50 protein-coding genes and 1 pseudogene (1 of these 51 running past the window's edge) are annotated in these 57,671 nt (G+C 65.3%); 20 read left to right on the plus strand and 31 right to left on the minus strand.

The genetic code is table 11. From position 1 onward, the window contains the following. Positions 1-42: 42 nt before the first annotated feature. Complete coding sequence (locus H488_RS22345) at positions 43-1,221, minus strand: IS30 family transposase (RefSeq protein WP_017832320.1); 1,179 nt, start codon at positions 1,219-1,221, stop codon at positions 43-45. Between the two features lie 255 nt (positions 1,222-1,476). On the opposite strand from H488_RS22345, the gene H488_RS38475 reads away from it, so the two are divergent. Beyond that, positions 1,477-1,749: a transposase gene (locus H488_RS38475; protein WP_081615693.1), complete on the plus strand. Its 273-nt coding sequence runs from the start codon at positions 1,477-1,479 to the stop codon at positions 1,747-1,749. 385 nt (positions 1,750-2,134) lie between these two features. Here H488_RS38475 and H488_RS36975 read toward each other — a convergent pair whose 3' ends face one another. The 6 genes and pseudogenes from H488_RS36975 to H488_RS22360 all read right to left on the minus strand — a co-directional run bounded on the left by H488_RS36975 (position 2,135) and on the right by H488_RS22360 (position 7,763). Then, positions 2,135-3,559 (minus strand): hypothetical protein, encoded by a 1,425-nt coding sequence (locus H488_RS36975; protein WP_150110273.1) that lies wholly within the window; start codon positions 3,557-3,559, stop codon positions 2,135-2,137. Further along, positions 3,552-4,175 carry a YveK family protein gene (locus H488_RS36400; RefSeq protein ID WP_081615694.1) on the minus strand — a complete coding sequence of 208 codons (624 nt, stop codon included), beginning with the start codon at positions 4,173-4,175 and terminating at the stop codon, positions 3,552-3,554. Before H488_RS36400 ends, H488_RS36975 begins: the two co-directional genes overlap by 8 nt. 848 nt (positions 4,176-5,023) lie before the next feature. Then, positions 5,024-5,392: pseudogene (locus H488_RS38480) on the minus strand (transposase); the annotation flags it as partial. A 170-nt stretch (positions 5,393-5,562) separates the two neighbouring features. Continuing rightward, complete coding sequence (locus H488_RS36980) at positions 5,563-6,321, minus strand: hypothetical protein (protein WP_190274493.1); 759 nt, start codon at positions 6,319-6,321, stop codon at positions 5,563-5,565. Between the two features lie 131 nt (positions 6,322-6,452). Beyond that, complete coding sequence (gene pth / locus H488_RS22355; protein ID WP_017832322.1) at positions 6,453-7,031, minus strand: aminoacyl-tRNA hydrolase; 579 nt, start codon at positions 7,029-7,031, stop codon at positions 6,453-6,455. Between the two features lie 120 nt (positions 7,032-7,151). Further along, positions 7,152-7,763 (minus strand): 50S ribosomal protein L25/general stress protein Ctc, encoded by a 612-nt coding sequence (locus H488_RS22360; protein ID WP_017832323.1) that lies wholly within the window; start codon positions 7,761-7,763, stop codon positions 7,152-7,154. Positions 7,764-8,356: 593 nt separating this feature from the next. Between H488_RS22360 and H488_RS22365 the strand changes: the two genes are divergently transcribed. Beyond that, complete coding sequence (locus H488_RS22365; RefSeq protein ID WP_237740415.1) at positions 8,357-9,751, plus strand: sugar transferase; 1,395 nt, start codon at positions 8,357-8,359, stop codon at positions 9,749-9,751. A 100-nt stretch (positions 9,752-9,851) separates the two neighbouring features. Here H488_RS22365 and H488_RS0117925 read toward each other — a convergent pair whose 3' ends face one another. Next, positions 9,852-10,679, minus strand: a complete 828-nt coding sequence (locus H488_RS0117925; RefSeq protein WP_017832325.1) for a WecB/TagA/CpsF family glycosyltransferase — start codon at positions 10,677-10,679, stop codon at positions 9,852-9,854. A 350-nt stretch (positions 10,680-11,029) separates the two neighbouring features. Here H488_RS0117925 and H488_RS22370 point away from each other — a divergent pair, with 350 nt between their 5' ends. After that, the gene (locus H488_RS22370; RefSeq protein ID WP_017832326.1) at positions 11,030-12,514 is read left to right on the plus strand and encodes a sugar transferase; all 1,485 of its coding nucleotides are present in this window, start codon (positions 11,030-11,032) and stop codon (positions 12,512-12,514) included. On the opposite strand, the gene H488_RS22375 is transcribed toward H488_RS22370, so the two are convergent. Next, positions 12,508-12,843, minus strand: a complete 336-nt coding sequence (locus H488_RS22375) for a hypothetical protein (RefSeq protein ID WP_017832327.1) — start codon at positions 12,841-12,843, stop codon at positions 12,508-12,510. The two genes, H488_RS22370 and H488_RS22375, sit on opposite strands and share 7 nt — an antisense overlap. 293 nt (positions 12,844-13,136) lie before the next feature. Between H488_RS22375 and H488_RS22380 the strand changes: the two genes are divergently transcribed. The 10 genes from H488_RS22380 (at position 13,137) to H488_RS22405 (ending at position 24,498) form a co-directional block, all read left to right on the plus strand. Further along, positions 13,137-13,598 carry a hypothetical protein gene (locus tag H488_RS22380; protein WP_017832328.1) on the plus strand — a complete coding sequence of 154 codons (462 nt, stop codon included), beginning with the start codon at positions 13,137-13,139 and terminating at the stop codon, positions 13,596-13,598. A 142-nt stretch (positions 13,599-13,740) separates the two neighbouring features. After that, positions 13,741-14,202, plus strand: coding sequence for a hypothetical protein (locus tag H488_RS22385; protein ID WP_017832329.1), 462 nt, complete (start codon positions 13,741-13,743; stop codon positions 14,200-14,202). 329 nt (positions 14,203-14,531) lie between these two features. Further along, entirely contained in the window at positions 14,532-15,674 is a 1,143-nt protein-coding gene (gene wecB, locus H488_RS22390; protein WP_017832330.1) for a non-hydrolyzing UDP-N-acetylglucosamine 2-epimerase, read from the plus strand. A 110-nt stretch (positions 15,675-15,784) separates the two neighbouring features. Beyond that, positions 15,785-16,636, plus strand: coding sequence for a hypothetical protein (locus tag H488_RS36985; RefSeq protein ID WP_150110275.1), 852 nt, complete (start codon positions 15,785-15,787; stop codon positions 16,634-16,636). A gap of 257 nt (positions 16,637-16,893) precedes the next feature. Further along, positions 16,894-17,706, plus strand: coding sequence for a hypothetical protein (locus H488_RS36990; RefSeq protein ID WP_150110276.1), 813 nt, complete (start codon positions 16,894-16,896; stop codon positions 17,704-17,706). Next, the gene (locus H488_RS36410) at positions 17,693-19,336 is read left to right on the plus strand and encodes a CgeB family protein (RefSeq protein ID WP_081615705.1); all 1,644 of its coding nucleotides are present in this window, start codon (positions 17,693-17,695) and stop codon (positions 19,334-19,336) included. The genes H488_RS36990 and H488_RS36410 overlap by 14 nt, the downstream gene beginning before the upstream one ends. Then, a complete protein-coding gene (locus H488_RS36995; RefSeq protein ID WP_150110277.1) occupies positions 19,299-21,884 on the plus strand; it encodes a hypothetical protein in 2,586 nt (861 codons plus the stop codon). Before H488_RS36410 ends, H488_RS36995 begins: the two co-directional genes overlap by 38 nt. A gap of 63 nt (positions 21,885-21,947) precedes the next feature. Next, positions 21,948-22,760, plus strand: a complete 813-nt coding sequence (locus tag H488_RS37000) for a hypothetical protein (RefSeq protein WP_190274494.1) — start codon at positions 21,948-21,950, stop codon at positions 22,758-22,760. Continuing rightward, a complete protein-coding gene (locus H488_RS36415) occupies positions 22,757-23,152 on the plus strand; it encodes a PASTA domain-containing protein (RefSeq protein ID WP_081615697.1) in 396 nt (131 codons plus the stop codon). Before H488_RS37000 ends, H488_RS36415 begins: the two co-directional genes overlap by 4 nt. Positions 23,153-23,224: 72 nt before the next feature. Then, positions 23,225-24,498 (plus strand): IS3 family transposase gene (locus H488_RS22405; RefSeq protein ID WP_150110279.1). Its coding sequence is split into 2 segments (ribosomal slippage): positions 23,225-23,495 and positions 23,495-24,498, totalling 1,275 coding nucleotides; the frame shifts between segments, so codons are not numbered across the junction. 32 nt (positions 24,499-24,530) lie between these two features. Here H488_RS22405 and H488_RS22410 read toward each other — a convergent pair. The 14 genes from H488_RS22410 to H488_RS22460 all read right to left on the minus strand — a co-directional run bounded on the left by H488_RS22410 (position 24,531) and on the right by H488_RS22460 (position 40,326). Further along, a complete protein-coding gene (locus H488_RS22410) occupies positions 24,531-24,737 on the minus strand; it encodes a helix-turn-helix domain-containing protein (protein WP_237740416.1) in 207 nt (68 codons plus the stop codon). Positions 24,738-24,963: 226 nt separating this feature from the next. Then, the gene (locus H488_RS37005; protein ID WP_150110280.1) at positions 24,964-25,704 is read right to left on the minus strand and encodes a DUF6270 domain-containing protein; all 741 of its coding nucleotides are present in this window, start codon (positions 25,702-25,704) and stop codon (positions 24,964-24,966) included. Continuing rightward, a complete protein-coding gene (locus tag H488_RS37010) occupies positions 25,701-26,267 on the minus strand; it encodes a hypothetical protein (protein ID WP_190274495.1) in 567 nt (188 codons plus the stop codon). The genes H488_RS37005 and H488_RS37010 overlap by 4 nt, the downstream gene beginning before the upstream one ends. A 422-nt stretch (positions 26,268-26,689) precedes the next feature. Then, the gene (gene wecC, locus H488_RS22415; RefSeq protein WP_081615698.1) at positions 26,690-27,997 is read right to left on the minus strand and encodes a UDP-N-acetyl-D-mannosamine dehydrogenase; all 1,308 of its coding nucleotides are present in this window, start codon (positions 27,995-27,997) and stop codon (positions 26,690-26,692) included. Between the two features lie 90 nt (positions 27,998-28,087). Beyond that, on the minus strand, positions 28,088-29,971 hold the full coding sequence (locus H488_RS22420) for a glycosyltransferase family protein (protein WP_017832336.1): 1,884 nt from the start codon (positions 29,969-29,971) through the stop codon (positions 28,088-28,090). Further along, positions 29,968-30,864: an ABC transporter ATP-binding protein gene (locus H488_RS22425; protein WP_017832337.1), complete on the minus strand. Its 897-nt coding sequence runs from the start codon at positions 30,862-30,864 to the stop codon at positions 29,968-29,970. The genes H488_RS22420 and H488_RS22425 overlap by 4 nt, the downstream gene beginning before the upstream one ends. Before the next feature lie 52 nt (positions 30,865-30,916). Continuing rightward, positions 30,917-31,816 (minus strand): ABC transporter permease, encoded by a 900-nt coding sequence (locus tag H488_RS22430; RefSeq protein ID WP_237740417.1) that lies wholly within the window; start codon positions 31,814-31,816, stop codon positions 30,917-30,919. A gap of 2 nt (positions 31,817-31,818) precedes the next feature. Continuing rightward, on the minus strand, positions 31,819-33,630 hold the full coding sequence (locus H488_RS22435) for a glycosyltransferase family 4 protein (protein WP_017832339.1): 1,812 nt from the start codon (positions 33,628-33,630) through the stop codon (positions 31,819-31,821). After that, positions 33,620-34,942, minus strand: coding sequence for a glycosyltransferase family 4 protein (locus tag H488_RS22440; protein WP_017832340.1), 1,323 nt, complete (start codon positions 34,940-34,942; stop codon positions 33,620-33,622). Before H488_RS22440 ends, H488_RS22435 begins: the two co-directional genes overlap by 11 nt. Positions 34,943-35,130: 188 nt before the next feature. Further along, a complete protein-coding gene (locus tag H488_RS35955) occupies positions 35,131-36,864 on the minus strand; it encodes a hypothetical protein (protein WP_017832341.1) in 1,734 nt (577 codons plus the stop codon). A 76-nt stretch (positions 36,865-36,940) separates the two neighbouring features. Then, positions 36,941-37,351 carry a VOC family protein gene (locus tag H488_RS22445; RefSeq protein WP_017832342.1) on the minus strand — a complete coding sequence of 137 codons (411 nt, stop codon included), beginning with the start codon at positions 37,349-37,351 and terminating at the stop codon, positions 36,941-36,943. Further along, entirely contained in the window at positions 37,348-37,641 is a 294-nt protein-coding gene (locus H488_RS22450; protein WP_017832343.1) for an ArsR/SmtB family transcription factor, read from the minus strand. The genes H488_RS22445 and H488_RS22450 overlap by 4 nt, the downstream gene beginning before the upstream one ends. Before the next feature lie 38 nt (positions 37,642-37,679). Continuing rightward, positions 37,680-38,516, minus strand: a complete 837-nt coding sequence (locus H488_RS22455; RefSeq protein ID WP_017832344.1) for a class I SAM-dependent methyltransferase — start codon at positions 38,514-38,516, stop codon at positions 37,680-37,682. 145 nt (positions 38,517-38,661) lie between these two features. Continuing rightward, positions 38,662-40,326, minus strand: coding sequence for a LuxR C-terminal-related transcriptional regulator (locus H488_RS22460; protein ID WP_031282419.1), 1,665 nt, complete (start codon positions 40,324-40,326; stop codon positions 38,662-38,664). A 102-nt stretch (positions 40,327-40,428) separates the two neighbouring features. On the opposite strand from H488_RS22460, the gene H488_RS22465 reads away from it, so the two are divergent. Beyond that, positions 40,429-40,821: a helix-turn-helix domain-containing protein gene (locus tag H488_RS22465; protein ID WP_150110283.1), complete on the plus strand. Its 393-nt coding sequence runs from the start codon at positions 40,429-40,431 to the stop codon at positions 40,819-40,821. Positions 40,822-40,846: 25 nt separating this feature from the next. Here the strand turns inward: H488_RS22465 and H488_RS22470 are convergent, their stop codons facing one another. Together H488_RS22470 and H488_RS22475 are read right to left on the minus strand one after the other, a co-directional pair. Next, entirely contained in the window at positions 40,847-41,449 is a 603-nt protein-coding gene (locus tag H488_RS22470) for a ClpP family protease (RefSeq protein WP_017832347.1), read from the minus strand. Continuing rightward, the gene (locus tag H488_RS22475) at positions 41,446-42,066 is read right to left on the minus strand and encodes a ClpP family protease (RefSeq protein WP_017832348.1); all 621 of its coding nucleotides are present in this window, start codon (positions 42,064-42,066) and stop codon (positions 41,446-41,448) included. Before H488_RS22475 ends, H488_RS22470 begins: the two co-directional genes overlap by 4 nt. A gap of 199 nt (positions 42,067-42,265) precedes the next feature. On the opposite strand from H488_RS22475, the gene H488_RS22480 reads away from it, so the two are divergent. Next, positions 42,266-44,668 carry an ATP-binding cassette domain-containing protein gene (locus H488_RS22480; RefSeq protein ID WP_031282424.1) on the plus strand — a complete coding sequence of 801 codons (2,403 nt, stop codon included), beginning with the start codon at positions 42,266-42,268 and terminating at the stop codon, positions 44,666-44,668. Between the two features lie 93 nt (positions 44,669-44,761). Here H488_RS22480 and H488_RS0117945 read toward each other — a convergent pair whose 3' ends face one another. Next, positions 44,762-46,033 carry a M28 family metallopeptidase gene (locus H488_RS0117945; RefSeq protein ID WP_017832350.1) on the minus strand — a complete coding sequence of 424 codons (1,272 nt, stop codon included), beginning with the start codon at positions 46,031-46,033 and terminating at the stop codon, positions 44,762-44,764. A 10-nt stretch (positions 46,034-46,043) separates the two neighbouring features. Further along, positions 46,044-48,242 carry a M36 family metallopeptidase gene (locus tag H488_RS22485; RefSeq protein WP_017832351.1) on the minus strand — a complete coding sequence of 733 codons (2,199 nt, stop codon included), beginning with the start codon at positions 48,240-48,242 and terminating at the stop codon, positions 46,044-46,046. A gap of 350 nt (positions 48,243-48,592) precedes the next feature. On the opposite strand from H488_RS22485, the gene H488_RS22490 reads away from it, so the two are divergent. From H488_RS22490 to H488_RS22500, 3 genes are read left to right on the plus strand one after another with little or no spacing between them, the layout of a single operon-like run. Further along, positions 48,593-48,988: a GntR family transcriptional regulator gene (locus H488_RS22490; RefSeq protein WP_017832352.1), complete on the plus strand. Its 396-nt coding sequence runs from the start codon at positions 48,593-48,595 to the stop codon at positions 48,986-48,988. Beyond that, positions 48,985-49,905 carry an ABC transporter ATP-binding protein gene (locus H488_RS22495; protein ID WP_017832353.1) on the plus strand — a complete coding sequence of 307 codons (921 nt, stop codon included), beginning with the start codon at positions 48,985-48,987 and terminating at the stop codon, positions 49,903-49,905. Before H488_RS22490 ends, H488_RS22495 begins: the two co-directional genes overlap by 4 nt. Further along, positions 49,902-50,642, plus strand: coding sequence for a hypothetical protein (locus H488_RS22500; protein WP_017832354.1), 741 nt, complete (start codon positions 49,902-49,904; stop codon positions 50,640-50,642). Before H488_RS22495 ends, H488_RS22500 begins: the two co-directional genes overlap by 4 nt. Before the next feature lie 93 nt (positions 50,643-50,735). On the opposite strand, the gene H488_RS22505 is transcribed toward H488_RS22500, so the two are convergent. The 4 genes from H488_RS22505 to H488_RS22520 are packed head-to-tail and all read right to left on the minus strand — an operon-like array spanning position 50,736 to position 54,576. Beyond that, positions 50,736-51,347 carry an arsenate reductase/protein-tyrosine-phosphatase family protein gene (locus H488_RS22505; RefSeq protein ID WP_017832355.1) on the minus strand — a complete coding sequence of 204 codons (612 nt, stop codon included), beginning with the start codon at positions 51,345-51,347 and terminating at the stop codon, positions 50,736-50,738. Between the two features lie 29 nt (positions 51,348-51,376). After that, a complete protein-coding gene (locus H488_RS22510) occupies positions 51,377-51,706 on the minus strand; it encodes an AtuA-related protein (RefSeq protein WP_017832356.1) in 330 nt (109 codons plus the stop codon). Continuing rightward, entirely contained in the window at positions 51,707-53,050 is a 1,344-nt protein-coding gene (locus H488_RS22515) for an acyclic terpene utilization AtuA family protein (RefSeq protein ID WP_017832357.1), read from the minus strand. Then, entirely contained in the window at positions 53,047-54,576 is a 1,530-nt protein-coding gene (locus H488_RS22520; protein ID WP_031282428.1) for a CitMHS family transporter, read from the minus strand. Before H488_RS22520 ends, H488_RS22515 begins: the two co-directional genes overlap by 4 nt. Positions 54,577-54,667: 91 nt before the next feature. Between H488_RS22520 and H488_RS22525 the strand changes: the two genes are divergently transcribed. Beyond that, entirely contained in the window at positions 54,668-55,612 is a 945-nt protein-coding gene (locus tag H488_RS22525) for a LysR family transcriptional regulator (protein WP_017832359.1), read from the plus strand. 292 nt (positions 55,613-55,904) lie between these two features. Next, a protein-coding gene (locus H488_RS37810) for a GH25 family lysozyme (RefSeq protein WP_031282431.1) crosses the window boundary here: on the plus strand, positions 55,905-57,671 show its 5' portion. Its footprint extends 129 nt past the window's final position; the window shows 1,767 of its 1,896 coding nt (coding positions 1-1,767); the start codon lies at positions 55,905-55,907; the stop codon falls past the right edge of the window.

Consider the following 57,671-nt stretch of genomic DNA (forward strand, 5'->3'; position numbering starts at 1 on the left):
CGCCGGGCGGATTCAACAGCTCGTCGCAACACCGACGTTGTTTCAGCATGACATCTTGGCCGCGAACACGGTGGCCGGCGTCGCCCATCCGAGGACCTTTCGCGGACGGGTGTTGAGCAGCTGCTCCACCCTGGCCAGGTCCTCCGCGGTGTGAACGCTCAGGTCCGTGCTTTTCGGGAAGTACTGGCGCAGCAACCCGTTCATGTTTTCGTTGGACCCCCGCATCCACGGACTGGCCGGGGCGGCGAAGTACACGCCCTCGCTGAACCAGGCGGCCACCAGGTCGTGGCGGGCCATCTCCGCACCCTGATCCCAGGTCAACGTCCGCCGTGTCGGCTGCGGCAGGTCCTCCACCAGTACCTCCAGAGCGTCGGTCAGGGCCTGCGCGGCGTGGCCGCGGGGCAGGTGCACCAGGCGGACGTAGCGGCTGGTGCGGTCCACCAGCGTCCCGATCGCCGAGCGGCTCTTCGCCCCCACGATGAGGTCGCCCTCCCAATCGCCGATCCGCACCCGCTCTTCGACCACAGCCGGGCGCCGGTCGATCAGCAGCCCCGGGGCGATGAAGCGCGGGGCCCGCTGGTCAGGGCGTCGGCGCCGGCGGCGCATCGACCGCCCCGTGCGCAACCGAGTGGTCAGCCGCCGGTGCAGCCCGCGACGAGTGCCGTGGTAGAGCGCCTGATAGATCGTCTCGTGGCACACATGCCACTCCCGGCGGTGTGGGTACTCGATCCGCAGCCACACGGCGATCTGCTGCGGGGACCAGTCCAGCTCGAGCTTGGACTGCACCACACGACGGAGCTCCTCGTCGTGAGCCAGTACCCCGGGTCTGTGCCGTCGGGCGGCTGTGCGGGCGCGGGCATGGGCCAACACCGGGTCATAGCCTCCGCGGTCGTGGGCGGCGGTGTTGCGCCGCAGCTCCCGGGAGATCGTTGAAGGCGCCCGCCCCAGCCGGATGGCGATCGTCCTCATCGACAGGCCCTGTCGACGGAGCACCGCGATCCGTTCTCGTTCCAGCAACGACAGGTAGCGTTTCGATGGCTGCGCCTCGGCTCTTCTGGCCGGAGCCAGTCCGCCGAGCTCGGCCCGCCACCGGTACCCGGTCTTACGCCCGATCCCGACCATCCGGCACGCCTCGACCGTGCCCACCCCGGTAAGGATTAGCGCCCAGTACTCATCTTCCAGGACCAACCGCCGCTTGCGTCCTCTGATGCCCATCTCCATCCCCTTCATCTACAGGGATGTTGCGACGACCGCTAGAACCCACCGTTGAATCCGCCCGGCGNATCTTCCAGGACCAACCGCCGCTTGCGTCCTCTGATGCCCATCTCCATCCCCTTCATCTACAGGGATGTTGCGACGACCGCTAGAACCCACCGTTGAATCCGCCCGGCGCCCGAGGGTCAGTATTCAGACGGCATCGACAAAACCGACTGGCAGCTCGGCGTCGTGTAGGACATCAAGGAGCACGTGCGGTAACTGCTACGAACTACGACCGCCAGTAGCTTCCAACGGGCATGGGCCGAGCTGGAAGAGGCGACGAAGGACCCCGGATGCCCGAAGGTCAAGTCGCTTGTCGCGACCCTGAGAGCCTGGAGCCGACCCCTGCTGACGTTTTGCCGGACCCGGGTCACCAACGATCGCATAGAGTCGGCGAATATGACTGCGAATAACCTCGAGCGCATCGGCCGCAATTACACCAATTACCTCACTCGGATACTGTCGTTCATGGTTGCCCAGCAGGCTAGCTGAACACCTGCCACCCCACCCAAACTGGCAGAGCCATCATGGGTTATCCAGTTTGCTGCGGATTCGGCCGCCGACGTAGGTCGCTCTACTCACCCGTGTCCAGCCTAACCCTGTCCGTTTCAGGCCGACCCGGGACAGCTCGCCGTCATGGTTGGTGGGCTCGCAAGCGCTTGTCTTGTCGACGGCCACTGCCCCAGTCAATGCTCGCTCGTTCGCTTGCGCTCGCACTGGGGGGTCCGGCCCCGGGGTGAGCCGTCAAGAAAACATCCCGAATGCCGGTCCCGCTGGCCCCCGATACGCGGCTTCGCACCAGCCTCTAAACATCCTGCCAAATTTCGACAGAGCTCCACTGACACGATTAAAGTCGCGCACTCGGAGTGAACCCGCGTCAGGTGCGGTGGCCACGGAAATCTGTCACTATTACCCATCCTAGTAGAATGACCAATAAACCACCAGCCACACCCATAAGAGATCCGCGGAGAATGATAATAAAAAAGAACGGTAGAATGCAACCGAGCAAACCTGGCATTTTTTGGGCGCGTAAGACGACTTCGGCCCGCTGATCCAATCGTCGAACGAGCAAGCCCAAGCAGAACATTCCAAATATCAACAATGTCCATCCGCCGTCAATAAACAATTCGGCCCAAATGGGTGCTGACAGATTGTGAAATGTATAGTTCTTAAAATCCGCGAGAACTACACCCGTTGGTTGCGGCTTATCGGGCCAAAAGCTTCGTGGTACCCAAAGAAATATAGTTCCAATCAATTGCCGACCCCATAAGACACCATTCTCTTCAACGTAGCTCACGGCATTGAGAACCTGTGCAAAGGAATCATAATCTCCCGAGTACATAGACTCTCGGACACCGACGGGAACATCTTCCCCTCTTTCTAGATCGCGAAATGCGTCTGCCAAAGGAAAGAGCAGAATAAAAGCAGGTGCCGCAACAAGAGCCACCACTCGAAATCCTCGAAGTGTAGAATAAACTCCCAGTGTGGCTGCGACGGCGAGAAGCACAGCGCCGAACACATATCTCGGACTACTCACAGGATTAACGACAGCGAAAAGCGCCACTAAATTCAAAATTATCAATGAACGGCCAAGTAAAATTCGCGCATTATTGGTGCCAATCGATTTATGCGCTTGAGCCTGCGCAACGTACGTCACGAGCAACCCCATCGGCACCCCTACTTCCATGAGAGTCGAAGTAGCCGTGTTGGGCCACGCCTCCTCAGCGGCCAGAGATCGGGCAAAGCGACTCTCAAACAAGACTGTGGGACCCACAGAAAAAATATAAAAAGAAGTAGCGAATAACATGGCGCCAAATAGAAGCTGCGCTCGGAGAAGATTGACTTCGTAATGCCTGAAATTAAGCCCTTGATGCTCTGTCGCAGTTCCAAATCCGCTACCAGCCATCCAGGCTAGGCATCCGATTAGAATCACTAAAAGCGCGTCGTCATAGTACATTCCGTTGAGGCTCCGGGTCGTGGACGGCTCAATGCCCATTCGAACTTGAATAAAGGGCGCCATGCCCATCACGACATAAACGAAAACCCAAAACACCATTTCGTGGAGACGACGTTCGCCGACTCCGAGGATCCACACAAGACGAACTGCCGCCATCTCTACAATCGCAAGCAACGGCCAGGCAGGCGCGGAGCCATCTTCGGAGATCTCAGTGGTGAGATACGCCCATACCGGCAGGCCGACGACGAGTACCAGCGCCCCCAAGAATGCCTCGACACGTCTGTCCGCGATAGGCCACGTTTGCAGTGGCATCGGTCCACTTACTGGAAAGGCACGTTCAGTCATGTGCAGTAATTATGTCGTTTTGTAGTTTCCGATTAAAATATGCCAACGCCCACGTCGCCCCACCCAGTAGGCCGACTAGAAGGCCGAGCGTGGGATAGAAAGGAGTCCGAGGTAGCTCTTCTGTAGCCTCCTCTGCCACCGCGCTGATTCCCATAGTGAGCAACGGTTGTCCACCTAGTTGCGGTTCTGCATCTTCCACATGATCTACAAGCGCGGCAGCTGTGGCATTGGCTACTTCGACACTTTCCTGACCATCGTTCGTTATGGCCACAATTTCGATGACATAGGAATCTTCAGAGGTGCTAGTCGACACGAGCGCCCCCATGAAAGTGGGTGTGTAGTCCAGATCCAACTCTTCTACCACGCGCGTCTGGAGCAGCGGCTGGTCAGCTAGTTCAGCGTACGTGATGGTCTGATTTTCCATGTAGCCAGTCATCTGCGTGACTAGTGATGCGTTGTCATTCAAATTCGGCTGCAGGTACACAGAACTGGAGGCGCGATAGGGTGCGTCGAACAAATATGCGAAAATCAATCCCGACAGAAGTCCGAACGCACCGCAACCTAAAATGAGCCATTTTCTAGCGCGAAATATGTCAACATACTGTGCCAAATCCATGCTTTTTCACTTTCTCGACTAAGAGTGTTATTGATCGAGGGCCACCTCATGCCCCGAAACTATCGACACTCAGAGAGCTTCGTGGAGCACCGGCCATCACGGACACACTGGGAGATCCTCCTGGTCGTGAGTCCCCTGATCCCCAAAGCGGACTCACGACGAGCTTCGCTTATCTTGGCTCGACTCGCAGAGGTCCCCGTCCGACGAATCTGTACTTTCAGCGAGCCAGTTCAGATGCACGTTCTGGGGATTCCCGTGTCCTGCAGACAGCTTCCCCGTGGAAATCAGCTTAGTCCGGAGCAAGCCGACCCGATGTGACCAGCCTCCGCGTTGAACTTTGTGACGCGATGCATTTCGTCCGAGACGCCGACTGGGAAAGAGCGCTGACCCCGTGGCCGGATGTGCCTCCGGATCTGCAACCTACGTCCATGTTTTCCACGTAGGACCTGATCTCTTGACTCCGTTGCTTGGTGCAGTCTGTGAACGTTGATGAGTCTGACGGTGGGTGGGAGCAACGGCAGCGAATGACTGCGGCCTGGTCGTAGCGCCGACCGAGTCGCTCGAACCGAAGCACCCAGGAGGTGGCGAGCTCCACGAACCATCGGCGCCAGCCCAAGTGGGTCCAAGTGGGTCACAGTGTCGATCCAACGGCAGGTGATCCGGGCTTGATACCTCGCCGAAGCAAGTACCGCGCCGACCCCTCAGAAGTCGTAGGACTGAACGCGTGCAGCTGATCTGGCCCGTGGCGGGGTCGTCCGGGGCTCCCGCGGCAGCCAGGAACAATCGGATTGGCCTCCAACAGCGGCTCGAGCAGCTTGCTGACAGTCGTGCGTTTTTGCCGCTTAGGCCTACGCATAGAGTGGCCACCCGGCGCCGTCGGGAAGCAGGTGGTCCTGTGTCTCCGGTTTCCCGCGGTCGGTGGGGTTCGGACCGGTCAGCTCGCCCCCGCCCGCCTTTTGCCGTGCCATGACGGCGTCGATGCTTGTCCGCCACGAGTCGAGGATCGCCTTCTCGGAGAGCTCAGCGAGCACTGTCTGGTGGAGTTTCTGCCAGACACCGGCTTGCTGCCAGTCGCGCAGCCGGCGCCAGGCGGTGTTCCCGGATCCACAGCCCAGGCTCCGGAGCGGATTTCTCCATCGACAATCGGTGTGGAGCACGGACAGGTTTCCCTCCGGAGCAGCTCGGTCGTCGATCCAGGGCGGTCCACCCCGCCTTCGAGTCGGTGGGTGGGGCGAGCTAAGCGATTAGCTCCCACAGACAGTCATCGACCATCCACGACTGCGTCGTCATGCAGGAAGTGTGATCACGCCCAGTACGGGGGAGTACGGCCATTAAGTTTTGAAACCGGTTTTTATGTGCCCCACCGGCATCGGTGGTTAGACAACCTTCAATGACTTTTTGGTGCTGAAACTTCAGAATGCAAAACAACAAGGCGGAGCGCAACGACGAGAATCACGGTCACGAAGACCAGCTCGCCGACTGCTTCTATAAATACAAGAATGGAGTGGGCTGTGCGACCCCAAATTTCCAGCGCAAGCGAGCTGCCCAAATCCACACCCACCGCGGCTGTGGACAGCAGCACTGTTCCAGCCAATAGCTGCACGGAGCCCCGACGCGTCGACACGGAACTACGTGAGTGTGCGAGCAAGAGGAGTCCTCCCAGCAGAACTGCCAGCACTCCCCAAAATAACAACTGACCGAAGGCATACGGCGGTATGCCCATCACGGGTGAGGCCCTGGAAGCCGACTCGAACCGCTCTGCAAAGTTTTCGTGCAACCTGAGCATGTCGTCCGCGGTCATGACGAGAAAGACCACACCCCACATTGCAAACGCATACCTTCTTGGTCCCCGCAGGGATAGAGCCAACAGAATCAGCCCCGCGGCCCCCAGTTGGAGGTAACCCCAAATTTCGCCCACCGAACCGTCGTTGGAACCATTCCAGGCGGTATTCAATAGGAAGTCTGATAGTGCATTCTGCTCGGCTCCCCACCGACGCAACACCAGGTGGATCGCATGCACGGTGAGCAGTATGGCATCCACGCTGAACAGCACAAGGCTCCATGTCCACCACCATTGCCCCGCGCCCCTCGGTATCGATGCACGGGATGCTGGCCACCATGGCGGCCGCGACGAGCTGTTAAACATGCAGTTATAATAGGGAAGGCTTACTTGAGCACGAGTGGTGGCAACTGTCCCCACATCTAAGGATTGCCGAGGTAGCTTTTCGGTGATCGGCATCGGAAACACGGCCTGTTCCCGTCCCGTCCGGTTGCAAGTCACCGAGCATGATACCGCTGTTGCGCCTCGAGCAGCCCGTTCTCGACCAAGTGCTCGACTGCGTCAGCGGCGTCGTCGAGCAGGAAGGGCAGTTCCTTCCCCTCGGTGGAGGAGAAGGGCTTGAGCACGTAGGAGGCGGCGTCCATCCGGCCCGGGGGACGGCCCACACCCACCCGCAGACGGTAGTAGTCCTTGGTGGACAGGGCCTTAGACATGTCCCGCAGCCCGTTGTGCCCGCCCTCTCCCCCACCGATCTTGAGCTTGAGCGCAGCGAAGGGGATGTCGATCTCGTCGTGCACGGCGATGACCCGCTCGGCGGGGATGCCGTAGAACTTGGCGAGCCCGGCCACGGGGCCGCCGGAGACGTTCATGTAGGTCATGGGCTTGGCCAGGACCACGCGGGGCCCACCCGGGCGGAGCCAGGACTCGAGGACCTGGGCGCGGGTCTTGTGCACCTTGAACGTGCCGCCGAGGCGTGCGGCGAGCTCGTCGAGGACCATCTGTCCCACGTTGTGCCGGGTCCGGGCGTACTCGGGGCCGGGGTTGCCCAGTCCCACGACCAGCCATGCGTCAGACATCGGTGCCTCCATCAAAGGTGAGAAGAGTGGGGGTGTGAAGAGTGCGGTCATGCGAAGTGCGGGGCGGCTCGCAAGCCGCCCCGCACTTCGAGGATCACGAGATCACGTGAGCGGTGGGGCTCAGGCCTCGTTCTCGGGGACGACGTCGCCCTCGGGAGCCTCGGTCTCGCCCTCGGACTCGCCGAGGTCCACGGCCTGGGGCTCGGAGACGTTGATGACCAGCAGCTCCGGGTCGGAGATCATGGCGACACCCTCGGGCAGGCGCACGTCGGCGGCGTAGACGTGGTCGCCCACTCCGTGGCCGTCGAGGTTGATCACGACGTCCTCGGGCACGTTCAGGGCGTCGGCCTCGACCGTGAGGGTGTTCTCCTCGACGTTGTGCACGGCGTTGGGCTCGACCTCGCCGATGACGTGGACGGGGATCTCGACCTCGACCTTCTCGCCGCGGCGCACGGCGAGGAGGTCGACGTGCAGGATCTCGGGGCGGGTGGCGTGGCGCTGGATGTCCTTGACCATGACCAGCTGGGTGCTGCCCTCGACGTCGAGCTCGAGCACGGCGTTGGAGTGGCGCACGGCGAGCATGGTCTCGTGGCCGGGGATGATCACGTGCTGCGGCTCGGCGCCGTGGCCGTAGACGACCGCGGGGATCTGGTCGTTGTTGCGGATGCGGCGGGCGTAGCCCTTGCCGAAGTCGCTGCGCGTGGTGGCCGGGATGCGGATGGTGTCAGCCATGGGAACTCCTCGAAGTCGGGTCTGTCGTCTGAATGGCCAGGCGATACCGGCCGCAGACCCTCCCCCGTTGTCTGGATTCCGGGCGACACGCCTCGCGGGGCGCCGCACCGGTGGGGGCGGGAACGTTCAACCAGCCGTCGTCGATCACGGGACCCGCAGGGGTCCCCTCGCCTTGGCAACCGCACAATGCTAGCACGGGTAGCCCCTGCGGACATCGCCCCATGTCATCGCATTGGGCAATTCACATTCGGCCATTATTGGACGAAAGTAGGTATCGCCGGGACCAGCCCTTTAGAGTCGGTAGCGCGGCAACCTCCACCGCTCGGAACGTTCCGATCCGACGAGGAGGGGCCAGTCGATGGGGGTCGACTGGAGGGCACGACCCGTGCGCTGAACAACTTGGCATCCAAGGCAAGAGCATGCCCTCAAAGTGGGCCATGCGACCATGCCTACCGCTCAGTCAGTTCGAAGGGATCGAGCCCGTCCACCGCTCAGGGGAAGGGAGTGCGGCTGTGCTCAAACAGACAGGCATCTCGCGACCCGCGTCCTGGCAGGATGACTACGTGCGCACAGTCCGAGCGACGGACGCGGCGATGATGACCTTGACCGTAGCTGTAGCCCAACTAATCCGTTTCGGATTCGACAGCGGCGCTCTGCCCGTCCTGGGGCTCCGTATGCCCTATTGGGGCATCGGAGTCCTCCTGGGACTGGCTTGGTGGGGTTGGCTGGAGCTACGCGGGACTCGCGATATCCGGCTGGTCGGCCAAGGAGTCGAGGAATCGAAGGAACTGGTCAATGCGACGCTGGTCCTTTTCGGGACCCTCGCTATCGTCTCCTACGCACTGGACATCCCCACGGCTCGCGGATACGTGATCGTGGTACTGCCCATAGGTACGGGGCTGTTGCTCCTGGGCCGGGGCCGGATCCGGCGGCGGCTGGCCCGTCACCGACAGGCCGGTGTCGCGACTTCTCGGACGATGGTCGTGGGCTGCCCCTCGGGAGTCCTCGAAACCGTCACATCCCTGCAGAAGCACCCCGGAGCCGGTTTCGACCCCGTGGCCATGTATGCGCCGACTACCTCATTGCCGCTTCATGCGTCCGTGTCATTGGTGCAACAGCCGCCGAACCTCCTTCCTGATGGCCACTCCCCCGACATAGCAAGTTTGCTCGACGCCTGCCGCGACCGACAGATCGAGGTGCTCGTGCTATGCGCCAGCGCCCCGTTCAGTCCCGAGGAGATTCGGCATCTGAGCTGGTACCTTGCCGATGAGCGAATCAGGCTCATCCTCGACACCGGCCTCACTGACGTCGCCGGCCCCAGGATCCACACCCAGCACGTTGCGGGCCTTCCGCTGATCCACGTGTCGACCCCGAAAATGACCCGTTCTCGGTGGATGTACAAGCGCCTTGTCGACGTGCTCTCCGCGATGACAGCTCTTGCCGTGCTCGCTCCTATGATGCTCGTGCTTGCGCTGATCGTCAGATCCCACGACGGCGGGCCTGCCTTCTTCGCACAGGAACGCGTTGGACTGGACGGCAAGGTGTTCCGGATGTGGAAATTCCGCTCCATGTATCAGGACGCCGAGGAGCGCAGAGCTACGCTCTTGGACGCGAATGAGAGCGCGGGCGGCGTGCTGTTCAAGATGAAGAACGATCCCCGCGTGACCCGGCCAGGCAGATGGATGCGCGAGTACAGCCTCGACGAACTGCCGCAATTCCTTAATGTGCTGCTCGGGCACATGTCGCTCGTCGGACCCCGCCCCCCACTGGCCACCGAGGTCGCGAAGTATGAGGACTACGTAAACCGGCGTCTGCGCGTCAAGCCCGGGATCACCGGGCTGTGGCAAATCTCCGGACGCTCGAACCTGAGCTGGGAGGAGGCCGTGCGCCTCGACCTCTACTACGTGGAAAACTGGTCCCCCACCCAAGACCTCGTCATCCTGTTGCGCACCGTCAAGGCCGTGCTCGCGCGCGACGGCGCCTACTGAACCAACGGGGCAGCCGGAGGATGAATTGCACGCCCCGGCTTCTGCCATGGACATCACGAAATTGCGAGCGACGTCCGACGAACGGCGGCCCGGGCAAGTCCTACCTGCTCGCCGTAACCGGGCCGCTCTCGGCGCCTACAGGGGTTGGTGGATCCTGCCGCACGGCCTTGGTCACCAGGAGATAGGCGAGGATCCACGGCTCGACCACGTAGCGGTGGCCCAGTCGACGAGGCTGCGTCACCAGCCGGTACGCCCATTCCAGCCCGATGGGTCCGAGCCAGCGCGGCGGCGGCTTCTGGATGCCCGCGTACTCGTCGATCCCGCCGCCGACGGCCGCGTAGATCGCCGTGGGCAGCTCCTCCCACCGCCGGCTCAGGAACTCCTCCTGCAGCGGCATACCCAGGCCCACGATGACGAAGTCGGGTCGGTACTCCTGGAGGGACCGGACGATGTGGTCCTCGAGCACGGGGTTCCAGCCCTCTCCCGGCCAGCCCTCGATCCGCCCGGCGGGCGCGTCCCGCCGGAGCATGTCCACCGTGCGGGCGTTGCCCTCGGGGGTCGCGCCGACGACGGCGACGCGCCGCACCGGGGTGCGCCCCATCAGGCCGGGCAGCCAGTCCAGAGTGCCGAGGCGGTGCCGCTTGGCACTGAGGTCGCGCCCGGAGCGCCACTTGGCCAGCTTCAGGACGGGGAACCCGTCCGTCAGCACCACGTCCGCCTTCTCGTAGAAGGCGCGGAACGTCGGATTGACCTCCCACGTGTAGAGACTGTGCAGGTTGTGGGCCAGGACGGCGGCCTTGCGCCGCTCCTGCCACGTGGCCGAGATCCACCGGTGCAGCTCCTCGGCGTCCATCGGCGTCACGCGGACACCGCTGACCGGGATCTCGATCGGGTCCGTGCTCCGGTCACGGGACTGGTGCTTCAACATGCGAACTCCCCCTGTGCTGCGCCTCTGCGGCGCCTCGCTCCCCCGCCGAGACCCGGGAACCGGGCCGGCCTCTCGAACAGGGAGCGCCGTCCGTGGTGCGGCGGGATCCCCCCGGATCCCGCCGGCGGACCGGCACCCCTGCAGCGCACGTCTCGCGACCACCAGCCCTGGGACCGGCGAACATGCGCTTGCATTTACGCTAGCAAAGACGGCGGAGCATCCAACCCTCGGGACTGTCCCCTGTTAAGCACCTGTTTACATCGATGTGCACTTGTAAAGTCATCGATGGGGGCCGGAACCACGCCGGGGGGCGTAGGAGGAGTGTTCCGGCCCCCGCACACTCGGGGGGAGTGACCAACGTGCTCAAGAAGAACATGTCCGTGCGACCTGCCGCCTGGCGGGAGACCCACATCAGCAGCCTGCGTCGCCTGGACGCGCTGGCCCTGGCTGCCACGCTCGTGCTGACGCAGCTGATGCGCTTCGGCCTCGACCAGGAGGCCCTGGAGCTCGGCCGGCTCACCGTGCCCTACTGGCTGGTGGGCGCCGTGCTCGGTGCCGCCTGGTGGGGCTGGCTGGAGCTGCGGGGCGCCCGCGACGTGCGCCTCATCGGCTACGCCGTGGAGGAGAACCGGCAGGTGGTCTCGGCCACGCTGGTGCTCTTCGGTGCCCTGGCGATCCTGTCCTACGTGCTGAACGTGCCGATGGCCCGCAGCTACGTGGTGATCGCCCTGCCGCTGGGCACACTCCTGCTGCTGGCGGGCCGCGGCCTGGTGCGGCGGGGGCTGACCCGCCGCCGGCTGGCCGGCGAGGCGATGTCCCGGACCCTGGTGGTCGGGCGCGTGCCGGGGGTTGTGGAGATGCTCAAGTCCCTGCAGCAGAACCCTGCCGCGGGCTTCGACCCGGTGGCGGTCTACGCGCCGTCGTCGTCCCGGGTCCTGCCGCACCACCTGGCCCGGGTGCCGATGCCCCAGAACATGCTGCCGGCCGGGGAGGCGCCCAGCGTGGAGGGGATCGTGGCCGCGTGCCGCGCCCACCGGATCGAGACCCTGGTGATGGCCGCGTCCGCGCCGCTGAGCTCGGAGGAGGTCCGGCACCTGTCCTGGTACCTGGCCGACGAGCGCATCCGCCTGGTCCTCGACACCGGGCTCACCGACATCGCCGGCCCGCGCATCCACACCCAGCAGATGGCCGGCCTGCCCCTGATCCACGTCTCCACGCCGCGGCTGAGCCGGTCCCGGCGGATGCTCAAGCGCCTGGTCGACATCGCCGGCGCGATCACCGCGCTGGTGGCTCTGTCCCCCGTGATGCTCGTGCTCGCTGCGATCGTCAAGGCGCACGACGGCGGGCCCGTGCTCTTCGCCCAGGAACGCACCGGCCTCGACGGGACAAGCTTCAAGATGCTGAAGTTCCGCTCCATGTACACCGACGCCGAGGAGCGCAAGGCCGAGCTCATGGCCGCCAACGACGCCAAGGGCGGGGTGCTGTTCTTCATGGCCGACGACCCCCGGGTCACCACCCCGGGGCGGTGGATGCGCAAGTACAGCCTCGACGAGCTGCCGCAGTTCCTCAACGTCCTCAAGGGCGAGATGTCCCTGGTGGGCCCGCGCCCGCCGCTGCCCTCGGAGGTCGCCCAGTACGAGGAGCACGTCCACCGCCGGCTGCGGGTCAAGCCCGGCATCACCGGCCTGTGGCAGGTCTCGGGCCGGGACGACCTGGACTGGGAGCAGGCCGTGCGCCTGGACCTCTACTACGTGGAGAACTGGTCCCCGGTCCAGGACTTCGTGATCCTGCTCCGCACCGTCAAGGCCGTGGTGGCCAAGGAGGGCGCTCACTGACGGTCGTGGGTGACCCCCGCTCCGACCCGGGTTCGCCGACCCCCCCCCCACGCCGCCACCACGAGCAGGAGGAAGAGCGCGACGACGAGCACTCCCAGGAACCCCAGCTGCGCGGAGTACAGTGCCGCGGCCAGCAGCAGCAGCGCCACGGCGACGGAGACGACCGTGGTGGCCTCAGCCCGGGGCTTGTACAGGGCGAGCGTGCCGATGAACGCCATGACCACCAGCACCACGGCTTGGACCACCAGCGGGTGATCGGTGCTGATCAGGAGGACGAATCCGGCGGCGATGATCGTGCCGTATACGAGGATGCGGAGAGCGCGGGTCATGGTTCCCTTCGGGGGTAGGGGTGCGTACCTGCCCTCCATGATGGTCCACGAGGCAGGCGCCGCCCTCGAGGGAAGGCCGCCGGCGTGACCCCCGTCACGCCATAGAGAAGCGTGCTGGACAATGGTCCACACGAAAGCACTTCCTGCATAGGGAGTGGGGCGCGGCAATAGACTTTTGTCCGGTCCGCTGGGGACCATGTGGGGACAGAAAACGGCCCCCACTAGGGTCGTCACCCAGATACGCTCGGAGCACCCAAAGAATCCGTACCCCTCGACGGACAAGCGAGAATCCGATGCGTACATCTCCCCTTTCCACCGCCGTCCAGCGCTACTTCGAGTCCTGCTCCCCCGCGGGACTCACCCTCCTGGAGCTCGACATCGTCGAGGACGTCGCCGAGCTCACCCTGGCCTTTACCCCCGAGGCCCTCGACCGCGTGCTGCGCACCCAGCTGCGCACCGCCGGCACCCCGAGCGACTGGGACTGCCCGAAGGCGTCCATGGAGGTCGGCACCCCCACCTGGGCGTACGCCCTGGAACTGGCCGACCTTTTCAACGACCACTACTTCGGCCACGTGGTCCTCGAGCGCCACGAGGCCACTCTGCAGGAGATCCTCGCCGCCCACGGCCACGAGGGCACTCCTGTGGTGATCCGCCCGGCCTACGCCCCCAACTGCCTGGCGCTGAACCTCCGCCGCCTGAAGGCGGAGCACCTCCGCTCCAGCGGGCTCATTACGCCGGAGGCACAGGCGGCCTGAGTTGTTCGGCGCGAACTCGGCAACCCGCCGAACAACCCCGCCGGCTCCGCTTTCCGCACGGGCACCCCCCTCTCTACCCCTCGTCAGCGGATACTCTGAAGCCACCCGACCATCCGTACCCCCGGCGGACAGCGAGAATTCCATGACCTACAACGACTTCTTCACCGATGCTCAACGTCACATCGAGTCCTGCACCCCTTCCGACCTCACCCTCACGCGCTTCGAGGTCGTCGACGACACTGTCGAACTCACGCTTGCTCTCACCCCTGAAGCCCTGGACCGAGTCTTGCGCACGCAGCTGCGCACAGCTGGCGCCCCGAGCGACTGGAACTCCCCAAAGGCGTCCATGGGCCCCGGCTCCCCCAGCTGGACCTTCGCCCTTGAACTGACCGAGTTGATCAACGAGCGCTATTTCGCGCATGCACTCCTCGAACGCCACGAGGTAGCCGTGAAGTCGATCCTCACCTCCCACGGCTACGAAGAAACCACGGTTCTAATCCAGCTGGCCTGCACTCCCGGCCACCTCGCACTGAGTCTCCTCCGGCTGAAGGCTGAGCACCTCCGTGGTCATGGCAACGCCCTCTTGGAGTGCCCGGCGGCCTGACCTCGGCCACTCGGAAGGCATGCGGCCCAGACCCAGCCAGACTGAATCACCGTAGAACCGACCACAGTCCCATACTTTGGACAGAACCTCGAGCGGATCGACTACGCACACAGGCCGGCACCAAAGGTTCGCACTAACACGCCAGAGGGCGAAAATCGGCCGCGACCACTCCTGCCGCCACAGTATGACGGCGTGACCAGGCTTGTTGCAGTCTCATGGGCATGTCCTCTCGGACGTAAAGAGGCTTGTCCCCTAATCTGGGGAAGCACCTACCCCTCCCTGTGCGAGAGTCCCCCACTGTCGCACTGTCGAACAGGCGGCCCCCCAAAATGCCCTCGATCATGCCGATCTACGGAACGCGCCCGGAAGCTATCAAGATGGCTCCCATCGTGAAAGCGCTACAGTCTTCCCCACTTTTCAAGTGCACGGTCACGGTAACCGGCCAGCACCGCGAAATGCTCGACCAGGTCAACGAAATCTTCGACATTGTCCCGGATCACGACCTGAACATCATCCAGCCCCGGCAGACGCTCAACGGCATCCTCACCCGCACTGTCGAGGGGCTCGACGCCCTGTTCGCCCGAGACATCCCGGACGCCGTTGTGGTCCAGGGTGACACCACCACCTCGACGGCTGGGGCCATCGCCGCCCTCTACCGTGGCATCCCCGTGATCCACGCCGAGGCCGGCCTGCGCTCGTTCAACCTCTTCTCTCCCTTCCCCGAAGAAGCAAACCGCAAACTCACCTCGCAAATTACCTCCCTGCACCTCGCCCCGACGGCCACCTCGAAGCAGAACTTGCTGGCCGAAGCCCTGCCCGCAGCCGACATCGTAGTCACCGGCAACACTGTCATCGATGCTTTACTCCACACCGTGGAGAAGCAACTGCCGTTCGCCGATCCCCAATTGGAGGAAATAGCCGCATCGGGTCACCGAGTACTGCTGGTCACGACGCATCGCAGAGAGAACCAGGGCGACGCCATGCGGGGAGTCGGGAGGGCTCTGGCCCGTATCGCCGACGCCGAACCGGACCTAATCATCGTGCTACCGGTCCACCGCAATCCGGCGGTCCGCGAAGCCGTGTTGCCGGCCCTGGAAGGAAAACCAAACGTCATTGTCACGGAACCCCTGGCCTACGGAGAGTTCACCCGCATGCTATCGGTGGCACACCTTGTCCTCACTGACTCGGGCGGCGTGCAAGAGGAGGCCCCATCGCTGGGCAAACCTGTCCTGGTTATGCGCGAGAACACCGAGCGCCCCGAGGCTGTGCATGCCGGCACAGTAAAACTCATCGGCACCGACGAGAACCGCATCGTGAATGAAGTCGACGAGCTCCTCAACCAGGATAAGACATACGATGACATGGCTAATGCCGTAAACCCCTACGGCGACGGAAGGGCTGCAACGCGCACAGTGGCTGCGATAGAAGAAATGTTCGGTATCGGAACGCGCGTTCCAGACTTTGAAGCGTGAGGCATCGCCCGACGAAAAAGATACCCGCCGCCAATCCTCCGGCTTCCACCTTCTGGCCAGCCAAACATGAAAACAAGCACATTAAAAACGGGTGAGCACAGAGATACTTGATGAATAACATCACTCATGGCAACACAATTGGAGTGGAACTCGACCAATTAACGCAAACCGTTGTGGCGGAAATCCCGCCCGATACACCCCAGCGCATTGATGTCGAGACACCTCACTCGGTAATGCCATTCCTAGTAATAAAACGAGAAACTTCCACAAATCTAATAATCATGAACAATGGGGCAGTGGACCAGCAACGCGCCTTGGGGACGCCCACATTCCAGCGTTCAAGTTGGTGGAGAAATATTCCGCACCATCAAATATACTTCTGCGATCCAGCCACGGTCGGTCAACAAATGATGTCACTAGCGTGGGGCCAACTTGAATGCGGACACTGGGTTGTGCCCGATGCCACAAGAGCGCTGACCCTGATGTCCAGGGCTCTCGGCATCGAGAGCTCGTCGAGACGCTGCTATTTTGGATCGTCAGCAGGCGGCTTCATGGCACTTGCCATGAACATACATGACCCAGGCGCTCGATCCCTAGTAAACAATCCGCAGTTCGATTGGACCCGGTGGATGGCAGATTCAGTCAACGCCGTCAGAAAAGCCCGATTTCCGGGCCTGCTTCCAGCCGACATTCGTGAGCACTTCCCCACCAGAACTAACGTTCTGCGTCTAGCTGTCGCACGAGACGTACCATTACGCACAGAAGTGCACGTAAATCTGGCATCCAAGCACGATCGACTGGTTGACTACCCAATGTTCCAACAGTTCCAAATTGACTATCCACACCTAATCGACGCCGTTCGAGTGCATCCATATTTCAACATTGAGGACGGCCACAACCCCATGAACCAACAGAGGACACTTGCGCGCATATCGAACGCTTTTATGAACGATGCAACATAGAAAATGTCAAATCCTAAAACACGCACCAAAGATTTCACTCTCCATCCCAAGGTAATGCAAACACACGAGTGGTAAGTAATTCGACGCGCAAGGGCGCCTTAGTCATCTATCGAAAAAGCATGCCAACGACATGGGGTTCGACATCAAACGATCAAATAGGAACCCAGCAGCACAGGAATTGGAAGGTCATCGAAATGCTAAAGCCCCGAATATGGCGCTCCATATCAATCCATCAAAGGGTTATACTGGCGCTCATTTTGTCGATGCTTATCGCGGGCGGCCTTGTCTTTTCAATTCAACTCTGGTCGCTATTACCAGGCTATGCGGCTGGTATAACTTGCCTTTTTGTCATTTATTTACACTCAGGATTACGTGCATATCAGAATGAAGTTGCCACTATGCGACGTCACTTAGCAACGGTCAACCAGCGCTTATCTACAACTATGCAAAAAGTGCAAGATCTGGAAACGCCCATTAACGAAGTATCCGACGGACTCAGAGACGTCGAACGAGCTATCGGCAATAACAGATATCCGTCAATCGACAACTACCAAAACACGATGCAATCAACCTACGAAAATCTGGACAAACTGACTGCCAGCGTTGGTTCGATCAACACGAAGTTGTCACTGATCGCACCCGATGCCACAGTTGGGGCAACCTCAGCCCTCACGATGTTCAAAAAACTACGCCGCCCTGGACCTGTGCTACTAATTATGAGTTCAGATCGCGCCGATGCACTAGACGCAGTAGCCGCGGGGGGACTTCCAGATGATTTCCTTGTCTTGGCGATGAACCACGACGACCGTGTTCAGGAATGGCCCCCTCCACACAGCCTCGGTGGTGTATTAATTGCCCTGGACGATGTCCCATTAGACACACTAAAGGTACCGGTACGTTTTTGGCGATGGTTGCGGACCGATATCCCTATTCTTTCATATGTCGATAATCCGGCCCGGCTGACAAGCTCCGCGGAAAAATTCGCAGCGTTGTCCAGGGACGAATTGATCGTTACTCAGCTAACTTCGCGTACCGCCGCTTTCGCAAGGAGCTTCGATGTCCAAGGCTAGCTTCAGCGACACAAATAATGACAGCAAAGCATTTTCAACCATTTTTGGAGAAGATCCGCAGCAGTATCTTGCGGATAAGCGAAGTAATCGAAATCTCCATTTACCTCGTATGGCAGCAGTCCTGGATGATTTTTCTACCCAGTGCTTTGAATCCATCACTAATTACTTCCCAATTGCGAAAAGTGACTACCAGTTGGCATTGGAACGCTTAAAGCCTAGATTTCTTTTTATAGAGTCTGCATGGAACGGAAATAATGGAGACTGGCTCTACCAGCTCACTAGCCCCACGGGTCCAAAAAAGGAACTCATCGATTTAACGCACCAGGCAAAGCGCCTTGGTATTCCCGTAGTTTTTTGGAACAAAGAAGATCCGCCACATTTTTCGCAATTTCTTCCTGTAGCCAAATTAGCAGATTTCGTCTTCACGACAGAAGCAAACCTTATTCCGTCTTACAAATCGGAAGTGGGACATGCTCACGTCGACTCGTTACGGTTTGCTGCCCAGCCCAGCATACATCGGCCGGCGGAAATTAGTGGACACAGATCGGGGGACATTGCATTCGCGGGTCAGTACTTCAGACACAAATTTCCGGAACGCAAACAGCAAATGGATTTCCTTTTCCCGGCGGCCGCAAAGCACAATTTTTCAATATATTCGCGTGTTATGGACGGAAACCCCGACTACAGTTTTCCCACGGAATATGAAAAGTTCATCGTCGGATCACTGCCTTACAGTGCCATGGTACGAGCCTACCGAGAGCATAAAATCTTCTTGAATGTGAACTCTGTGCCGAGTTCACCCACAATGTGCGCACGAAGAGTATACGAGCTGGCAAGTTCAAAGACTCTTGTTGTGAGCCCATTCTCGGAGGCTATTCGGAACATTTATCCCGAAGACGAAATAATTCTTGTCCGCGATGAAAACGAGGCTTCGGAAGCGTTTGACCGCTATCTAGGTGATGACGAACTCCGCCGATCCACGGCACACAAGGCGTGGCGCCGAACTGGGCGCCTTCATACATACCGTCATCGACTCAACCAAATACTTACGACACTCGGTGAGCCCGAAGTACCACTGCTCCCCCGAGTGCATGTAATCCTCCGACACCGGGGAGAAGGCGACCTGCCGCGGCTACTGTCCGAAGTCCAGCGACAAACGATCAAGTCGGAAGTTGAAGTGTACTTGGACGATGGATATCGCGATTTCGAATATCAAAGGCATGAACTTCCTGGGGTTCAGCCTTTGAGGAATATTTTGACTGAAAAGCTCGATATATCGGACGATTATGTGACCGTCATGGACAGTCGAATAGAATACGGGCCGAACTATCTTGTTGATCTCGCACTATATTTGCGTGACTATACAGAGGCGCCGTGGGTCAGTAAGCCACTCATCAGAGGTTTTGAAAACGCTGAAGTGCCCGGCGCGCGCGAAGACACATTGTCTGACTGGGCTCTAGACGCTGCTTGGATGGCGCGAGGTTCCGCCCAGTGGAAAGATATTGTTCGCCAGACTCAGCCCTTCGGAAGCAAAATACGTGTCCCCCTTTTAGACGAACGCGCGTACCACACCGACGTCTACAACATTAAGCATGCAGCTTCAACCGATAATGTTACCTGGAGGCTATAAAATGCGAGTCGCATTTTTCGACGGAATTCTCGAGACACATGTCGCCTCCTCCTTCGAGCGTGCCTTCGAACAACGGGGACATCAGGTCTGGAACACCGGAAAATTCGGACATGGGTTTCAATTTGCAACTCGCATGAGCATGTCGAAGGATACTTGGCATCACATCGAAAGGATCAAGGAATTCCAACCGGATTGGATCATCGTTTTCAGGCCCGCTTCTGCTCCATATCCAGTCCTGCAAGCTCTTCGTCGAACAGGTGCCAATTTGGCAGTATGGTTTTCCGATGACCCAGTGCTTTTCGATTTATCCTACGGACCTGTAGTGGACATGTACGACCTTGTTCTGCATTGCGGCAATAAGGAAGTGCTGGGGTTTTATGAGAAACATTTTGGCAGACCGACGGGCGTCAATTTCCCTTTCTGGACGGACCACGATGCTTTTCCTTACGTTTACGGGCAGGAGAAGCCTGAAACCGACGTCATGTTTCTCGGTAACGTACACGACGATGTGAGGCGACGACGCTACTTCGACCTGGCTTCATTGAAAAGCACCGTGCGCGTACACGGCAGGACCGGGACTGACTATTTCGGTATATCCGGGGGTTACCTGGATACCGATGAAGAAGTCGTGGTTGCTGGTGCTCGTTGCTCCGCTGCCCTGAATATTCCTCAGTTCTTTAAGAATCACCGGGGACTAGAGACCTGGTTCCCTGGCTTGGGTGATCTGGGCTTCTTCGAGTACCCAAGCCGAGTCATACAGTACGCGGCCATGGGAATTCCGACCGTCTCCGTTATTCCAGGTCTCGACCGGTTTGAGTCATTTCCTGAGATGAAAGTCGTTGAAAGTATCGCGGAAGCGGATGAATGGGTGGGAGCTTGTCTTGCCGGTGGCGAGTTTCCTGAACTTAGCAGACGAGTCGTTGCTCGATTCGATTCAAATTTCTCAGCCCTATCACGAGTTTTGGCCTTTGAATCGCTTACTTCTTCGGACGACTGGAAGCATCTGGACGCTCACGGTCGAGCCTTGTGGTTCACACAATTCGATGGTGGGCACCGGGTGGCTCCCGCGACAATTTCGAGCGAAACTGTCCATGAGGGGAGACTGCATTCATCTGGCCCTGAGTCAAGTCCAGCGTTGTCCGACGGACACGCTATCACCATCGTTCCGAATTTGACAGAGCGAACATCACGTGTCGGTATTTTTGGTCGAGGCTGGGAACGATCGACGTCAAGAGTTAGCACGCTTTACCGGTCTTTGACCGGGCTCGGTTATACGGTCGAGGTTTTTGATGAATCGCTTTTATCAGAATTCATGGTCGTCAATCCAAACGACCCGGCGGCCCCATTCCTTGATGTCTCCAAGCTTCTTAGAACTTGGGGGACGATTCCAAAATTTTTGGTATTCGCGGGGACGTCGGCGCACTTAACGTCTGCAGGTATCCAGTACTTGCGTGACAGAGGGGTAAAAACGGTTTATGTGTCTGATCGAGTGAGTTTTGATAAGGAGACGGATTTACAGCGATTCGAGCGTTTCGATCTCGTGTCTCTGCCGACGTCTTTGGGGCATCGTCGGGCACTCACGCGCGGATACCAAAATGCTGTCTACGGACCGCTAGCCGTAGATGCGGCTTATCGTTCAGCCGTCGCCGCGATCTCGTCTGCGCACCCATTGGTTCTGGTGGCCGGAGGCGACAAGGCTTCGCACAAACTTCTGACTGACTGTGCGGCGCTCAGCAAAGTTGGTGCTTTCGAGGCGGATCAATTCGATGTGACCACTGACCCTGCTGGCGATGTGAATGCCTTAGCTGCGCGTATGGCTAGCCATGTCGTGCTGGTCCCCCACGTTCGTGATGAAGACAAGTCCATGCATTACTCAGAAATTCTTCCGTACGCTATCGTCGCTTCTCGCTATCCCGTAGTTGCGCGGCACGCCTCGTTCGCGGAAGATGACGATTTTTCTCCCCTTGTTGTCAAGGTCGGGAATGCAGTTGAAATGAGACAAAAACTTGCCCGATTGATGGTTTCCAGCCGCCTAGCTGCCGCCAGAGCCGAACTATTGAATAAGAGCATTCCCACTCTTCTTTCGATGGAGACTCATTGGGAATCTTGGCTTCGTTCTTTGAAACAACACAACCCAATTGAGCTTACTCCCGCGGCAAGCAACGAAGAGAGTATGTCCGCACGGATATTATTGGCGGGTGACGACCTCGCTATTGACATGATACAGCCGAGCAGTGTTTGGGGGACTTCCGCATTCGATGTTCAGTGTAGTCACTCTTTGGCTCCCGGATTTGAATGTCTCCTCCACATCAGACGTGAAGGCAAGACTATTTTCAGTCGGGTACTGGAGGACGGCGAGCGCTTCAGGGTGGATGTGACGTCTTTGAACCCGCACTTGCCAAACCCCGTATTCGTAGCTTTCACTGTGAAACACGACAGCCCGGTTGATGGCAAACTGCATGCCCACGTCAAGTTGACGCCAGCAGTCACGCGCCGTGTTGTGAGGAATACTGCCGGCCAAGGCAATACTGTTTTTACTTCACATTAAGGAGTCCCATTGCGTCCTCGACTTATCGACTCGTCGAAGCATCGGGTCACTCGCTACAAATCATTGGGTGCCTTCGTGCAGGCCAAGGAAATACCCAATGGTTATAATACTTTTGAAATTGGTGGTCTTCCAGTTGATGTACTGGTTAATGATCGCGGTAGTAATGTAACTGGTTTTTTCTTTCATGGTGCTGTCGACGCTACATATCGGGCGCCAGTGATAGTTGGACAGGGTATTTCACGAGACGTTCCAATTAACCGTATCTTCATCCCAGATCCGACCGTGCTTGTTTCCAAGGATCTCAACTTGGGTTGGTATCTCGGAACCCAGAATGTCCGGACCCAGCCCGTTATCGAAGATGTTATCGGGAAATTATTGGCCACTTCCTCCGGAAGCCGGGCGTTTTTTTTCGGCTCGTCCGGGGGCGGGTTTGCTAGTCTCTATTTCTCTAGTTTTTTTCCGGGATCTCTGTCCATAGCGCTGAACCCGCAGACCAATATCTTGCGACACCGCAAGGACACCGTGGAGCAATTCTTTCAGCTTGCACATGATTTGGAAGAGGGGTCAATTGCGTCAGCTATCCCTCATTCTTGCCATACGGACGTAATCCCCTTTTATAGTCGTCGTACATCGAACACCGTTGCGTATATACAAAATGTGAGGGATCGCTTTCACATTAAAGAACACATGCATCCGTTTGTGAAAGCAGTCCACCCAATGAATGCAGTTATGTATCTTCAGGACGACTGGGGCGGTGATCATACGCCGCCGCCAAAGTACGTTTTGTCGCAACTCCTTCAGGGTGTTGGCGTGCATCCCACATGGCAGTCCGCTTTGTTTTCCCAAGGCTTCACGAGCACTAATTCCATCGCATGAAAGTTGAGACAAATATGTTCTTGGATTTTAGCAAATCCACTTTTGCTGCTATTTTCGCGTCCGCATCTCTTGCTTTGGGCGGCTGCGCGAGTGCAGACGTTGATCGGGCTTCCGGTGCGGGACACGATTCGTCTGCTGAGGCTCAGCGCGTTCCGAATGTCGGTGGAAACACGCTTTTTAAGGCTGTGACTACGATAAAGGAGATGGATCTTTCTTACAAAATTGAGGGCGATGCATATCCGGGCGCAGGAAAGGCCAACAACTCGGAATGGAAAGTTAAGGATCAGAACCCTGATGCCGGTCAAGAAATAGGCGAGAATTCCACAGTCACCCTAGTTGTCGAGAAGATCAATTCTCCGTCTGATAAATCATCCGCTAAGAACGGTTCTTGAATCGGTGAGCCGTCGTGAACCGTCCCCGGTTTGATGCCGCTTCCTTTTGAGTCTGGAAGGAAGATAGAGATCATGCCGAAGAGGATCCCCGAGGAGACCAAGCAGCGGGCCATCCGCCTGGTGCTGGACCACCTCGATGAGTACCCCACCCTGACCGCTGCCTGCCAGTCCGTCGGCGATCGGCTGGGCATCGGGAAGGAGTCCCTGCGCCGCTGGGTGCGCCAGGCCCAGGTCGACGCCGGTGAACGCGAGGGGGTGTCCTCCAACGAGCAGGAGCGGATCAAGCAACTGGAGCGGGAGAACCGGGAGCTGCGCGAGGCCAACGCGATCCTGAAGGACGCGGCGGTTTTCTTCGCCGGGGAACTCGACCCCCGACGGCGCTGATCCTCGATTTCATCGAGGATCAGCGCGCCAAGGGCCGCTCGGTCGGGTCGATCTGCACGGTGCTGCGCGAGCAGGGCCTTCAGATCGCCGAGCGGACCTACCGGTCGTGGAAACGCGCTCGGCCCAGTACTCGCGACCACCAGGATGCGGTGATCATCGACGCCATCCTCACTGCCCGGGTGGACGCCGGTGGTGGTGCTTCACCGGAGTCGATGTACGGGCGCAGGAAGATGACCGCGCTGCTGCGGCGCCAGGGCCTTGAGGTGTCCGCGCGCCGAGTGGATCGGCTGATGCGCCGGCTCGGGATCAACGGCCTGGTGCGCGGCAAGGGCGTGCGCACCACGGTCCCGGACCGCAACGCGGCCCGGGCCCCGGACCTGCTGGACCGGGACTTCACCGCGCCGGCGCCCAACCGCCGGTGGGTCGCGGACTTCACCTACGTGCGGACCTGGGCTGGATTCGTCTATGTGTCCTTCGTGATCGACTGCTACGCGCGCACGATCGTGGGCTGGCACGCGGCCGCAACGAAGACGACCCCGTTGGTCACCACCGCACTGCGGATGGGGCTGTGGCGGCGCGACCGCGCCGGGCACACCGTCCAGGACGGACTGGTCCATCACAGCGACGCCGGATCCCAATTCACCTCGGTGGCCTTCGCCGAGACCCTGGCGATGGAGGGTATCGCCGCTTCCATCGGATCCATCGGCGACGCCTACGACAATGCCCTGGCGGAGTCCACGATCGGGCTGTTCAAGAACGAGGCGGTCCGGGACGGCTCTCCATTCCGGACCGGCCCGCTGCGCACCATCGACGACGTCGAGTGGGTCACGGCCGGCTGGGTCGACTGGTACAACAACCGACGCCTGCACTCCACCCTCGGGAACATCCCGCCCGAGGAGTTCGAGGCCGCCTACTACGCTGGCCTCACAACGCCATCACACACGGTGCTGGCACCCACATAGGAGCGGCAAAGAACCGGGGACGGTTCATCTCGTCACACATGTCCCGAGCCCATACACATCGTGGCGGCCACGGTCGCGCGGTGGTCGATCTCCCGGGGTCGGCCTTGCCGGTCGTAATCGGCCAGTCCCTCGAGCCCGGCCTCGGTGTAGCGGGCTCGCCAAACGATCACCGTGGTGCGGGCAACGCCGACCTTCTCGGCGATCTCAGAATTGGAAACCCTGTCGGCGGCCAGCAGCACGATCCGCGTCCAATTCGTCAATCCCGCCCGCACCGAGGTGGAACGGAGCAGACGGATCAGCTTCTCTCGATCGCCCTCGCGCAACAGCAGCGGGGCCGTAGGATAATTCGCGATAATCCATGGTCCGACCTCGCCAGGCGTTCAAATAGTTTAACGATGGGCCACTATGGGTTGAAAATACTTCGCCCATCGCTTTTGAAGCAAAAAATCAGTTTATATATCCAATTCAGAACATCCGGTCTGCAATATTGACCGCAAGATGCCGGTACACCGATTCCGAATAGTGAAATACCTCTTCCCCCCAGCGATGGGTCTGCGAAGACCGCACTGGTACACCTGTGTCTCGAATGATCAAGAGCCCCAATGAATGTAGGCACTCATAATACTCTCGGGAGGCCTCCTGCCACCATGCGGCGTCATACTTGGAAGAAGTGACCCCTCCTTGCTCCGTTTTATCGGCCCACGGAATTCCGATAACTAAAGTACGATGAAGGAGACCTAACGACTCCAGGTCCCGAGCCAAGTGTGTCGCACTCTCCGACCAGAGAGCGTAATGCTCGGGTTCTCCGAAGGATACATGCTGAAATGTGGAGGGCATCTCCGTGATGATCTCGGATTTGTTCAGCTCCCAAGATGACGTCACGGCCTCGCCTGTTTCTTTATTGACCAATACGCCAGATCTTTCATCAACAAGATCCATCAGCACTAGGTCAATGCCAGGTCGAGCAGTTCGCAGATCGTTCGGCAGGGATGACGCAAAATCCCATTCCACTCGCCTGGCTTGAAAAACAGAATTCAAACCTATGTCGCCACTCAGCGCGGTAGGGGTGCTGTAGGCGGAGATAAAAGACTGCCTAGCCACGTATTTTTCCAACGTGAAATCACGTGAAAGAAAATTGTATGTATCGCGGCTTACGCAACTTCCAATAATGAAAACTCGCCCAGTATCATGCAAAGTTTCATTCACCTTGGTCTAATAAGGGGTTGCGAAACAGGGAGTTCCGCCACACCAATCTCTTCCGCGAAAGTGGTCCAGTCGTTCGAAGTACACGCCAGTTCCAGCAAAATCTTCAGCTGTCCTCTACTTGGAGGAACGTGGCCCTTCCCCCAGTCCTCCATCATCGCATAAATCCCACGAGAAGCCTTGGCCACTTCCATAAACGGAATATAGTGACGATTCACATGATTTTCATCGCCTGTATTCTGCACATAAATAACTGTGTTTTTAGCTTCCGCTGTATACATGGAAAGAACTTCTGTATTAGCCGTAATTAACCGCAGAGGATCATACTCATTCGGATCCACTTGCCATGCCTTATCAGCATAAGCGTGCACGAACGTTCGAATGTACATTGAAATGTCAGTCTGTGGATTTATCGGCAGAGCGAGAGAGTTTGGGAAAAAAAATGAATAGTATAGAGCTGCAAAACCTCCACCCGATGCGCCAAAAAAGATAACTTCATCGACACCTTGCTGAAGGAACAAATGCTCCATGATTCGACGAAGATTTTCTTGAAGATTGGGCTGCATATGGTTCCCTGCGTACCACCCCAACCGGAGACTGTCATCTATATACAACGATGGATCCGATATAAAGAGCCGATTGGCCTCTACTTCCCCGGAAAATCCACTGCCGAGAAACATGGGAAGTTGCCGAACCGAACTTGTTATTGCGGCATGGAAAAATACGACTGTGCGCTTGTACCCGCGATAGTTGTTATTTATATCTATAGGCAAGCCACCCTCATGAATAGTCAAAATACCTGGAGGTATTTCATCCGAGGTGCAAAAATCGTCTGTTGAGAGGAACGAAGTAATCCTGTGAACTTTTGGGTCTATAAAACGCGTACGGCCTGTTTGAAGCATATTCAGCCTTTGATGTCATTGAGTGCCTGGGCTGGTCGGTGATGAGTCCGTTTGTACCTCAAGGCGCGTTTACGGCAAAGTTTTAATTAGTGCGCGACTTCGACTACTGGCAGCTTATTGACAATAGGAGCAATCGCCAGACGACCATGACGCCACAGCCCCTTGGTGTCTACGACCTGTTTGCCATCCATAATGCCCTTCGGCAGCTTCGCGAACTGCTGGTGATCGACCAACAGCACCACCACGTCGGCTTGTTTGATGGCATCCAGAACTTCCGCGAATCGGACATTCTTCAGTGCTTGCAGCGCCGGCGGAAGATCGGCTACATGGGGTTCCACAGCGAGGATTGTTCCATGCTGCATCTCCTCGGCCAGTCGCTTGGTGATGTCGATCGCCGGAGACTCGCGCAGATCGTCGATGTCCGGCTTGAAGGAAAGGCCCAGGGCGGCGACGACTGGGACAGGCATTCCCTCGGTGGTCTCCTTGACCTTCTGCACGACCCACTCCGGCTTCGCGTCGTTGACTTCCCGAGCGGTCCGGATGATCCGGGCTTCCTCCGGGGCCGCTGAGACGATGAACCAGGGATCCACCGCGATGCAGTGCCCGCCCACGCCGGGGCCGGGCTGGAGGATGTTGACCCGCGGGTGGTGATTGGCGAGCTCGATGAGCTCCCACACGTCGATGTTCAGGCGGTCAGCGATCAGTGAGAGCTCGTTGGCGAAGGCGATGTTGACGTCGCGGAACGAGTTCTCGGTCAGCTTGGCCATCTCGGCCGTGACGTCGTCGGTTTCCAGGAGCTGGCCGACGCAGAAGGTGGAGTAGAGTTCCTTGGCCCTCCGGGCTGCCTCCGGGGTCATCCCGCCGATGATGCGGTCGTTGGTGATCAGCTCCTCCATCACCTTGCCGGGCAGCACGCGCTCGGGGCAGTGCGCCACGTGGATGGCGGGCTTGCCCTCGCATCCGTCGAGGGACAGATCCGGGCGCTGTTCGATGATGAACTCCGCCATCTTCCGCGTGGTCTGCGGCGGGGAAGTGGACTCCAGGATGATGAGCTCGTCACCGCGCAGCTGGGGGGCGATGCTGGTGGCCGCGGCGTGGATGTAGGACAGGTCGCCCTCGTAGTTGCTCGTGAAGGGCGTCGGAACCGCCACGATGTATGCATCGCCGGACGGCATCTCGGTGGAGGCCGTCAGATTGCCCTCGATGACGGCCCTAGCCAACTGCTCCTCCAGACCGGGCTCCACGAAAGGGATCTCGCCGCGGTTGATCCGCTCGACATTGGCCTGGTTGATGTCGACGCCGATCACTCGCGATCCGTAGTTCGCCAGGACCACCGCCGTGGGCAGTCCGATGTATCCGAGACCGACGACGACAACGCTCCGCTGTTCAGACATGGCACGACTTTCTGTGGGGGGAGGTATTGCAGGGTGCCCGAGGGGAAGGGGGGTTTGTGTGGGCCGATGCGGGGACATCACTAACGAAAATCATACTGCCGTATGCGAATCACTGTTCCCAAACATGACGACACGACCGGTGGCCAGGACAGCCGAATCACGCACTGACCAGGTGTGTTCCTCACTGCCCCTGTACTGACGGAAATTGAACCGATCGCTGGAGTAGATGCGGTAGCCGGCGTCGACTGCGGCAGAGAGGAACGCCGAGTCCTCGCCGGTGGTCCGATGCTCGAACGAAATTGCCTCGAACACCTCCCGGCGCCCCAGAATGGTAGGTCCCATGACGAAGTTCGTGAAGCGGTGCTCCATGTGCCCGAACCGGAGCAGGGTGGCATCCTGGGACGCCACATACATGTAATGGGCGTGTTTCCCGACGAGGTCTGCATCCGAGTAGTGCAACGCGCGCAACTGGTCGATCAGGTAGTGCGGGCCGTAGAAGTCGTCGTCGTCCATCTTGGCAAGCACCTCCCCCGTGGACGCCTCGACAGCTCGGTTCAGGCACTCCCCCAGGGTGGATTCGTCCCCTGCTTCCAGGACATGGACGTTGGTCAGGCCGGAGGCGGCCACAGACCCTGCGACGTCGTGCGCAGCGGGGTCGAAGCCGTGGCAGACGAGGAGCACTTCGGGTTCCACCCCGACCTGGGTGGCGACGGAGTTCAGGGCGTGCTGGAGCCGGTGCGGGCGATGGGTGCACAGCAGCACGGAAACACTGGGCAGTTGCGGCGCCCGCCAGTCTCCCGGAAGCGCCGCGTTCAGGACTTGCGCCGTCCGGTGGCTGTAGGTGTGCTCGGCCCAGATGGTGCGCTGAGCCCGGTGGACCGTGCGCTCGGCCATTTCAGGGCTGCGCACGATCGCACGGATGAGGTCGGCCGCATGCTGCCTGTCTTCCGCCACCGGAACCTGGTCTGCGGGGAAATAGTTGCGGATCGCCGCACTCGGCGTCGAGACCACAGGCGTGCCGGACGCGGTGACCTCGAAGATCCGCCGGGCGCACATGCTGGGCGAGTCCACCACCGAGTTGACGTTGAGGAAGACCTTGTACGCCTTGTAGGCGGTGAGCATGCGCTCGTAGGGCAGGGAGCCGACCACCCGTACGTCGAGCGGAGCAGGGAACTGATACCGGTCATCGTCCCCGAGATAGCGGGAGAAGATCTCGAGACCGGTGTCCATCCGCGGGCTGACGTCCAAGGCCCCACCCAGGAGCAGATCCATCTGTTCCCGGCGCTCGGGGAACTTGTGGGCGAAGTACATGCCGGCAAAGGCCACATCGCGCTCATGAAAGCCCTCCCGAGGCCGGACAGGATTGTGCACGGCGGGCTGAGCAGCAAAAGGGAGCACGCCCACCCGGTTGTGGCCGAGGTCCCGGACGTAGTGCTCCACCCTGTGCGAGTCCGTGGTGAACACGTGGTCGAACAGACTCGCGCACTCCAGGAAGTCGTCGTAGTGCGGAGGGTCCTCCTTGTTCCAGAACACCGTGGGGATCCCGAGCTCCCGGCAGTGCGCCAGGAGATCCTTGACGGGCTGTTTGACCCCGGACGCTCCGGTGAGCTGGTACTGCCACTCGTCGCCGTTGCCGTGCCAGGCGGACTCGACGAATAGCAGGTCCACGCGTCGTTGTTCGAGTTGTTCCCGCCAACGGCTGCGGGTGAGCGGGATCTGGCGCCACTCGTAGGCGAACGCCCGCAGGGAGAAGTCGTCCAGGATCACGGCCGCGGTGACATCCCCGAACACCGGGGCCCGGTCAGGCCACTGCACGGGTTCGAAGTTCAGAGCCGCACCGCCGTCCGCCGGTTCGGCCGACACACTCCGGGGCACCCGCAGCCGGCGCCGGTACGTGGCCAGCGCCTTCGTCCCGCCGTGCCGGAGGTGCCACAGTGCCGTGCGGAATCTGAAGTTTCCGGCGGTTCCTGTCACGCGCCGGTCCTGTGCACCGGGAAGGTGAACCGCTCCTCGTCCGGGGATGCGGACGGCTCGGGCGCGCCAGGAGCGACGTCGTCGAGGACGGTCCGCGCCAGATTCGCGCGAGCCTCGTCGCGGAGGGCATACCCCGTGAGGTTGTTGCCCGCCGCGAGTTCCTTCATGAACCGTTCGTAGGCGCGGGTGACCTCCTCCGGGTCCCCGTCCATGACCAGTTCGCCCTGGTCGATCCACACCACGCGCGAGCACGTCTGGCGTACTTCGCCCATCGAGTGGGAGACGAAGAGGATGCACCCGGCCTGGTCCCGGATCTCCCGCATGCGGATTTTGCCACGGTCCTGGAACTGGGCATCACCGGTGCCGAGCGCTTCGTCGAGAATGAGGATGTGGGGATCGGTGGCCGTCGCCACGGCGAACCGCAGGCGCGCGGCCATGCCGGAGGAGTACGCCTTCATGGGCCAGTGCAGGGCCTTGTCGAGTGCCGCGATGTGGACGAGCTCGGGCAGACGGGCGTCGACTTCTGCCGGGGTCATTCCTTGCGCCAAGCATCCCAGCCGCATGTTGCGCTCTCCTGACAGCGTGGGGACCAGCGAGATGTGGACCCCCAGCTTGGCGGGAGTGTCCACCGCGTACACACGTCCGGAGGTCGGGTTGAGCTGGCCGGCAATGACGTTCATCAGGGTGGACTTCCCGGACCCGTTGCGGCCGATGAAGCCGACCGATTCTCCTTCCGCCACGGTGAGGGTGACGCCCTTCAGCGCACGGTTCTGCACGATCGGCGGTCGGCCCAGCGCTTTGCGTGCCAGCCGCACCGCCCCGGACACCGGGACCTCATCGCCGCCGCCAGTGCTGGTGACGGCGTAGACCACCGTGACGTCATCGACGACCACGGCTGGATTCCTGACCTCACCTCGCCTGCGGACCCTCTCGATGGGGCCTGTCTCAACGCTCATTGGCGTAGCTCTCCTCGTTGCGCCAGAACACCCACAGTCCCACCAACCATGTGCCCAGCGCCGCCACGAGCAGGATCGTCCACGACGACCAGGACGGAGTGGTGCCGTAGAGCAGACAGTCCCGGGCCATGGAGAGCACCTGGTAGAGCGGGTTGGCCTCGAACAGGATCATCCACCGCTCGTCGTCGACGAATCGTGTGGGGTCGTAGAAGATTCCGGAAGCGTACATCCAGATCCGCATGGTGAACGTCAGCAGGTTGCCCACGTCCGGGATCCGGTGCACGAGCGGAGCCATGAGCATGCCGAAGCCCCAGTTGAAGACGGTCTGCAGCGCCACAATGGGGACCAGGAGCAACCATCGCCACGTGATCGGCTCGAGCGGGGGGATGAGCAGGACCATCGCGACCATGGCCAGGAGCACGAACCCCTGGCTCATGAGCTCCCGGAGGTTGATGGACAGTGGAAGTGCCGCCCGCGGAAAACTGAAGCCTCGGATCAGGGCCCGCCCCGACGCCATCGACCGGGCACCGGCCATGATTGAGCGCGATGAGTAGGTGAACATCATGATGCCCACCAGGAGGTAGGCGATGAAGTTCTCGACCCCGCGGCCCGTGTTCAGCAGGAGACCGAAGATCAGCAGGAACGCCAGCCCCAGCAGCACGGGGTTGAGCACGAGCCAGGCCTTGCCGAGCAAGGTGTGCTCCTGACTCACTGAAAGGCGCACCCGGGCGTCGTAGACCACGAAGTGCCGGCTGCCCCACAGCTTCACCAGGTACTCGGTCAGCGGGGGCCGTGTGCCCACGGCGCGTAGCTGGGAGGAGTCGAAGACCACGGTGCGGGGCGGAGGGCCCGATGCGGACTCGACGGTCCGTTCGGGTGGTTGTCGCACGCTCACGCAGAGGCCTCCTGGTGTGTGTCGCTCCCGGTCAGGTGGCGATAGGTCTCCACGGTAGCGGAAGCAACCGCGTCCCACGTGCGTTCCGCCAGGGCGCGTCGCCGCCCTTCCTCGCCCAGGCGTCGCCGCGTTTCCGGGGACCGTAGCAACTTGTCGAGGGCCATGGCCAGAGCCGCCGGGTCCTCAGCGGCTGCGAGCACCCCGGTGGTTCCGTCCACGACAACCTCGGCCAGAGCCGGCAGGCAGGACGCGACCACGGGGGTACCGGTGGCGAGTGCCTCCACCGGCTTGAGCGGAGTGACGGCCCGAGTCACGGCCCGATCCTTGCGAGGGAGCACGAACACGTCGAAGGCCTGGTGATACAGCACGGCGTGCTCGCGCGGCACCCTGCCCAGGAAGTGAACGCGGCCCTGGATACCGAGCTCGACGGCCAGTGCCTCGAGTCCTGGACGAGCGGCGCCGTCCCCGACGACGACGACGAGCAGCTCCGGTGCCTCCGGCACCAGGAGGGCTGCGGCTCGCAGCAGGTCGTCCAGGCCCTCGTACTCCACCACGCTCGTGACCGTCCCGAGGATCAGGGCATCCTCGGGCAGCCTGACAGCACGGCGCGCCACACGGAGCGGCAATGGCTCGTCGAGATAGGGCCCGCCCACGGCGTTGGGCGCAATCCGGACAGGGATCGGGGCCGCAGCCAGCAGACCTGTCATGCTCCGTACGCGAGCGCTCATCTCCCGGCCGAGGGTGACCACGTCGTCCGCGGCACGGAGCATCTCGGCTTCGCGGGCAGTGAAGAGCCGGTAGCGTTCGCTTGCCGTGACCTCCGCGGGGCGCGACGACGCCCAGGTGTCGGCCAGCTGACCGCGGACCTCGTAGACCCACGGAATGCCGATCGCCTCCGCCACCGCGCTGGTGACGAGGGCGTTCACGAAGTGCGTGGTGGTGTGCAGGACCGCGGGCCGGGTGCGCAGCGCGAGGTCGAGGACGACCTCTGCCTCCTGCTGGAGGCGGCCGGTCGCCGTGGTGGCGAGGCGCCGCGGCAGAATGCGGTGATAGGGGATGCCGTCGATGACGTCGACCGACCGTGCGCCGAGCTTTCCCACCTGCACCGGATAGCCGGGACGCGTCACGGCGGCCACGGACCAGCCCTGAGCGGCAGTGGCCGTGAGCAGCGAGTGAGTGCGCTGGGCGTAGCCGCTCTGGGTGTGCGGCAGGGAGTTCGTGAGCACGTGCAGCACCGAGGTCAGGTCCGGGACGTAGTCCGTACATGAAGTGAGCGTCGGACGCCACCCCGAGAACAGGCGCAGCTCCTCCTCGTACCGGAGCAGCTGGCGCCGCTCCCCCGCGGTGGCGGCACCCTCGGACACCGCGCAGTTCAGTCCTTCGACGGCCTCGGACATCCGGCCCAAGTGCCAATCGCGGCGGGCCACCGTGCCCGCCCGGCCCTTTCTCCGCACGGAAACGCGCTCCATGAGGCGGTCTGTCTCGGCCACCCGTCCCATGGAGAGGGCGACGTCCGCGAGACGCCGCGTCGTCGTTGCGCGGAACTCGCCGGCAGACGCGCGTTCGAAGAACCTCTCGGCGTGGTGGTCTCGACCGAGGACGTGGGCCGCCGTTGCTCCGACGGCAGGCCACGGCGCACCGAGCAGAACGCGAGCCGTGGGATGCACTAGGACGGCCGGGAGCCGGCGGGCGACCTGTAACCAGAACACCACGGGGTCGTCGGCCAGATGCTCCCGCACGGTAGCGGCCGTCAAGATACCGTTGACACCGAGCTGCCGAACGGACCCGCCGCCCGTCTCACGCCGCATGATGGTTGTCCATCGATCTGCATTCATTCGAGTCCTGCACACGATCGTCTGAGCGTGGCGCAGCCTGCGCAGCCCCGTTGGTCCCAGACGCCACTCCTCGACCGGCCTCCAGACCGGACACAAGTCCACGGAGGATGCTGTCGTAGCGCGCCGCCAGGTCGGGATAGTCGGCGTGCGCCGCCACCCAGGCACGTCCGGAGGAACGTGGCCTCAAGCGGGACCGGTCCGCGATGAGCGCCTGCCACAGGCGGGCGATGTCCCCGGGCTGGCCACCGATCACGTCTCCCTCTCCGGCGTCCTCGAAGACACGGGCCGCTTCGCCACGAACGATCGCGGTGATGTGCCGGCCCACGGACAAGACCTCGTAGGTCTTGGAGGGGATCGTCGCGTCGAAGGACTTCCAGTCGTCGCGCAGGGAGACCACCACGGTGTCCGCCTCGGCGTAGCGCTCGAAGACCGCACGGCCGTACTCGGGCGGCAGGAACCGGACGGGAGCGCCCAGTCGAGCCGCCAGCGCCTCCAGGGCCGGCTTCTGGCTGCCCTGCCCCACCATGGTGAGCCGCATCCGCTCCCCCACCAGGGCGGAGGCCTCGATGAGGTTCTCCAGACGCTGGCTCTCCCCGTGGTTGCCCAGATACAGGACCTCGAGTCTGTCTCGCTGCGCCGCCGGCGGCAGCACTCGCGGGGTGTTGTCGAGGACCACGCCGTTGCGCACGGTGACCACCGAGCGGACGCCCCGCTCCCGCAGAGTCGTGGCGAAGCCTTCGGTCACGGTGACCACGAGATCAGCGTGGTTCTGCACGAACTCAACCACCCGGTTGACCACGCTCTTGCCACCGTGGCGGACCAGGTTCGCGTCCTCGGCGAGATTGGGCCACGCATCCCGCATCTCCACCACGAACGGAACGCCTTTGAGGCGTGCCAGCAACCAGCCCGAGGCCAGCAGAGGCAACGCCGGCGCCGTGACCAGGATGACGTCGAAGGAGCCGGTGGAGACCCCCCGCACGGCGGCGACGGCCGCGGTGAACAGCTGATCGGTGAGCTTGCAGAGGCGCCCGTGCCTGGCGCTCAGGTAAGGGACGCGGTGGATCCGCTCTCCCAGCGGGCCGATGGACCGGCCCCACGCGCTGCCCTCGGGGCGCTCCTCCCCCACAGCGAGGAATCGCGGCGTGGGTGCGAGAAAGCTGACGTCCCAGCCCGCGGGGACAAGGAATCGGGTCAGCGCCGACCAGCGCCGTTGCGGCGGAGAGTGCTCGGGCCAGTAGGAATGGGTGAGCACCAGCAGGCGGAGGGTGCGGGGGGTGTTCGGCATGGCTCTCTCGCGGGGGTCAAGAGGTGCCGTCCCGATCGGGCACGGGGCGACCTACGGGTGGTGTGCCGCCCATGCATGGTGACTGTGCGAGGGCGAACTGATGATCGTCGTTCTCAGAGTAGCAACATCTGCATGGAGATTGTCGGCCGAAGTGGTGACACTGGCCAGTTGCGTCTGCCGGTCCCGCCTCAGAATTGGCTCAGGGTAAGGACTGTGACGGTACCGGGGTTGAGCGACATGCTCAGCTTGTCTTCACCGTGGCGAGCGCCGGGGACATCGGGGCGGTGCTCCACAGGTGTCAGAGGCAGACCCCATCCGTCGACGGAGACATTCTCGGCGCCGACGGGATCGAGCGCGTTGCCCAGGGTCTGAGCGCGACCGTCGGAATCCTCCGTGCGCGGGCTCCCCGCCTCCGGCTCGACGTCGAACGCGCTCTCCCCAGGGAAGCTTGCCTCCCAGGCCGGTCCGCCCAGCTGTGTCATGACCGCCTCACCGTAGGCGTCAGGCAGATCGATCCTCACCGGGGTCCGGCCGGCGTTCCCCGGGTCGGCGAAGTTCGTCACGACGAGAGTTGTGTCCTGTCGGCCGCGGTAGTCGCGGTGGTGGCGGATCGCGTACGCGGTGATGTCATCGTTGCCGGCAATCTTCGTGTCCAGAAAGTCTCCGTCCGGGATCTGCCCGACGAGGACGAGCCCAAGGTGGTTCGCGCGGGGCACGAAGGCTTGGCCCTGATCATCGCGGGTTCCGGACGAACACACCGGCGACATCGGGGGCCCGCCCGCGCACTGGTGCAACGACGAGTGATGGACCAGGCGTTCCACGCCGAGAGATTGAGCCCTCATGGAGTACTCGGCCGCGAAGATCGCCGAGCCGAGCGTCTCGGTAATGTCATTGCTCCCCAGACACGCCGAGACCGACGTCTCCGTGAGCCACACCGGCATGCCGGCTTCCCGCCCCTGGTCCATGGCGATGCCGAGGAATCGGTCCACGTTGGCACGGGTGTACGGCGCCACGAGGTTGTCCATCGTGGGCAGCTGGCGCGGCGTCGAGCCCGCGCACGAGGACAGCGGGTACTGGTGGACAGCCAGGACGGAGTGGTCAAGGTTCGCCTGAGCGACGGCCTCCCACCAGTCCGGGGCGAAGGCGCCGGGCGCCGTGACCGGCAGGTGCGGCACCTTCTCCCGGATGAGAGCGGTGTACTCCTCGAGCTGGGACACGTACTGTGCCTTGTCCCAATTCTCGTCCTTGACGCTCAGTCGGTGGCCGTCCCCCTGGTAGAAACCGTTGGGCTCGTTGCCGACCATGATCGCGACCAGGTCCTCACCGAATGCGTCGTGTGCGTGAGCCGCCAGCGCGGCAGCGCGCGCAGGGTCGTCCGCAGCCAGGTTCGCGCTCAGAATGACCTCGGCGTCGACGGCCTCGGCGAAGCCCGCGACCCGGCGCAAGTCATCCGGGGTCACCGTGGTGATATTTTCCCCCGGCTGCAGCGGCCAGTCGGTGGGCGGGCTCTCGTCCTCAGCGGTGAAGAAGAAACGGCGGTCCACGGAGTTCCCCCCGAAGCGCAGTGTGGGACGTTCCAGAGATCCCACCAAGGACACGAGGTCGGAGTTGTCCATACTCAGCCGTTCATCGGCCAGTTCGGTCGCTTCGAAGGACAGCCCCGTCGCAGCCCGCCTGAAGTCCTCTCCGGTGGGCGATCCGGAGACCGTGATGCTCGCCGGCCCCTGCGCGCGCCGTTCTGCTCCGGCGACCTCGGGCTGCCGGTAGTGCTCCGGCATCTGGCGTTCCGCTGCGACATACTCCGTGTCGACGTCGGTGAGTGGTGTGTCGTCACGAACCGGTGGCGCGTTGCCACAACCGCCCAGCAGGACAGCCGCGGTGGCTGTCAAACAGGCGACGATGGGGAAGGAGCGGCGATGCACGGCGTGGCTCCTTGGGACGGCGACGGGAGCGGGGATTTCCACTGTAGTTCTTGTCGACTCCGGCGGACGGCCGCGCTTACTGCCCGGCGGCCACCTCCGGAGTGTTTATCGCCGCGATCGGGATCAGGTTGCCGCAGGTGTCGTCGAGCACCGCGGTGGTGACCGGGCCCATCGCGGTCGGCTCCTGCACGAAGCGCACGCCCAGTCCGGTGAGCCGCTCGAACTCGGCCTGCACGTCCTCCACCCCGAAGCTGTTGAACGGGATGCCGTCGGCCACCAGGGCGTCCTTGAACGGGTGGACGGCCGGGTGCTCGGAGGGCTCCAGCAGCAGCTGCACCCCGTCCGGAGCATGGGGTGAGACGACGGTCAGCCACCGGTAGGGGCCGGTCGGCACGTCGACCTTGAGCTGGAAGCCGAGCTTGTCGGTGTAGAACTCCAGGGCCTTCTGCTGGTCGTCCACGAAGACGGAGGCGTAGGTGATGATCACGGAGTGTCCTTCGGCGAGGGCGGCAGCGAGTCCATCCACTGCCGCACGTCGGTGAGCGGGGAGGTGTCCAGGTGGTGCACCGTGGTGCGCCCCTGAACGGTGGACGTCACCAGGCCGGCCTCGCGCAGCACGGCCAGGTGTTTGGTCACGGCCTGCCGGGTCATGGCCAGGCCGTGGTCGTTGATGAGCCGCACGGTGAGCTCGAAGAGGCTCTGGTCATCCCGCGCGGCGAGCTCCTCGAGGAGGATCCGCCGCGCGGGATGGGCCAGGGCCTGGAACACGATGTCCACGCCCCCAGGTTAGGCAACCTGCTGGTTGCCGGTCAAGGTCACGGCCGGGTGCCGACCGCCACCAGGTACTCCATTTCGAACCGTGCCCGATCGGGGGTGCCCCGGTTCCATTGGTCACAGAGCTGGTCGAGCGCCTCGTCGAACTCCGCGGCCCGGCCCTCGCGCTCGGCGTTCTTGCGCACGGCGATGGTGGGGCCGTAGTTGGCCTTGAAGTGCTCGCCGAAGTCGCGGGGCCGCTCGAACGCGGTGACCTCGAGGACGTCCCGGACCACTGCGTGGAAGTCCACCCGTCCGCCGAAGAGTCCCCGCAGGTGCTCCTCGCTCCCCCACAGCGGCGGGGGCTGCACGCCCGGCGGCGGGGTCGGGGCGAAGGGCTTCATCGTGCGGAAGAGCTCGCCCACCAGTCCTGCGGGCGTCCAGCTCAGCAGCGCGAGGGTCCCGCCGGGGCGGGTCACGCGCACCAGCTCGTCGGCCGTCTGCTGGTGGTGGGGGGCGAACATGGCGCCGATCGAGGACATCACCACGTCGTAGGAGGCGTCCTCGAACGGGAGGTGCTCGGCGTCGGCCTCGACCCACTCGAGGTCGAGTCCGGCGACGGCGGCGCGCCGCCGTCCGTCGTCGAGCAGCTCGGGGGTGAGGTCGCCGGCGGTGACGCGGGCGCCCGTGGCGGCCGCGGGGAGGGAGGCGTTGCCGTTGCCGGCGCCGACGTCGAGGACGCGCTGGCCGGCGGTGACGCCGGCCGCTCCGACCAGGCGCGGGCCCAGCGGGAGCAAGAACGTCTCCACCATGGTCGGGTAGTCGCCCGAGGCCCAGATGGCGCGGTGCTTGGCCTTGAGCTCGTGGTCCGCGGTCCGGGGGCTGATGGTCTGGCTCATGACGGGGTCTCCTGGTCGAGGGAACGGGCGCCTCGGGTCGAGGTCTGCTGCCGGAGTGGGCTCCAGCGGTGCCGTGCGTTCCAGGATCCGCCGATCGACGGGGCCGAACATCGGGAGGATGCCCTATTCGTTCCCTATCCCTTCCCTATGCTTTCTCCCCGTCTTTTCCCCGTCCCACCGCCTGCGCGGCCGCCTCCGCGCGGTTGTGCACCCCGAGCTTCATGAGGATCCGGCTCACGTGGTGCCCGGCGGTCTTCTCGCTGATGCTCAGGGCTCTCGCGATCCGCGCGTTGGACATGCCGAGGGCGATCAGATCCAGCACCTCGTGCTCGCGCGAGGTCAGCTCTCCCCCGTTCCTGGGCCGGGGACCCGTGCCGCCGCCCAGCTCGCGCAGGAGCCGGGCCGCGGAGTCCAGCTCCCGGGACGCCCCCAGGTCGCGGAAGACGCCCTGGGCGGCGAGCGCCTCCTCCCGCGCCACATCGGGCGAAACACCCATGACCGACCGGGCCAGGTCGAGCCGGGCCAGTGCCGCGTCCAGCGGCATCGCCATGGCGCCGAAGGCGCGCAGCGCCCGCCGGGCGAGCTCGGCGGCCGCGTCCCGGTCGCCGGTGGCCAGGGCGAGCCGGGCCGCGGCGAGATCGGCACGCGCCGAGCCGAGCCGCATCTCGGACTCCCCGGCGATCCGGTGCAGGCTCTTCGTCGCTACCTCGGCGGCCGCGAGGTCCCCGGCCGCCAGGGTGGCGTCGACGAGGGCGGCCAGCAGCTGCGTGGTGCGCACCGCGTGCCCCTCCGTCCCGGACAGGCCACGCTCGAGCAGGGAGACCGCCACGTGCGGTCGCCCCTCGGCGACGTGGAGCAGGGCCAGGGCGCGCAACGACGACGGGTGCTCCTGCCGCCCGGACAGCAGCTGCTCCGCCTCGCGCAGCCGGCCCTGGTGGATCCGCAGCTCCGCCAGGGAGGCGAGGGCCGGGACGCTGAGCTCCGGGATGGCCCGGGCGTGGGTGACCAGGGCGGACTCGAGGGCCTCCTCGGCCTCGGACCAGTGCCCCGTGGCGATCAGCACATCGGCGTGCACGGTCCGGCAGACCCCCAGCAGCGGCGCCGCCTGATGGGATCGGGCGAAGTCCTCGACGCGCTCACACCACTCCACGGCCCGCTCCCACTCCTCCGCCTCGGCGCAGGCCGTGACCAGGGCGCAGTAGGTGTCGCCCAGGGTGTGGACGTTGCGGACCCGCCCGGCCGTGGCGGCGACCATGGCCTCCTCGAGCAGGCGCAGACCCGGTTCCCGGTGGCCCGCGGCCAGCTCCGCCTGGCCGAGCAGGCTCAGCGCGAAGACCTCAAGGTCCTCCGCGCCGGTCTCCCGGCCGATGCGCATCGCCCGTTCCGCCTGCGCGGCCTGTTCCTCGACGGACTCGGCCTGCTGGGCCCGTCCGACCGCCACCCAGCCGTGCCCGGTGCCCGTGGGGATGCCCTCGACCGCCCGCTCGGCCCGGGCGAGCCAACCCCGTGCCGCGGACGGGCGGCCGGCGATGAGGTGCTGGTCGGACACCCAGACCGCCACCCGGGCGGCGTCGTCGAAGCGGCGCTGCGCCACGAGCCCCGCGACGGCACGTTCGCGCCACGCGATCCCCTCGGCGATCCGGCCCTCGAACCACAGGGCGAGGCCCAGGCCCTCCGCGGCCACCGCATCACCGGCAGAACCGCCGCCATCCAGGACGTGCTCGAAGGCCAGGCGCGCGCCGGCCCAGTCGGCCCGCTCGAGCGCCTCCGTGCCCTCGTGGAGCTGGTCGCCCACCTGCGGCGAATCCATGCGGCCAGTATCCCACCGTGCGCGCGGCGTGGACAGGACACCGTGCTCCGCTCACAGCAGACGACCCGCCCGCCGGCGCCCGTACGGACCTAGCATGGGTTCATGAAGGACGTGATCCGCCCCACATCGACTTCGTCGCCGGCCTGGCTCCCGTCACCCGCGCCGAGGGAGCGTGCCGCGCCGCGAGCGCCCGTGGACCCGCTGTGGCGGTCCGTGCTGGGGATGTTCCTGCGCCGCCACCGCCTGGCGCAGGGGCTGACGCTGGCGCAGGTGGCCCGCGTCTCCGGGGTCTCCACGCAGTACCTCTCCGAGATCGAGCGCGGGGTGAAGGACCCATCCTCGGAGATCATCGCCGCGGTGGTCGGTGCCCTGGGACTGAACCTCGTCGATCTCACCGAGGGGACCACCGGGGTGCTGCTCGACAGCGCCCCGGCCGCCCGGGCCGTCCCAGGCGGTCCGGTCTGCCTGGCCGGGCCGGTGACCCTGGCCGTCTGAACGCGCTCCCCCGGTTCCGCCCGTCTCACCGGACCCGGACCTCCCGCGGGGTCACGACCCGGTCGGCCACCCCGTAGACCACCGCCTCCTCGGCGGTGAGCACGAGGTCCCGGTCCGTGTCCTCACGGATCTGCTCCGGGGTGCGCCCGGTGTGCCGGGCGAGCACCTGCTCCAGCTGCTCCCGGGTGCGGGCGATCTCCTCGGCCTCGAGGATGAGGTCCGGGATGGTGCCCTGGCCCTGCGCGGCCGGCTGGTGCAGCACCACCCGGGCGTGGGGCAGTACGGAGCGCCGCCCCGGGGCGCCGGCCGCCAGCAGCACCGCGGCGGCCGAGGCCGCCTGGCCCACGCAGGTGGTCTCCACGGGCGCGCCCACGTGCTGCACGGCATCGTAGACGGCGAGCATCGCCGTGGTGGACCCGCCCGGGGAGTTGATGTAGAAGCCGATCGGCTGATCGGAGCCGTAGGAGTCCAGGTAGAGCAGCTGGGCGATCAGGACGTTGGCGACCCCGTCGTCGATCTCGGTGCCGAGGTAGACGATCCGCTCCACCAGCAGCCGGCTGAAGACGTCCATGCTGCGCTCGCCGTTCGGTGTGCGTTCGACGACGTAGGGCACGGCGAAGCTGCTCACGACCCCACCCCCGCGGCGGCCGTGGTGGCGGAGCGGGGCCGCACGTCGTCGAGCCCGGCGATGACCCGGTCCACGAAGCCGTAGGCGAGGGCCTCCTCGGCGGTGAACCAGCGGTCCCGCTGGGAGTCGGCCACGATCCGCTCGAGCGGCTGACCGGTGTGCTCGGCGATGAGCCCGAGCACGGTGTCCCGGGTGTGGCGCAGGTCCTCGGCCTGGATGGCGATGTCCACGGCCGTGCCGCCGATCCCGGCCGAGCCCTGGTGCAGCAGGATCCGGGCGTGCGGCAGGGCGCTGCGCTTGCCCGGGGTGCCGGCCGAGAGCAGGAACTGCCCGGCGCTGCAGGCCAGGCCCATGGCCAGGGTGGACACGTCGTTGGGGATGATCCGCATGACGTCCATGATCGCGAGCATGGCCGGGACGGAGCCGCCCGGGGAGTTGATCCAGAGGCTGATGTCCCGCCTGGGGTCCTGGGCGGAGAGCAGCAGCAGCTGCGTGCACAGCCGGTTGCCGGTGGCCTGGTCCAGCTCGGCGCCCAGCACGATGATGCGCTGCTCCAGCAGCCGGGAGGCGAGCTCGTCGTCGATCGGGGTTCTGGGTGGTGCGGTGGTGGTGTTCATGGGGCCCAGCGTGGACCCGGGCTCCCTCGAGCGGAACCCGTTTCTGCTGTGCGCGGCTCTGCCCTGAGCGGCTCTGCTGCCGGCGGCGTCGAATCCGCGAGCGGCCAGCGGGACGGACGTAAGCTCGGAACCGGTCGGATCGAACCGGGCCACGTCGTCGGGAATCCCGGCGCAGGCGCCCCCCAGGGATGGAGACACGATGAGCACACCCCCGAGCCAGGACCCGCACTCCCCTGCATCGTCCTCTGCGCCGCACGTGGCCGACCGCCACGACCTGATCCGCGTGCAGGGCGCCCGCGAGAACAACCTCCGGGACATCAGCGTGGAGCTCCCCAAGCGCCGGCTCACCGTGTTCACCGGGATCTCCGGCTCCGGCAAGAGCTCCCTGGTGTTCGGCACGATCGCCGCAGAGTCGCAGCGGCTGATCAACGAGACCTACAGCACCTTCGTGCAGGGCTTCATGCCCACCCAGGCCCGCCCCGACGTCGACGTCCTCGACGGGCTCACCACCGCGATCATCGTGGACCAGGAGCGGATGGGCGCCAACGCCCGCTCCACGGTCGGCACGGCCACGGACGCGGACGCAATGCTGCGGATCCTCTTCAGCCGGCTCGGCAAGCCCCACATCGGCACGGCGAAGGCGTTCTCCTTCAACGTCGCCTCGATCAGCGGCGCGGGCGCGGTGACCATGGAGCGCGGCGGGAAGACCGTCAAGGAGCGGCGCAGCTTCTCCATCACCGGCGGCATGTGCCCGCGCTGCGAGGGCATGGGTCAGGTCAACGACGTCGACCTGACCCAGCTCTACGACGACTCCAAGTCCCTCAACGAGGGCGCGCTCACGATCCCCGGCTACAGCGCGGACGGCTGGTACGGCCGGATCTACGGCGGCTCCGGGTTCCTCGACCCGGACAAGCCGATCCGCGACTACACCGAGACCGAGCTGCACGATCTGCTCCACAAGGAGCCGACCAAGATCAAGGTCGACAACATCAACCTCACCTACGAGGGCCTGATCCCCCGGATGCAGAAGTCCTTCCTGTCCAAGGACGTGGCGGCACTGCAGCCGCACATCCGCGCCTTCGTGGAGCGCGCCGTGACGTTCACCGACTGCCCCGAGTGCGGCGGCACCCGCCTCAGTGCGGCCGCCCGGTCCTCCACAATCCGCGGGATCAGCATCGCCGACGCCTGCGCGATGCAGATCAGCGATCTCGCCGCGTGGGTGCGGGACCTGGACGAGCCGTCCGTGGCGCCGCTGCTCACCGCGCTCGGCGAGACCCTCGACTCCTTCGTGGAGATCGGGCTGGGCTACCTCTCGCTCAGCCGGTCCTCGGGCACGCTCTCCGGCGGCGAGTCCCAGCGCACCAAGATGATCCGCCACCTCGGCTCCTCGCTCACCGACGTCACCTACGTCTTCGACGAGCCGACCATCGGACTGCACCCGCACGACATCCAGCGGATGAACCAGCTCCTGCTGCGGCTGCGGGACAAGGGCAACACCGTGCTGGTCGTGGAGCACAAGCCGGAGACCATCGCGATCGCCGACCACGTCGTCGACCTCGGCCCCGGCGCCGGCACCGCCGGCGGCACCGTCTGCTACGAGGGCACCGTGGCGGGTCTGCGCGCCGGCGACACCCTCACCGGGCGACACCTGGACGACCGCGCCGCCCTGAAGACCACCGTGCGCACGCCCACCGGGGCCCTGGAGGTGCGCGGCGCCGACACCCACAACCTGCGGTCCGTCGACGTGGACATCCCGCTCGGCGTGCTCACGGTGCTGACCGGGGTGGCCGGCTCCGGCAAGAGCTCGCTGATCTCCGGATCGGTGCTCGGCCGGGAGGACGTGGTCTCGATCGACCAGGGCGCCATCCGCGGCTCCCGCCGCAGCAACCCGGCCACCTACACGGGTCTGCTGGACCCGATCCGCAAGGCCTTCGCCAAGGCCAACGGGGTGAAGCCGGCGCTGTTCAGCGCCAACTCGGAGGGCGCCTGCCCGGCCTGCAACGGCGCCGGCGTCATCTACACCGACCTGGTGATGATGGCCGGGGTGGCCACCACCTGCGAGGAGTGCGAGGGCCGGCGGTTCCAGGCCGCGGTCCTCGAGTACACCCTGGGCGGACGGAACATCGCCGACGTGCTCGCCATGCCGGTCGAGGAGGCCGAGGCGTTCTTCGGCGCCGGCGACGCGCGGACCCCGGCCGCCCACGCCATCCTGCACCGGTTGGCGGATGTGGGGCTGGGCTATCTCAGCCTCGGGCAGCCGCTCACCACGCTCTCCGGCGGCGAGCGCCAGCGGCTCAAGCTGGCCACCCACCTGGGCAAGAAGGGCGGCGTCTACGTCCTCGACGAGCCGACCACGGGTCTGCACCTCGCCGACGTGCAGCAGCTGCTCGGCCTGCTCGACCGGCTGGTCGACTCCGGCAAGTCGGTGATCGTGATCGAGCACCACCAGGCGGTCATGGCCCACGCGGACCGGATCATCGACCTCGGCCCCGGCGCCGGCCACGACGGCGGCCGGATCGTCTTCGAGGGCACCCCCGCCGAGCTCGTCGCCGCCCGCTCCACGCTCACGGGCGAGCACCTCGCGGCCTATGTGGGCGCCTGAGGGGGACGCGCCCGCCGAGCTCGACTGCTGCTCGCCCGCCACTCGGGACGCCTGAGCGGCGGTCCTGCTCGCTTCCGTCGCTGCGGTCCCGGCTCAGGTCGGTCCGAGGGCCTGGACGAGGTAGGCGACGTTCATCCGCAGGATCTCCACGGCGAGGTCGTGGTCGACGTGCTCCAGGGTGTCGCCGGCGGTGTGGATGCGGTCATTGGCGCCGTCGGCCCCCTCGATCGTGAGCACCGCGGGGATGCCGACGTCGAGGAACGGCACGTGGTCGCTGTTGAAGGGCAGCAGACTGGTCTGCACGGTCAGGCCGGTGTGCGCCTGCGCCGCGGCGGCCAGCTCCCCCAGCACGAACTGGGACACGGCGGCGCCCTCGAGCAGCACCGTGGGCGCGGGCGTGTTCCGGCACGCGATCATGTCCATGTTGACCACCGAGTGGATGCGCTCGCGGGCCTGCTGGTCCAGCTCCGCCACGTAGTGGCGGCTGCCGAACAGTCCCTGCTCCTCGCCCCCGAACAGGATCAGGCGCAGATCGCGGGCGCCGGGGTGGTCCCGCAGCGCCCGGGCGACGGCGAGCACCCCGGCGGCACCGGAGCCGTTGTCGTCGGCGCCCGGTGCGGGGGCTGCGACGCCGTCCCGGACGTTGATCGAGTCGAGGTGCGCGGTGACGAGCACCGCGCGGCCGTCGCCGCCGCGCCCCGGCCGCTCCGCAATGAGATTCTGCGTGCTCCCGCCGTGGACAGCCACCGTCTGGGTCCGGGTCGGGAAGCCCAGTCCGCTCAGCACGCCCTCGGCCCGGTCGAGCGCGGTGTGGAACTCCGTGCTGGTCGAGTGCCGCGTCCGGAAACCGGCGAGCGTGCGCAGGTCCGCCTCGAAGGCGTCACGGGACACGGCGGCGACGCGCGGCTCCGCCACGGCCCGGGTCCGGGCCGGTGCCGGTGGCCGCTGCTCGAACACTACGGTGTTCGCCGGCAGAGGGCGGACGCCGAAGCACGGCAGGTGCCGCTCGGACGGCTCGACGATCCTCCCGGCCTCGGCGGGGTCGAGGTCGACGACGAGGTAGCGTCCCCGGTCGAGAAGGACCGGGACCTCGGGGTGGGCCTGCTGGAACTGCCGGCCATTCTGGATCACCAGGTGCAGGCGGGCGACGGGGACCCCGATCCGCTCCGCGGGAGCGCGGCCGGCGGCCGTCCGCTCCAGCTGGGCCGGCGCCCCGGTCACCAGGAGCGTGTCGCCGAGCCGCGTCCAAGTGGCGCCGGCGTCCGCGGCCGCGGCGGTCAGTGCCCGCAGCGCGTCCGGTGCCGCGGCGCGGGGCACGTCGTCGTTCCCCGGCGTTTTCCCCAGGTCGAAGCAGAGGGCCGTCATGGTGCGCCTCCTACGGCGTGCTGAAGCTCTCGACCACGCCCGCGAGCGACGTGGAGGTACTGGGCGGGGACACGGCGCCGGCACCCAGGCCGCGCTTGGCGAAACCGCGCCACACCGCGCCGAGGTCGCCGGAGTTCAGGGCGGCGACCGCGGTGACGATGCCGTCGCGCGCCAGCGTGAAGGTCGGCATGCTGGGCGTGAGCTTGAGCCCGCCGACCACATACTCGAGCACGCGACGCTCGGCCTCGGCGTGGCCGTGGACGGTGACAAGGTTGACGAACACCTCCCACAGGGCGGCGCACCAGACCTCGCCGGCATTGTGCACCTCGCTGTTCGGCCCGCCGCCGTGCGGACGGCGCGGCGGCCCGGCCGGGAGCACCACCCCGTTGCTGATGTGCTTGAACGTCAGCGGGTTCTTGCCCAGGTCCGCGGAGTAGGGGTAGCGGCGGATCGAGAAGTAGTAGTTGTCCGTGAAAGTGGGGGTGAGGTCGGTCCACCCTCCGGCGGGGAAGGCGCCGGTGCCGAAGTCGTCGGCGGCCTGGGACGTCATGGTGATCGCGAAGAAGTCCCCCCACCCCTCGCCCATCGCCCGGCCCTGCTGGTTGGCCAGCCCGGTGGCGTTGCCGACCAGACGATTGGTGATGTAGTGGCCCAGCTCGTGGTAGGTGATCAGCGCGTCGAAGTTGCTGGTGCGGGACGGCAGCGGGGCGACGCCGCGGAACTCGTACATCTGCATCCGCGGACTGGCGCCGTCGGCCGGGGTCTGCATGTTGGCGTTGTCGGTGCCGCTGAAGTCGTTGCCCTCGGCCAGGATCGGGTCCCCGCCGAGGCCTGCTCCCGTGAGGTTCATCTGCTGGGCGTTGCCGGCCGCCTCGTCGAAGCCCGCCTCGTACCAGCGGTCGTGCAGCCAGTTCACGTGGAAGAACATCCCGACGAGACTGGCCTGCAGGTTGGCAGGGTCGCTCGCGGGCCGGGCGTGGTCGTAGGCGTGGTCGAAGGTGCGGGCCCCGGTGGCCCGGCCGTCCACGTCCCCGGAGCTGCTCCCGTCCGGCGCCTGGACATCCGCGTAGGCGATGCAGTTGTTGCCGCGGGTGCTCGTGGCGCCCTCCGGCAGCCACGGGGCGCCCGGGAGCAGGCTCTCGAGCGTGACCAGCCGGTCGGGGATGGTGGCGGCCTGGAACCCGTCCGGGCGCCCGGTCGGGTGCGGCGACCCGGGCGCCGGCCCGTCCTCGGGGCGGAACAGCGCGTCCCCCGTGTTGAACACCCGGTAGGTGAAGGCGGCGTCCGCCCGCAGGTTCTTCCGGAACAGCACCTCCGGCTCCCCGAGCGCGTCGACCACATAGCTGAACGCCGGGAAGCCCTCGATCCACAGCTCCAGGTAGTAGCCGGGGGTGAACTGCTCCTCCCCCAGCGGGAACAGCACGTCCTTCACGCGCACCGGCCGTTCGAACGCCGGGCGCCCGGCGCCGGCCGGTTCGGAGCCGGCCGATTCGGTGTCGATCGGCTCGGAGCCGGCCGGATCGGTGAAGCGGTAGAACCGGTAGCCGCCACCGGCGGTGCCGCCGGTCCCGGCGCCCTCGGCGCTCTCGGCGCTCTCGGCGCTTACCGCGCTCGCTGTGCTCGCCCCGCTGAAGGCAGCGGCGGGGTACTCGACCCCGGTCAGGTCGAACGCCGCCACTGCGATCGCCTCCTCCGCGGTGGTGACGCCAGTGGTGGTGCTGGCCGCGCGGGCGCCGGCCGACTGCGCGGCGCCGGGGAAGAACTGCCCGGCCACGGAGATCACGTCGCCGTCCGGGCCGATGGCCGCGGTTGCCTCGGAGTTGAAGACCTCCAGCCCGTCGGCCCGCTGCACGAGCTGCACCGTGCGCAGTCCTCGTCCGCTGACCGAGACGATTTCGACGCCCTGCGCGTCCGCCTCGGACAGTCGCCATAGGTCGCCGTGCGCGGTGACGAAGCGCCGGACGGTCTCCTCCGGCGTCGCGCCCGCCTCCCCCGTCAGCCCGGCGGCCGGGGCCCCCCGGGTGATGCGGTTCGGGAGCGCGGTCGCCTGGTCATAGTCCACCTCCAGGTCGCCGAGCTGCGCGTCCATCCGGAGGTGCCCCGGCGAGACAGGAGCCGGGACGGCCGGCGGCACTGTGCCGCGGGCGCTCCGGACGCCGGCGTCGTACAGCGCGTGGAAGTCCTCCGGGAGTGCTCGGTCAGCGGCCATCAGGAACTCCTCGCGAACGATCGGTGCAGCACCTGGTCATCGCCCACGTGACCGGGAACGGGTTCTCCTCGCAGGCGTGGCCGACCTGGGCTCCATTAAGGAACCGGTCCCGTTCCTCGGTCAAGCAGCGCACAGGCGTGTGACGTGCCCGTTCGCCGCCCTCACCCCGCCAGGGCCACGCTCACCGGCCTGCCCGGACAGTTGGTGCGGGCGGCACCGGAGAATCCCGCGCCGGCCCGCCCGGTACCGACGCGGCGGTCACACAACCGGAGATCCTCGGACACCCTTGACGCCCCATCGCCCCTGCGGTGTACTAGTGGAGTAACTAACCAGATGACTCGGGGGTCCCGTTGGTCGAGGAAGGCAAGCCCCTGTTCGTGCAGATCGCCGAGCAGGTCGAGGACTCCATCGTGGACGGCAGCCTCGCCGAGGAGGCGCAGGCCCCGTCCACGGCCGAGCTCGCCGCCTTCTACCGCATCAACCCGGCCACCGCCGCGAAGGGCGTGAACATGCTCGTCAGCAAGGGAGTGCTCCACAAGCGCCGAGGGATCGGGATGTTCGTCGCCCCCGGCGCTCGCCACCTCCTCCTCGAGGAGCGCCGCAGCGCCTTCGCCCACCGCTACGTGCAACCCCTGCTGGCCGAGGCGCGCAAGATCGGGCTCGGACCCGACGACGTCGCCGACCTGGTCCGAGCCGGTGCCGCAGCGGCGACACCGCAAGCCACCGGAGATCGAAGGACACCATGAAACCCGTGATCGAGGTCCGGAACCTCACGAAGCGCTACAAGGAGAAGGTCGTCCTGGACGACGTGAGCTTCGACGTCCAGGAGGACACCATCTACGGCCTGCTGGGCCGCAACGGCGCCGGCAAGACCACCGCGATGTCGATCCTCACGGCCCAGAACCTCCCCACGAGGGGTGAGGTGCGCGTGTTCGGCGAGAACCCCTACGAGAACGCGCGGGTGCTCAGCCGCATGTGCTTCGTGCGCGAGAGCCAGAAGTACCCGGACGACGCCACGCCGCGGCACGCCTTCGCCTCCGCGCGCCTGTTCTTCCCCCGGTGGGACCAGGCTCTCGCCGATGATCTCGTCGACGAGTTCCAGCTGCCGGTCAAGCGCACGATCAAGAAGCTCTCGCGCGGGCAGCTGTCGGCTGTCGGCGTCATCATCGGCCTCGCCTCCCGCGCGGAGATCACCTTCTTCGACGAGCCGTACCTCGGCCTGGACGCCGTCGCACGGCAGATCTTCTACGACCGCCTGCTGGCGGACTACGCGGAGCACCCGCGGACGATCCTCCTCTCGAGCCACCTCATCGACGAGGTCGCGAACCTCCTCGAGCGGGTCCTCGTGATCGACGAGGGCCGCATCATCATGGACGAGTCCACCGACGACGCCCGTGCCCAGGCCACGAACGTCGTCGGTGACGCCGCCGCGGTCGAGGAAGCGGTGAACGGCCGTGAGGTCATCCACCGCGAGAGCCTCGGCCGCGTCGCGTCCGTCACGTTCCTCGGCCGTCTCGACGACGCAGAGCGCGACGCCCTCGCCGCGGCAGGACTCGATCTCGCCCCCGTCTCGCTGCAGCAGCTCATCGTGCGCCGCACGCAGCGGCGCACATCCGGCCGCGATGCCTTCCCCGCGGCCGCCCAGGAAGGAGCCCTCCGATGACCGCCCTCGATGCCGGCAGCGTCACGCGCCCCGCCGCGGTGCGCCACCGCACGCTCAACGTGGTGCGCCTGCAGTTCGTGAACACGCAGACGTTCGTCTGGGTACCGGCACTGGTGCTCGGTGGCGCATGGCTGATCACGCTGCTCATCTACTGGATCATCCAGAGCGCGGGTGGCGTCGACGTCAAGATCGGCGGGGGCTCGCAGGCGCCCCTGTGGTACTTCCTCGTGATCGGCGTCCAGGCCATGACGCTGACCTTCCCGTTCTCGCAGGCGATGAGCCTGACACGCCGAGAGTTCTACGTCGGCTCCCTGGCGGCCGCGGCGGTGAGCGGACTCGGGATGTCACTGATCTTCGTGCTGCTCGGGCTGATCGAGCAGGCGACCGACGGGTACGGCATGAACGGGTACTTCGCCTACCTCGACTGGGTGTGGGAGGCCGGGCCGCTCGCGGCGGGCCTGACGTACTTCGTGTCGACCATGCTCTTCTTCATCATCGGGTTCTGGTTCGCGACGATCTTCAAGCGGTTCGGCACGGCGAAGCTCGTGATCGTCATGCTCGCGATCGGCCTCGTGCTGGTCGGGTTCATCGCCCTCGTGAGCCTGCAGCAGGCCTGGCCGGAGGTGGGGCGGTGGATCCTCGACACCGGCTCCCTCGGCCTGACGATGTGGGCGGTTCTGATGAGCGTGCTGCTCGCGGTCGGCTCCTACCTCACGCTGCGCCGGATGCCCGCCTGACGGACGGGTGACGAGGGCCGCACACGGCCGAGCCTCCTGCGCGGAGCGCATTCCCCGAGAACGTCGTGGCGGGCCTGACGGCAACCCCCGGCACTACTGGGCCGTGGGCACGCGCTCCGCGTAGCGGCGCTCGAAGGCGAGGATCGCGTCCGTGGCCTCGAACAGCTCGTCCGCCATCTGCTGGAGCACCGCGTCCTCCTGGCGGTAGGGGTCGATCACGTCGTTGCGCTCGGGGTGGCGCACCGGCACCCGCTGCCGCAACCGCGGCGCTTGCTGGACCAGCCACGCCCAGCGCTCGGCGCGGTCGGCCGGCACGGCGCGGTCGAGCTCCGGGTCGGTGGAGAGGTACTGCAGGATCCGGGCGAACTCCCGGAGGGTGAAGACCTTCTTCAGCAGCCGCGGTGACTGCTGGAGCACAGGCTGGGTGTGCTCCCGGGCCATCACGAGCACCAGGTCGGTGTCCTTCAGCACGTCCGGGGTGACCTGCCGGGCCCGGTGCGCAGCGGCGGCCTCCAGGCCGCGGTCCTGGGCCAGTCTGCCGACCCGGTGCTCGAAGCCCTCGTCCACCAGCGCGTGCATCCCGGCGCTCGTCACCTCGAAGCCGCCGGGCGAGATCTCGTTGAGGCCGTGGTCGAGCTCGACCGCCGCCATGGGCGAGCGGCACACATTGCCCGTGCAGACCGTCAGGATGCGCGTGGGGGCCATGGTTCTCCTCTGGGGGGGTCGAGTCCGGTTCATCGTATCCGGCGCGGCGCCTCCTGCCTGAGCGGCATGCTGAGCAGGTGGTAGCTGAGGGCCTTGCCGTGGCCGTCGAGAACCGGCGAGCCGGTGACGCCGCCGCCCAGGGCTCCGGGCAGGGTGAACACCAGGGCGTGCAGCCCGGGCAGCAGCCGGCGGGCGACGGGTCCGGTCAGGTCCAGGGCATAGTGGCCGGTCACGGCCTCGGCCGTCAGGACGTCTTCGAGCAGGCGGTACGCGGCCTCGTCCCGGGCCCGGACGGCGAGGATGAGGGTGTCCCCCTTGTCACCGGTCCGGACGTCGGCGCAGTCGTCGACAGTGCTCATTCAGGCCTCCTCGAGACTCACGCGCGGACGGACGAGTCCGCGGGGCAGGGTGCAGGACCGGATGGCCAGCACCTCCTGCACGTGCTTGCGGGCGCCGCCGCCGGCGGCGGGGCCGTTGGTGTACAGAGACTCGACCTCCCATCCCACGGCCTCGGCCGCGGTCCGGTCCGGGACCCTCGCCGCGACTCGCAGCCGGACCTCCACCGGGTCCCGGGCCTCGGCCAGCCCGCGGAAGGCGGCGCCGGCGCCGATCAGCTCGACCAGCACGGCGTCCGGGTCGAGACCGTGGACCTCGGCGAGACGGGTGCGGACGATGTCCGCGGCCAGCTCGGCGCGCGCCAGGGCGCGGGGGCCCGCATAGCTGATCTGCCCCTCGCCCAGCCAGCCCCCGCGGAAGCCGAGGGTGACCTTCAGCTCGTCCGGGCGCACCGTGCCGGCGCCGCCCTCGACGCGCACGCGGTCGGCGCCGTCCTGGCGCAGGGTGACGCCGGTGAAGTCAGCGACGACGTCCGGGGTGATGTAGGCGGACGGGTCGCCCACCTCGTACAGCAGCTGCTCGGTGACCGTGCGGGTGTCGAGCAGCCCCCCGGAGCCGGGCAGCTTGGCGAGCACCGCCGCGCCGTCCTCGGCCACGTCCGCGAACGGGAAGCCCAACCTTGCGAGACCGTCCACGGGCTTGGTGACCGGGTCGGCGAAGTAGCCGCCGGTGAGCTGTCCGGCGCACTCGAGCAGGTGGCCCACCACGGTCCCCTGTCCCAGCAGGGCGGGGTCCCCGGTGAGGTCCCAGCCGTGCTCGTGGGCGATGGGCCCCAGGTAGAGGGCCGGGTCGGCGAGCCGGCCGGCGATCACCACGTCGGCGCCCTCGGCGAGGGCCTCGACCACCGGCGCCGCCCCCAGGTAGGCGTTGGCCGAGACCAGCTCGTCGGACTCCGCCGAGAGCGGGCGGCCGGTCTCCCACAGCAGCGGGTCCGCGTGGCGCACGGCCTCGAGTACGTCGTCGCCGGTCACCACGCCCACCCGCGTCCCCGTGAGTCCGTGCTCCCGGGCGACGTCGACGGCGAGCACGCCGGCGGCCACCGGGTCGGCCGCGCCGCCGTTGGTGACGATCGTGGTGCCGTGCCCCCGGCAGGCCGGCAGGGTGGCCTCCAGGCGGCGGCGCAGCAGCGGGTCGTAGCCGTGGTCCGAGCCGGCGAGCCGACGGGCGTTGGCGGCGGCTATCGTGCGCTCACCGAGGACCTCGAAGACCAGGTAGTCGAGCTCGGCGGAGCGGGCGAGCTCCGCGGCCGGGTCGATGCGGTCCCCGGCGAACCCCGCGCCGGCGCCGACCCGGATCGTGCGGCTCATCCGGCGGCCCCCAGGGCGATCGCCCCGGTCAGCAGCGCCACGACGAGCATGACGATGCTCACCAGCCAGGCCCAGCCGAACAGGGCGCGGATGTGCCGGCCGATGTCCACCCCGGCCAGGCCGACCAGCAGGTAGAAGGACCCGGTGAGCGGGCTGATCGGGAAGCCCACGGTCTCCTGACCGAGCAGGGAGGCCTGGGCGATCTCCACCCCGGACACCCCGTACTGCTCGCCGAGCGCACTGAGCACCGGCAGGACGCCGAAGTAGTAGGCGTCCGGGCCGAACAGCAGGCTCAGCGGCACCCCGAGGACCCCGACGATCAGCGGCAGGCCGGGAGCGGTCGAGGCGGGGATCACGGAGGTCGCGGCCTCGGCCATCGCCGTGATCATGCCGGAGCCCTCGAGGATGCCGAGGAACGCACCGGCGGCCAGCAGCGTGGTGGCCATGAGCATGGCGCCCGTGGCGTGGGCCTCGATGCGGGCGGTCTGGCGCTTCAGGCCCGGGTAGTTGACCACCAGGGCCACCACCACCCCGGCGAGGAAGACCAGCTCCGGGGGCGCCAGTCCGGCGATCAGGGCCGCCAGCACCGCGACCGTGAGCACCGCGTTGAACCACAGCAGGCGGGGCCGGCGCAGGGACCGCTCCTCCTCGGTCAGCTCGTCCACGGCGGGGTGCTCGGCGACCTCGGTCGCCGTCGCCGTCCTCCCGGACGCGGGTGCGGCGGCCGAGCCCGAGGGGCCGGCTGCGGACGTGTCCGGGGCGTCCGCGGCCGTGGTCGTACCCGACAGCGGCACGTCGGTGGCCGTCCTCGGGCGGCCGTCGGTCGCGGGCGCGGCGACGGGGCGGTCCGTGTCCGGAGTGCCGTCGTCGCCGGTGCGACCGCTGCCGGCGGGCGCCGGGGCCGCCGCACGGCCGATCCGCCGGCCCTCGCGGGTGCCCAGGAACCAGGCGACGGCCAGGGCGGCCACCATGCCGGCGAGCTGGGCGGGGATCAGCGGGACCCACAGTTCGTTGGCGGGGACGCCGGCGGTCGCGGCAGCCCGGGCCGTGGGCCCGCCCCACGGGAGCAAGTTCATGGTGCCCGCGCCCAGCCCCACGCACACGCTCAGGGTCAGCCGGCTCATGCCCAGCCGGTCGAAGAGCGGGATCATGGCCGGGATAGTGATGAGGAACGTGGTGGCCCCGGCGCCGTCCAGGTGGGCGGCCATGGCCAGCGCGGTGGTGGCGAGGCAGATGGTGACCGGGGCGTTGCCCGCCCAGCGGACGATGCGGCGGATGACGGGGTCGAAGAGCCCGGCGTCCCGCATCACCCCGAAGTAGGTGATGGCGAAGACGAACATCACCGTCACCCCGACCACCCCGCCGAGACCGTCGGCGACGAACTCGCCGATCTCGGCCGGACCGAACCCGGCGATCAGGGCGAACACGATCGGCACCCCGGCCAGCGCCACGACAGCCGCCACCCGGTTGGAGAGCAGCAGCGCCAGGATCACCCCGATGGTGAGAAAACCTGTCCATGCGAGCACGAGAAGTCCTTTCCTTGACCTCCCGCCAGTGTGAAGCGAGTCACTTTATGCAGTCCAACATCATTCGGCGATAGACTCATGAGCTGTGAGCATGAATCTGGGGGTCCACCACCTGCGGGCCGTCGTGGCCGTCGCCGACCACCGCAGCTTCACGGTGGCCGCCGCCCGGCTCGGAGTGGCCCAGTCCTCGCTCAGCCGCACCGTCCTCGAGGCGGAGCGACGGCTGCGCACCCCGCTGTTCCAGCGCAGCACGCGGCGGGTGGCACTGACTGCCGACGGCGAGGCGGTCGTCGCCGTGGCCCGCGGGGTGATCGAGCACGTGGACACCGGCCTCGAGCACATCGAGGGCTACCTGGCCGGCACCCGGGGCAGCATCACCATCGCCACGCTGCCCTCCCTCGCGGCCACCCTGCTGCCCCCGGTGATCCGCCGCTACCAGGAGCTGCACCCGGACGTGGTCCTGCACGTCGAGGACAACCTCAGCGACCAGGTCGCCGAGGACCTGCAGAGCGGCCGAGCCGACCTGGCGCTCACCACCGACCCGGAGGACGGCGAAGACTACGTGGTCCGCCCCATCGCCGAGGACAGCTTCTTCCTCGCCGTGCACCCCGACCACCGGTGGGCCGAGGCGCGGACCGTGGACTGGAGCGACCTGGAGACGGAGCCGCTGATCGCCTTCGGCCCGGCCTCCAGCATCCAGCAGGCCGTCGGCCGCGCCCTGCGGGACGCCGAGGTCTCCCCCGCGACCATCGTGCGGGCCCAGAACGTCGCCGCCATCGCCGGGCTGGCCGCCTCCGGCCTGGGCGTGGCCCCGGTCCCGGGCTTCGTCCTGCCGCTCATGCGCTTCGCCGGCCTGTCCTTCGTGCGCCTGGTCCCGGAGCGCTCCCGCACCATCACCCTGGTCCACCACCGGGACCGCCCGCTCTCCCCCGCGGTCCGGGCGTGGGTGGACGTGGTGGACCAGCACCTCGGAGCGCACCCGGAGCGGCTGCCCGGGGTGCGGTGGATCCGGCCCGGGGACCGCACCGTCCGCTGACGCCCGAGACCTGAGCCGGGTCTTCTCCTGCCCACCGGGGTCCGCGCCGCCGACGGCCGCAGAGCGCGCCGGGTCCGTCGTCGACGTTCCCCGGCGCGCGGCCCCCGCAACGCACCCAGCGGACAGAATCACTACGGCCAGAGAGGTACGGGTGCGTAACACGGCCCATCGTTATTGATTGTTTATGCAAACGCGCCTTTATACTCGTCGTGGCTCTGAGGATCTTCCCCCCATCCCGATGGCCTTGCACGAGTCGTTCCCCCAACGATCCATGCGAGTTAGGCGTTCCAGCGTGAAAGCACCCCCCCGACTGACGCTGCCTGCCGCCCTCACGGCGGCGGTGCTGGCCATCACCACACTGACCCCGGTCGCGGCCCTGGAAGAGGCCGCCACCACCCGATCGACCACCCTCTCCGAGGAGCGGCAGGGCAACCTGGTCTCCAAGGTCGTGGAGTCCGACGGCGAGATCGTCTCCACCCTGGTGGACGCGACCACCGGCGAGGCCGTCCTCCCCGACCCGGCGCGCGCCGGCACGCAGCCGGCCGCGGGCGACCCCCACGGCGGCGCCGTGATGGGCCAGTGGGCCAAGTCCGAGAACCACTTCGAGCAGATGGCCGCGTCCTCCGCCCGCACCGCGGAGGAGCTCTCCGGAGCCACGGACACCGACGACGACGCCGGCGCCGCTGCCGGCGCGGCGGACGGCGACACCGCGGAGGAGGCCGTCGCGGGGGTCGCGTCGGCCGAGTCCCTCGGCGCCGCCGCGTCCTGGGCCCCCAGCGGCATCAAGGGCACCGACGTCTCCAACTGGCAGCCGTCCCTGAACTGGTCCAGCCTGTGGAACCAGGGCTCGCGCTTCGCCTACGTCAAGACCTCCGAGGGCGACAGCATCCGCAACAGCCTGTTCCAGCAGCAGTACGCCGGGGCGGGTGCCGTGGGCATGCACCGCGGCGGGTACCACTTCGCGATCCCCACCCGGGACTCCTCGGGCGCGAAGCAGGCGGACTACTTCATCAACAACGGCGGCGGCTGGTCCGCGGACGGCCGGACCCTGCCCGGCCTGCTGGACCTGGAGGACAACCCCTACCGCTCGCTCTACGGCAACCACTGCTACAACTTCAGCCAGTCCGAGATGGTCAGCTGGATCCGCGACTTCTCCAACCGGTACAAGACCCGCACCGGGCGCGTGCCGGCCATCTACACGAACTACTACTGGTGGCAGGACTGCACCGGCAACACCAGTGCGTTCAACGACCACCCCATGCACATCGCCGCCTACGAGACCACGGCTCCCCGGGTGCCCAGTGCCTGGTCCACCTACGACTTCTGGCAGTACACCGACGACGGCTTCACCGAGCGGATCGACGCCAACGTCTTCCGCGGCAGCACCGCACAGCTCCAGGACCTGGTGCGCAACCGCTACTACAAGCCGATGGGCGGCAAGGCACCGGCAGGCACCCCGACCGGGACCCCCACGCAGGTGTCCCCCGCCGGCTACGTGGTCAAGGGCGGCATCGGCAACCAGTACCGGGCCCTCGGCGGGTCCTCCGTCTTCGGCACCCCGACCATGAACGAGCGCGGCGGCCTGGTCAACGGCGGCGTGTACCAGCGGTTCTCCAAGAACTCCACCTTCTACTGGAGCTCCCCCACCGGGGCGTGGCCCGTCAACTTCAACGGCGCCATCGGCCGGAAGTTCACGGCGAACCGCTACGAGAACGGCTTCGGCTACCCGTCCACCCGCGAGATCACCGGACTCACCGGCGGCGGCGCCTACCAGGTGTTCCGCAGCGGCGGCACCGTGAACAAGGTGCTGTGGAGCCCGGCGACCGGCGCCCAGCCCGTCCGGGAGACCAGCGGGATCGGCGCGGCGTGGAAGCGCGGCGGCTACGAGCGCGGCTACGGCTACCCCTCCACCCCCGAGATCGGCGGCCTGGTCAACGGCGGCTCCTACCAGCTGTTCCGGCGCGGCAACGACGTCCACAAGATCCTCTGGAGCTCCGCCTCCGGCGCCCACGCCGTGAAGGAGAACAGCGCGATCGGCCGGGAGTGGAAGGCAGCCGGC

It is taken from the genome of Kocuria sp. UCD-OTCP, assembly GCF_000349605.1.
In the GTDB taxonomy this organism is placed as follows: domain Bacteria; phylum Actinomycetota; class Actinomycetes; order Actinomycetales; family Micrococcaceae; genus Kocuria; species Kocuria rosea.

Excerpts from the sequence above, each read along its gene's own strand:
- H488_RS22345 (WP_017832320.1), bottom strand. The coding sequence starts at position 1,221 with ATGGAGATGGGCATCAGAGGACGCAAGCGGCGGTTGGTCCTGGAAGAT.
- H488_RS36975 (WP_150110273.1), bottom strand. The coding sequence starts at position 3,559 with ATGACTGAACGTGCCTTTCCAGTAAGTGGACCGATGCCACTGCAAACG.
- H488_RS36400 (WP_081615694.1), bottom strand. The coding sequence starts at position 4,175 with ATGGATTTGGCACAGTATGTTGACATATTTCGCGCTAGAAAATGGCTC.
- H488_RS36980 (WP_190274493.1), bottom strand. The coding sequence starts at position 6,321 with ATGTTTAACAGCTCGTCGCGGCCGCCATGGTGGCCAGCATCCCGTGCA.
- pth (WP_017832322.1), bottom strand. The coding sequence starts at position 7,031 with ATGTCTGACGCATGGCTGGTCGTGGGACTGGGCAACCCCGGCCCCGAG.
- H488_RS22360 (WP_017832323.1), bottom strand. The coding sequence starts at position 7,763 with ATGGCTGACACCATCCGCATCCCGGCCACCACGCGCAGCGACTTCGGC.
- H488_RS22365 (WP_237740415.1), top strand. The coding sequence starts at position 8,357 with ATGATGACCTTGACCGTAGCTGTAGCCCAACTAATCCGTTTCGGATTC.
- H488_RS0117925 (WP_017832325.1), bottom strand. The coding sequence starts at position 10,679 with ATGTTGAAGCACCAGTCCCGTGACCGGAGCACGGACCCGATCGAGATC.
- H488_RS22375 (WP_017832327.1), bottom strand. The coding sequence starts at position 12,843 with ATGACCCGCGCTCTCCGCATCCTCGTATACGGCACGATCATCGCCGCC.
- H488_RS22380 (WP_017832328.1), top strand. The coding sequence starts at position 13,137 with ATGCGTACATCTCCCCTTTCCACCGCCGTCCAGCGCTACTTCGAGTCC.
- H488_RS22385 (WP_017832329.1), top strand. The coding sequence starts at position 13,741 with ATGACCTACAACGACTTCTTCACCGATGCTCAACGTCACATCGAGTCC.
- wecB (WP_017832330.1), top strand. The coding sequence starts at position 14,532 with ATGCCCTCGATCATGCCGATCTACGGAACGCGCCCGGAAGCTATCAAG.
- H488_RS36985 (WP_150110275.1), top strand. The coding sequence starts at position 15,785 with ATGAATAACATCACTCATGGCAACACAATTGGAGTGGAACTCGACCAA.
- H488_RS36410 (WP_081615705.1), top strand. The coding sequence starts at position 17,693 with ATGTCCAAGGCTAGCTTCAGCGACACAAATAATGACAGCAAAGCATTT.
- H488_RS36995 (WP_150110277.1), top strand. The coding sequence starts at position 19,299 with ATGCAGCTTCAACCGATAATGTTACCTGGAGGCTATAAAATGCGAGTC.
- H488_RS36415 (WP_081615697.1), top strand. The coding sequence starts at position 22,757 with ATGAAAGTTGAGACAAATATGTTCTTGGATTTTAGCAAATCCACTTTT.
- H488_RS37010 (WP_190274495.1), bottom strand. The coding sequence starts at position 26,267 with ATGCAGCCCAATCTTCAAGAAAATCTTCGTCGAATCATGGAGCATTTG.
- wecC (WP_081615698.1), bottom strand. The coding sequence starts at position 27,997 with ATGTCTGAACAGCGGAGCGTTGTCGTCGTCGGTCTCGGATACATCGGA.
- H488_RS22435 (WP_017832339.1), bottom strand. The coding sequence starts at position 33,630 with ATGCGGCGTGAGACGGGCGGCGGGTCCGTTCGGCAGCTCGGTGTCAAC.
- H488_RS22440 (WP_017832340.1), bottom strand. The coding sequence starts at position 34,942 with ATGCCGAACACCCCCCGCACCCTCCGCCTGCTGGTGCTCACCCATTCC.
- H488_RS22455 (WP_017832344.1), bottom strand. The coding sequence starts at position 38,516 with ATGAGCCAGACCATCAGCCCCCGGACCGCGGACCACGAGCTCAAGGCC.
- H488_RS22460 (WP_031282419.1), bottom strand. The coding sequence starts at position 40,326 with ATGGATTCGCCGCAGGTGGGCGACCAGCTCCACGAGGGCACGGAGGCG.
- H488_RS22465 (WP_150110283.1), top strand. The coding sequence starts at position 40,429 with ATGAAGGACGTGATCCGCCCCACATCGACTTCGTCGCCGGCCTGGCTC.
- H488_RS22475 (WP_017832348.1), bottom strand. The coding sequence starts at position 42,066 with ATGAACACCACCACCGCACCACCCAGAACCCCGATCGACGACGAGCTC.
- H488_RS22480 (WP_031282424.1), top strand. The coding sequence starts at position 42,266 with ATGAGCACACCCCCGAGCCAGGACCCGCACTCCCCTGCATCGTCCTCT.
- H488_RS0117945 (WP_017832350.1), bottom strand. The coding sequence starts at position 46,033 with ATGACGGCCCTCTGCTTCGACCTGGGGAAAACGCCGGGGAACGACGAC.
- H488_RS22485 (WP_017832351.1), bottom strand. The coding sequence starts at position 48,242 with ATGGCCGCTGACCGAGCACTCCCGGAGGACTTCCACGCGCTGTACGAC.
- H488_RS22495 (WP_017832353.1), top strand. The coding sequence starts at position 48,985 with ATGAAACCCGTGATCGAGGTCCGGAACCTCACGAAGCGCTACAAGGAG.
- H488_RS22500 (WP_017832354.1), top strand. The coding sequence starts at position 49,902 with ATGACCGCCCTCGATGCCGGCAGCGTCACGCGCCCCGCCGCGGTGCGC.
- H488_RS22505 (WP_017832355.1), bottom strand. The coding sequence starts at position 51,347 with ATGGCCCCCACGCGCATCCTGACGGTCTGCACGGGCAATGTGTGCCGC.
- H488_RS22510 (WP_017832356.1), bottom strand. The coding sequence starts at position 51,706 with ATGAGCACTGTCGACGACTGCGCCGACGTCCGGACCGGTGACAAGGGG.
- H488_RS22515 (WP_017832357.1), bottom strand. The coding sequence starts at position 53,050 with ATGAGCCGCACGATCCGGGTCGGCGCCGGCGCGGGGTTCGCCGGGGAC.
- H488_RS22525 (WP_017832359.1), top strand. The coding sequence starts at position 54,668 with ATGAATCTGGGGGTCCACCACCTGCGGGCCGTCGTGGCCGTCGCCGAC.